Genomic DNA, 57,671 nt, shown 5'->3' with positions numbered 1-57,671 from the left:
AGTTCATCGCCGCCTGCACGCCGCGGCGATTCCGCCGCCGCGACATCGTCTGCCACGAGGGTGATCCCGGGGACTGCCTGCACCTGATCACCGCGGGACGCCTGATCGTGCGGGTCACCACACCCCTGGGGCACACCGCGACCCTCACCATCCTCGGCCCCGGGGAGATGTTCGGCGAGCAGGCGCTGCTGAGCCCCGACGCCCGGCGCACCGCCACCATCGTCGCCGTCACCGACGCGGCCACGCTCACCCTGAACCGCGCCCAGCTGGAGCGCCTGCGCGCGGAACACCCTCAGGTGGAACGGTTTCTGACCACCTCACTGGCCGCGCAGGTGCGCCGTTTGTCGGCTTCGGTGCTGGAGGCGCTGTACCTGCCGGTGGAGACGCGGGTGCTGCGCAGGCTCACCCACCTGGCCCGCGTGTACGGCGACGAGAACGGGCGACCCGCCGAAATCCGGCTCACCCAGGAGGATTTGGCGTCCATGGCCGGGACCACCCGGGCCACCGCCAACAAGGTGCTGCGCGAACTGGAGGAGCTGGGCGTGGTGCGGTTGAGCCGCGGCGCGGTGACGGTGCTCGATCGCGGACTGCTGGCACGCAAAGCGCGGTGAGGGTCGCAGCATTCTTCCGGTTATGGGGCCGATCCCCGCATTCGGCACACGAAAATAGCCAAACCGTATAGGATTTCGGATGGCCGAAGTTCGTGGCCCAGCCTGTTCCATCCGGTTTTCAGCTACCAGAGGGGGCTCGATGCCCGGTATCAGAAACGGCAGCGATGGCGAGCGGGAACTCCAGCAGCGGTACAGCACCGAGGAACGAGCAAACCGGTTCTACGACGATCAGGTCCGGGATCGCTTGAACGAGCACATGATCGATTTCATCCGCCGCATGGATATGGCCTTCATCGCGACCTCCGACAAACACGGCGAATGCGATTCCAGTTTCCGTGCGGGCACCCCCGGCTTCCTGCACGTGGTCGACGACCGCACCGTCGCCTACCCCGAATACCGCGGCAACGGGGTCATGGCGAGCCTCGGCAATATGCTCGAGAACCCGCACATCGGCATCCTCATGATCGACTTCGTGCGCGATCTCATCGGCCTGCACATCAACGGCACCGCCCGCATCGTCGACGACGCCCTCATGCGCCGCTGCGTGGCCGACCTCCCCGCGCAGAACGAGCGCGGCCGCCACCCCGAACGCTGGGTCGTCGTCGACATCGAAGAGGCGTACATCCACTGCCGCAAGCACATCCCCCACCTGGTCCCCGCCGCCCGCGAGTCCCGCCAGTGGGGCACCGACAACGTCCGCGCCAAGGGCGGCGACTACTTCCACGCCAAGGCGGAGGCGCGCGCCCTCGTCGAGCACTAGTGAATCTTGAAGATCACCGCTCGCTGGACGATGAAGTTGATCACGGTCGCTGTGCCCTGCGCCACAACGAAAGCCAGCACCAGGCGCACGGATTCGGCCCAGTCGTCCGGGATGGCGTAGTAGCAGATCTGGTTGATGCCCACCTGCAGCGCGAAGGTGACCGCGTACAGGGCGATCACGGCGATGAAGCGCTTGCGGCTCGGCTCGGCCTGGAAGGTCCAGCGGCGGTTGATCAGGTAGGCGGTCGTCGTGCCCGCGATGAAGCTGATCGACTTCGCCACCGGCAGCGGGACGCCGAACACCTTGAACAGCAGGGTGTAGAGCCCCAGGTCGACGATGGCGGAGAAACCACCGGTGAGGATGAAGCGGATCATCTGCGTCTTGAGGTCGACATCCGTTCCGCCCGGCTCGTCCACCAGGGGCAGTTCGGGCGGGAGGGGCAGATGGGGTTCCGCGGCGGTCACAACGCACGAGAGTAATGCCACATCGACTTGGGGCGATGCCAGGGACTGAGGACACAAGCCGCGAACCGGTTATGCCTGTAGCCTCTATCCCGATGTCCACGAAAGCTCAGACCACCACCACGGCCGCCGCCGCGAAGATTCCGGCGGGCGAGGGCGCGGACACAGCTTCGAGCGGCTCCTTCGAGCTGCCGACGCAGACCCGCAAGCTCACCGGGTGGGGTCGTACCGCAGCCACCACTTCCGAAGTTCTCTCCACCAGTGACCCCGAGCTGATCGCCAAGGCGGTCGCCATGGTCGCCGAGGACAACGACTCGAAGCCCGCGCACCTGCGTCGCGGCGTGATCGCGCGCGGCCTCGGCCGCTCCTACGGCGATCACGCGCAGAACGCCGGCGGCCTGGTCGTCGATATGACGGCGCTGAACCGCATCCACCGCATCGACCGCGATTCCCGCCTGGTCGACGTGGACGCGGGCGTGAGCCTCGACCAGCTGATGAAGGCGGCGCTACCGTTCGGGCTGTGGGTTCCGGTGCTGCCGGGCACCCGGCAGGTCACCGTCGGCGGGGCGATCGGCTCCGATATCCATGGCAAGAACCATCACAGCGCGGGCTCGTTCGGCAATCATGTGCGGTCCATCGACCTGCTCACCGCCGACGGCCAGGTGCAGCACATCACGCCGAAGAAGAACGCCAAGCTGTTCTGGGCGACCGTCGGCGGCAACGGCCTGACCGGCATCATCCTGCGCGCCACCATCGAGATGACGCCCACCGAGACGGCGTACTTCATCTCCGACGGCATCAAGACGCACACCCTCGACGAGACCATCGCCGTGCACAAGGACGGCTCGGAGGAGAACTACACGTACTCCTCGACCTGGTTCGACGTCATCTCCGGTCCGCCGAAGCTGGGGCGCGCCAACGTATCTCGCGGCCGGCTGGCGAAGCTGGACGAGCTGCCGAAGAAGCTGCGCCGCAACCCGCTCAAGTTCGACGCCCCGAATCTGCTGACGGTGCCGCCGATCTTCCCGAGCATCTCGGCGAACAAGTACACCCTCGGCATGGTCGGGGAGGCGTACTACGCGCTGGGCGGCAACTACACCGGCAAGATCATGAACTTGACGCAGTTCTACCACATGCTCGACGTGGTCTCGGAGTGGAATCGGGCGTACGGACCTGCGGGTTTCGTGCAGTACCAGTTCGTGCTGCCGCCCGAGGCGCTGGACGAATTCACAAAGATCATCATCGATATCCAGAAGTCCGGGCAGTACTCGGCGCTCAATGTGCTGAAGTTCTTCGGCCCCGGCAACCAGGCCCCGCTGAGCTTCCCCATGGAGGGCTGGAACATCTGCGTCGACTTCCCGGTCCGCCCCGGCCTGAACGAATTGGTTCGGGACCTCGATCGGCGGGTACTGGAATTCGGTGGACGGCTGTACACCGCGAAGGACTCGCGCACCGACGCGGCGACCTTCCACAAGATGTACCCCCGGATCGACGAGTGGATCAAGATCCGCCGAAATGTCGATCCCACAGGCGTTTTCATGTCCGATATGGCGAGAAGGCTGGAGCTTCAGTGATCAATGCGGTAGGAAACCCGCAATCCATTCTGCTGCTGGGCGGCACCTCGGAGATCGGCTTGGCGATCGTCGCCGAGTACCTGAAGAAGGGGCCCGCCCGCGTCGTGCTGGCCGCCCTGCCGGGTGACCCGCTGCGCGACGAGGCCGTGGCCACCGCCAAGGCCGCGGGCGCGACCGAGGTCGAGGTCGTGGACTTCGACGCGCTCGACACCGACAGCCACCCCAAGGTCGTCGACCAGGCGTGGTCGCGCGGCGACGTCGACATCGCCATCGTCGCCTTCGGCATCGACGGGGACGGCGAGATCTTCTGGCAGGACCAGCGCAAGGCCGTCATGATGGCCCAGATCAACTACACCGCAGCGGTTTCCGTCGGCGTGCTGCTGGGCGAGAAGATGAAGTCCCAGGGCTACGGCCGCATCCTGGCCATGTCCTCGGTGGCCGGTGAGCGCGTCCGCCGCTTCAACTTCGTCTACGGCTCCACCAAGGCCGGCCTGGACGGCTTCTACCTCGGCCTCGGCGAGGCGCTCGCCCCCTACGGCGCGCGCGTCACCGTGATCCGCCCCGGCATGGTCCGCACCAAGCTGTCGGCCCACGCCAAGGAGAACGGCCTCACCATCAACAAGGAGGACGTCGCCACCCTCGCCGTCTCGGCCTCCGAGAAGGGCAAGGAAATCGTCTGGGCCCCCGGCCAGATCCGCGTAGTGATGGCGATCCTGCGCCACATCCCCCGCGTGATCTTCCGCCGCCTCCCGGTCTAGCCCCCGGCCACACGCACCGATAACTGCCGCTCCCTCCCGTCGAGGGTGCGGCAGTTTTGCGTACCCAACCACACACCGAATGTACAATTATTGGCGTCAGAACCGCCCATTCATGTACAGGAGGCTGGTGATGTCACTGACCCACATCGAGATCGACGACGACGCGCTGGAAACAGCACGCAAGCTAGGCGGGCACCGAACCAAAACGGCGGCAGTCGCCGCCGCGCTGCGCGACTACAACAAGCGATTGTCGCGCGCTGCTGCGTACGAGCATTACTACAAGCTGGCTCAGGATTGGGATATCGAAGGAGCCGAGGCTGCTCACAAGGCAGAGAAGGAGCCACCAGCGCGGTGATCGGATACCTGCTCGATTCCTCTGCGCTCTGGCGCATCCTCAGAGACCGTGCGGTTATGGAGCTGTGGCAAGCTCCAGCAAGTGACGGCGAGCTGCGTTCTTGCTATCCACAGCGAGCCGAGTTCTTGCGATCTGCACGCAATGTGAAGGAGTACTCCACCTTCTGCGGAATGTTCGATGCGCTCTATAGCGATGCCCCGGTCCCCAAATCGGCGGGTCTGTGGATCTCAGGATTTCAGCACCGCGCCGCCGAGCACGGCTCCCACCGCTGCCTGTCCGCTGTCGATCTGCAGATCTGCGCGACAGCCGCATATCACGGTCTCATTGTCGTGCACGACGATTCGGACTTCGTCACGGCAGCGCGGCTCGCAACCGAGCTGCGGCAGCGCAACGTCCACGATGGACCGTTGGAATCGCCGACTCCGTTTCCATAGGCATCAGAGGTCGTCGAGCAACGCCAGAGCCACAGCTTCCAACCATTCGGAGTCGATATCCGGTTCATCGGCAACCGCGCACTGGATCAGATACTCTTGGCGCGCCTTGTCCGCGTCTTCCTGCCGCTCCATGTGTACATTCTGCGCGTGATGGGGTCGTCTCACGGCTGGTACGGCTGTTCTCCAGAAGGCTCGTTAGGCTTCGCAGCGGTGCACGGTCCATGGACAGGAAGCCGGAGGCGGAGTGCGAATGAGCGAACAGGCTAGCGGCCGGATGACGCTGTTGCGGCGGCAGGTCGGTGGGGCTGCCGGGGAGGCGGTCGCCGGTGCGGTTGTCGCGGCGGTGGTGGCGGGCGTTGGGCTGGTGGCGTTCTCGACGGTGGAGTGGCCTGCGTTCAATTCGTCGAATGTGCTGCGGGCGCTGACCACCGTCGGGCAGGTGGTGGCGCTGGGAATGCTGGTCGGCGCGACCGTGCTGATCCGGGTGCGGAAGTGGCCGTGGGCCGTGAAACTGCTGTCCTGGGGCGGGCTTTCGGCGTTCGTGACGGTGACGTTGGGGATGCCGCTGGCCGCTACGAAGCTGTATCTGTTCGGGCTTTCGGTGGATCAGGAGTTCCGGACGCAGTATCTGACGCGGCTCACCGACAGTGCCGCGCTGCACGATATGAACTACGTCGATCTGCCGCCGTTCTATCCGGCGGGATGGTTCTGGTTCGGGGGGCGGTTCGCGAGTCTGACCGGGATGGCGGGGTGGGAGGCGTTCAAGCCGTACGCGATCATCGCGCTCGCTGTCGCCGCCGTTGTCGCTTATGTGTTGTGGTCCAAGCTTATTCGCGCGGATTGGGCGGTGCCGGTGGCAGCCGCCACCACGGCGGTGACGCTGGCCTACGGTGCACCCGAGGCGTACGGGGCGGTGCTGGTGCTGCTGTTCGCGCCCGTCATGGTGCTGGCGTGGGGGGCGCTGTACCGGCCCGCCGGGCTGGCGGCGCGGACGCTGCTCGCGGGAAGTGAAGGGACGCAGCCGGATACGACGGCGCGCACGGCCGGTGGCTGGGGCGCGGCCGTCGGCGTCGGCCTCTACCTCGGACTGGCCGCAGCGTTCTACACGCTGTATTTCGTGGTGGCCGTGTTCTCGGTCTGCCTGATGGCGGTGATCGCGGGAGCGCTGATGCTGCGGGAACGCCGTCTGGCGCTGCGCACCCAGCGGCATCGAGACGCGGCGGCGCGGAGTACGGCGGGCGGGCAGGTCGGGGACGCGAGTACGCCCGGTGAACCGGTGCCCGGCGGGTGGGCGGTGCTGTGGCCGATTCTGGCGCGGCTCCTCACGATCGGCGCGCTCGCCGGGCTGCTGGCCCTCACGGTGTGGACGCCGTTCCTGCTCGACTTCCTCAGTGGCAAAGCCTCGTTCAGCGGCGGGTCCGCGTTCCACTATCTGCCCGAGCCGGGGTCCGAGCTGCCGCTGCCCATGTTCGAGGTCAGCCTGATCGGCGGATTCTGCCTGGTCGGCACGGTGTGGCTGGTGCTGCGGGTGGGGAGCTCGCGGCGGGCGCAGGCGCTGACCGTCGGCGTGCTGGCCGTGTACCTGTGGTGCCTGCTGTCCATGGCCGCGACCGCCGCGGGCACCACGCTGCTGTCGTTCCGGCTGGAGCCGCTGCTGTACGCGCTGCTGGCCGCCGCGGGCGCGTTCGGATTCGTGGAGGGTGCGCGCGCGGTCTACCAGGTGTTGCACGAGCCCGCGCGGATGCGGCCGGTGGTGGCGGCGATCGCGGTGCTGGGCGCGGTGGCGTTCAGCCAGGAGATCCCGCACGTGCTGGACGCGGAGATCACCACCGCCTACACCGACACCGACGGCGACGGAGTGCGCGCGGACAAGCGTCCGCCCTCGGCGGTCTCGCACTACGCGAAGATCGACGCGACGCTGCGGGAGCAGACCGGGCGGGCGCGCGACGAGAGCGTTGTGCTGACCGCGGATACGAGCTTCCTGGCCATCTACCCGTACTACGGTTTCCAGGCGCTGACTTCCCACTACGCGAATCCGCTGGCGGACTTCCCGGGCCGCACGGCCGAGATCAAACGCTGGGCGGAGCTGAAGACGCCGCAGGAGTTGATCGCGGCGCTGGAGCGTTGCCCGTGGCGTGCTCCCGACGCGTTCGTATTCCGGGACGCGGGCGATCGATACACGCTGCGGCTGTCCGAGGACGTGTACCCGAACGATCCGAACGTGAAGCGGTTCACGGTGGCGTTCCCCAAGGCGCTGTTCGAGGATCCGCGCTTCCAGATCACCGACATCGGGCCGTTCACGGTCGTGGTGCGCCGCTGACATCGTGTGGCTCAGGTCACGAATGTCTATAGCGGACAACGAGACAAGCCTCGGTTATGCACAGAATCGGGCCTTCATCCACAGATTTCGGGCCCGTTTCTGTGGATAACCCTTCCTGCTCGGGATAACTCATCCACTTGCCAGCAGGCTCTCAGCCGCGCGCACTAGCGTGGCCGGGCGATGGCAGAGGTACTCGATCGGCCGACCACGCACACCGGCCGCACACGGCGACAACGGCTCACGACGCGACTGCGATCCGCGCGCACCGATACGGTCGTCGCCCTCGGCTATCTCGCGCTTGCCGTGACAGTGCTGTCCGGGCAGTGGCGGCACCCCGGCAGCGGGTATCTGATCAAGAGCGGCCAGGACCAGACCATGTGGGAGTGGTTCTTCGCGGTCACCGCGCACAGCGTGGCACACCTGGAGAATCCGCTCGGAACGAACCTGCAGAACTTCCCCGACGGCGTGAACATGATGGCCAATACCGCCATGTTCGGGGTGGGCGTTCCGCTCACGCCGGTCACGCTGCTGTTCGGGCCGACCGTCACCTTCGTGCTCGTGCTCACGCTGGGCCTGTCCGGCACCGCCTTCGCCTGGTACCGGCTGTTCTCCCGGGAACTGGTCGAGTCGAAACCGGCTGCGGCCGTGGGCGGTCTGTTCTGCGGGTTCGCGCCGGCCATGATCTCGCACGCCAACGCGCACCCGAATTTCGTTGCGCTGGCGCTGCTTCCGGTGATCGCGCAGCTGATCATCCGGGTCGCCCGGCGGGAGCGCGCACGACTGCGCGACGTGTTCGGGCTCGGACTTCTGGTCGCAGCGCAGATCGCACTCGGCGAGGAACCACTGCTGATCTTCGCGCTCGCGTTCGGACTTTTCGCGCTGGTCTACCACCTGCCGTCCCCACGCGCCGGGCTGCACGCCGTGCGGACGGCGCTGCGGACGCTGGTGCCCGCGGCGCTGATCACCATGGCGCTCACCGTGATTCCGCTGTGGTGGCAGTTCTTCGGCCCGCAGTCGTATCGGTCCATCGATCACGGGCCGATGGGCAACGATCTGAAGGCGCTGTTCCAGTTCCCGTCCGAATCCCTCGGCGGCCTGCTGCTGCACGGGCAGAACGTGGCCATCAATCCGACCGAGGAGAACGCGTACTTCGGCTGGCCGCTGCTGCTGCTCGTCGCCGTGACCGTCGCATTCCTGTGGCGCGACCGCGTCGTGCGAGCCGCCGCCGCGGTGATCGCGGTGTTCACCCTGCTGTCGCTCGGCTCGACCCTGGTCATCGGCAAGGACGACACCGGCATCGAATTACCCTGGCACCGGCTGGAATCCGTGCCGCTGCTGAACACGGTGCTGGAATCCCGGCTCACCATGGCCGCGATACCGGCCATCGCGGCGATACTCGCGGTGGCCACCCAGCGGGCCGCGAACCGGTGGCGGGACGCGCCGGTGGATTGGCGGCCGCTCGGCTGGTTCGCGGCACTGACCCTGGCCCTGCTGCCGCTCACGCCGACCATCCTCCCGGTGGTGCAGCGACCGGCGACCCCCGCCTTCTTCACCGATGGCACTGTGCGGCAGTACGTTTCGGGCGGCTCCGTGGTGATCGCGCCCCCGCCCACTCCCCCGGACGCGCGCGCCCTGCGCTGGCAGGCCGACTCCGGATTCGAATTCCCACTCGCCGGAGGATATTTCGTCGGCCCGACCGGAACCGACAGGAAGGGGCACTACGGCCCCGACAACCGGCCCACCGCGACCCTGCTGATCAAGGCCCAGCAGACCGGCACGGTGCCGGTGATCACCACGGCGGACCAGCAGCAGGCGCTCGACGATCTGCGGTACTGGCGGGCCGATGTGGTCGTGCTGCCGCCCACCGACAAGGCGGATGTCCTGCGCGCCACCGTGGACCAACTGCTCGGCATATCCGCGCGCCAGGTCGACGGCGTCTGGCTGTGGGATGTGCGCGGACTCGCATAAACCCCTGCTGAACTGGCAGAACAGATTTCTTCCGCATCGAACGATGAGTTCGGCTCCGCCGTCCCGTCCTAGTCGGTGACCGACCATGTGATTCGGAGGCTCGACATGCGAGATCTGATCGTCACCGAGAACATCACCATCGACGGGGTGATCGACGCGACCGGCGGCTGGTTCGCCGTGGCCGAAGGGCCCGACGAGAGCGACCAGGTGGAAGCCGTACGGGAACAGTTCGAAGCGGCGGACGCCGTCCTGTTCGGGCGCATCACCTTCGAGGAGATGCGCGGCTACTGGCCCATCCAGACCGACGACACCACCGGGGTGGCCGACTACCTGAACAAGGTGGAGAAATATGTGGCGTCGCGGACGCTGGGCGATCCCGGATGGGAGAACACGACCGTACTGCGCGGCCCGCTCGCCGATGAGATCCGGCTGCTGAAATCCATGCCGGGCGAGGACATCGTGTGCACGGGCAGCATCACGCTGGTGCATTCGCTGGCGGCGGCCGGGCTCGTGGACGAGTACCGGCTGTTCCAGCATCCGGTGGTGCTCGGACGGGGTGCGCGACTGTTCCCGAGCGGAATCATGCTGCCCCGGCTGCGGCTCGTGGAGGCGCGGGTGTTCCGCTCCGGGGTGGTGCTCATGCGCTACCGCGCCTGAACCCGGGACACCGCGAATCCGGCTCGGCGCGCGGCTATCTCAACGGTGCGGCGGCCAGCCAGGTGTCGAGTAATTCGTTCACGGTGTGGTCCGGCCAGCGCACGACGAGCACGAACCGGGACCGCGGATCACCGTCGGGGAAGGTGACCGCGGTCAGGATGCGCCGGGAATCGCTGTCGCGCTGCGCGGCCGGATCGATGCCGCGCTCGGTGAGGATCGTCAGTTCACCGGCGACATCGCGGTGCGCGAACGGCTTCGTGCCCGCCTGCCCCTCGAAGAAGATATCGGCGGCGGAACGCGCTGGGCGGGAACCGAAATCGAAGATGTCGAAGCGCACCTGACCGGTGTCGTCGGTGGGATTGCAGAGGATGCGGTGCGCGCCCTGCGCGGTCGCCGCATCGGTGGCGCTCGGATCCCGGGCCAGACAGGACGCGCCCTGCCAGCCCGTCGAGCGACCGTTCGCACCCAGCTTGCCCACCAGGCTCGGGAACGCCTGCGCGATGGCGGCGTGCTCGGCGTTCCAGGACTGCGCCAGCGCATCCGCGCGGGTGTAGGTGATCAGGCCGCTCACATCGGTTTTGCGGCTGATGCGGCCGTCGTCCAGCAGATTGAGCGTGGTGGGGGCATTGGCGCGGCAGGCGTTCGCGGGCGTGCCCGCCACAACCTCGGACTGGCCGACGAGCAGGCGGTCACCGCCGGCGGGCACCTCGTCGAAGGGGGCGGAGAACTCGCAGTGGAAGGCGGAGCCGTTGCCGAGCACCCCGTCCACGCGACTCGACAGCACCGCGTCGCCCGGCCTGCCCTGCTGGATCACCAACCGGTAGTTGGTCTTTCCCTCGGTGGCCAGCCAGGTGCCGAGGAACTTGTCGGGGACGCTGGTCGGTGCGGGCGGTGTGGTGTCACGCAGCAGGAACGCGGTCCCCGCACCGGCGGCGGCCAGTACGACCACCGCGGCGGGAATCAGTACCCGGTTTCGGAACAGGCGCAGCCGCAGCGCTTTTCGCGGCGGCTCGGCTGTCGCGCCGGTGGCCATGGCACCCAGCGGCGCGGTGACCTGCGTGGTCTCGTCCTGTGCCGCCGGAATCCCCGCGGGCGGGGTGACCGTGGTGTCGGAGTCGCCGTAGTAGGCGCGGGACGCGGCCTCGGCGAACTCCATACAGGTCGGGAAGCGATCGTGCGGTTCCTTCGACAGGGCGCGTTGCAGCACCGCGTCCAGTGCGGACGGCAGGTCGGGGCGGACCTCGGTCACCCGCAGCGGAGGCTTCATGGTGTGGGCGTGCACCCAGCCGAGCGGGCTGGTGGCGGCGAACGGGCGCTGGTCGGTGAGCAGCACGAAAAGCGTGCAGGCCAACGAGTATTGGTCGGACTGCGCGCCGACGGGCTGATCCGACACCTGCTCCGGGGAGGCGAAAGCGAAAGTGGCGGAGATGTTTCCGGTGCGAGTGAGAGCCGTGGTCTCGTCGTGCAGGCGGGCGATGCCGAAGTCGGTGAGCAACGCGCGCTCCGGACGCCCGTTGTCCGGGGCCGCGAGCAGGATGTTGGAGGGCTTCACATCGCGGTGCAGGACGCCCTTGCCGTGCGCGTAGTCGAGCGCGGCCCCGATCTCGGTGATGATCCGCAACGCCCGCTGCGGTGAAATACCCTGCAGCGCGGACGCATCCGTGCCCTCGATGTACTGCATGGAGATCCACAACCGGTCATCGCCGAGCCCGCGATCGTAGATCTGCACGATATTCGGGTGATCGAAATGCGCCGCGATCTCCGCCTCGCGCTCGAACCGCCGCCAGGCGTCGTCGTCCACCGTGTACTCGTCGCGCTTCAACACCTTGAAAGCAGTCAGCCTCGGCAACCGGGGATGGCGGGCCGCATAGACCACACCCGATCCCCCGGCGCCGATCCGACGCGCGATCACATACCCGGCGATCACCTCGCCCGGCCGCAATTCGCTCATTGGATCCTCGTGTTCTTCCGTCCCGGCCCCTCGCCCAGTTGGAATAGACACCATCCTGACGCAGATCCTCCGATCCGGCCAACCCCTCAGCTCCATGGCATCCCGCTCACCTCCGGGACCGATCTATACGATCGGGGATCGTGCGCGAAGACACCCGAAGGTTCCACCGCATCCGCCTCATCGCCGTGATCTCCGGATTACTCGGAATTCTGCTGGCGGTGATCACGCCGATCCTGCCTGTGCAGCAGGACCGGCCGACACTGGTTTGGCCGCAGGGGGATACGGCGAGCGTGGAAGCGCCGCTGGTTTCCTATGTGCCGCTGAGTATGTCGGTGCAACTGCCTAACAGCATGTGGTTCGGGGCTGATCTACCGAGTGGGACCACAATGTTCTCGACCGTTCCGGCCGCCTCCGGGAAGGCCGTCGACAAGGGCCTGGTGGTGCGGCTCGAGGACGGTCCCGAGGGCGGTCAGGTCGTCAATGTGCTGGTGCGCAACATTCCGCTGCTGTCTGTGCCGACGATCAAACTGCAGGATGGTGCCTGGCTGTCCATCACCTCCGACTCGAAGGCGACCCGCGTCGAGGTGTTCGGCGCCTATGGCGAGGCCGACACGATCAAGGGCGGTGTCGACGGGGACAACCGGCCGCAGGTGGTCGGCCTGTTCACCGACCTGTCGACGGACCGGATCAAGACCGCGCACGCGGAAGTGAACATCGACGCGCGCTTCAGCACCAGCCCCACCTGGATCAAAAGACTCGCCATCATCGGCGCGGTCGTGTTCACGCTCATCGCGCTCGTCGCCCTGCACCTGCTCGACACCTCCGACGGCCGCAAACCCCGCCGCTTCCTGCCCGCGCACTGGTGGCGGATCCGGCTCTCCGACATCGCGGTACTGGGCACGCTGCTCGTCTGGCACATCATCGGCGCGAACACCTCCGATGACGGCTACATCCTGAATATGGCTCGGGCCTCGAAGGAATCGGGGTACATGGCCAACTACTACCGGTGGTTCGGGGTCGCCGAAGCGCCGTTCGGGTGGCCGTACGAGGTGCTTGCCTGGATGACCCGGATCAGCGATGCCAGCCCGTGGATGCGGTTGCCGTCCCTGCTCGCCGGAATCGTCTGCTGGCTGGTGATCAGCCGCGAGGTGCTGCCGCGGCTCGGGGCCCGGGTGCGCCGCGACAATGTGGCCATCTGGACCGCCGGGCTGGTGTTCCTGGCCGCGTGGATGCCCTACGACAACGGGCTGCGACCGGAACCGCTCATCGCGGCGGGCGCGCTGCTGACCTGGTGCTCCATCGAAAGGGCCATCGCCACCGGGCGTTTGCTGCCCGCCGCCCTCGGCGTGCTGATCGCGGCGTTCTCGCTGGCGGCCGGGCCGACCGGGCTCATCTGTATCGCGGCGCTGGTCGCGGGGTCGCGGCCGGTACTGCAGGTGATCATCAAACGCGCCAAGGGGGACAAGGCTTCCGACGCGGGACAGAGCCGCTGGCAGAAGATTCGCGGCGGGCTGCTGCCCTACTCGGCGCTGTTCGCACCGGGTATCGCGGCCGGAACCCTGGTGCTGGTGGTGGTTTTCGCGGATCAGACCATCGCCTCGGTCATGGAGGCCACCCGGGTGCGCACGCTCATCGGGCCGAATGTGGCCTGGTTCGACGAGCGCACCCGCTGGGATTCGCTGCTCATGCTCTCGCCCGACGGGTCGCTGGCGCGGCGGTTCGGGATTCTGGCCATGCTGCTGTGCCTGATCGTGTGCGTCATGGTGATGCTGCGCAAGAACGGCCGGATTCCCGGCACCTCGCGCGGGCCGTCGACGCGGATCCTGGGCATCATCTTCATGTCGCTGTTCCTGATGATGTTCACGCCCACCAAGTGGACGCACCATTTCGGCGTGTACGCGGGACTCGCCGGATCGGTGGCCGCACTGGCGGCGGTCGCGGTGGGGGTCAACGGGATTCGGTCACCGCGCAACCGGACGCTGTTCGCGGCTGCGGTGTTCTTCCTGCTGGCCATCACCTTCACCGGACCCAACGGGTGGTGGTACGTGTCCAGCTACGGCGTGCCGTGGTTCGACAAGGCTCCGCTCATCGCGGGCAAGGGATTCTCCACCGGATTCCTGGGATTGGCGGTGCTGTGCCTGCTCATCGCGGCCTACCAGCACTACCGGGAGCCGTACACGCAGCCGAAACCGGTGCGCGGGTTCGACAAGTTCGCGAGCATGCCGCTGACCATCGCGGCGGCCGTACTCGTGCTGTTCGAGGTCGCCTCGATGGCCAAGGCGGCCGTCTCGCAGTACCCGGCGTATTCGGTGGCCAAGGCGAATATCGAAGCGCTGGGCGGGAATCGGTGCGCGCTCGCCGACGACGTGCTGGTGGAGACGAATACCGCCGACTCACTGCTGCTGCCGTGGACCGGGTCCGCCGCTGACGGATTGGCCGCGGAGAACACCGGATTCACGCCCGACGGCGTCGCCTCCGACCTCACCGCCGACGCAGAGGAGACCGTCATGGGCGGGGCCAACTCGGTGGACAAGGACTCCGACAACAAGACCACCAACACCACCGGGGCCGGGACCGGCGGCGGCACCACCGCCGAAACCGGCATCAACGGCAGCAGCGTCGCGCTGCCCTTCGGCCTGGATCCCGCCCGGACACCGGTGCTGGGCAGCTACGCCGAGGGTGAGCAGCAGGTCAACGACCTCACCACCCAGTGGTACAACCTGGATCTCGCGGGCAAACGCGATAACCCGGACTATCAGGTGCTGATCGTGACCGCCGCCGGCCGCATCAAATCCGTCGACAAGGACGGGGTCGAAACCTACGGGCAGGACCTGTGGGTGCAGTTCGGCAGCCGCGACGACGCTGGGAACTTCACCGAACTCGCCAAGATCCGGCCCATCGACATCGGGCCCAACCCGTCCTGGCGCAACCTGCGCGTACCCATCGACCAGATTCCGGTGCAGGCCAACGCCGTTCGCGTGATCGTGCACGACGGCGACATCACGCCGCGGCAGTGGGTGGCCATCACGCCGCCGCGACTGCCGAAACTCGCCACGCTCAATACCGTTGTGGGCGAGACGGCTCCGGTGCTGGAGGACTGGCATGTCGGCCTGGCCTTCCCGTGCCAGCGGCCGTTCGACCACCACGACGGCGTGGCCGAGGTGCCGGAATGGCGCATCCTGCCCGACCGGGTCGGGGCCGACGCCTCCAACGCCTGGCAGGACGATATCGGCGGCGGACCGCTCGGCTGGACCGGGCTGCTGCTGAAATCCCAGACCATCCCGTCCTATCTGGACAACGACTGGCATCGGGACTGGGGTTCGCTGGAGAAGTTCACGCCCTACGTGCCCGACGCAGACCCGACGCCGCAGCTGAAGGTCACCGTCGAAACACGCAGTGGCCTGGCCAAGGACGCGCCGATCAAGGCGCGATAACCCGTCGGGAGACGCGGCGCGACACGCCCGTAGAACAATGCGTGTCGCGCCGCCGGAGTGAAGCGGGCCACTCACAGTTCCAACCACTACCATCAGCAACCGTGCCCGACGCCTCAGCTGTCCTCACCAAGCCGGAAACCCCGGCCGCGCCCCCGGTTTCCCAGCGCGATTTCCGAGTCGCGAAGACGATCGCCATCGTCGCGGGCTTACTGGGTGCACTGTTCGCGCTAGCCACCCCGTTCCTGCCGGTGAAGCAGACCACGGCCGTGCTGGACTGGCCGCAGAACGGGACGCTGGGCAGCGTGCAGGCACCGCTCATGTCGCAGGTGCCGCTCGATCTGCATGCCACCATCCCCTGCTCCGCCGTGAACCAGCTGGATCCGCGCGGCGGCATCCTGCTCGCCACCGCGCCACCGCAGGGCAAGGGCGCGGACCTCGAGGCCATGTTCGTGCGCGTGTCGGGCGAGAGCGTGGACGTCCTCGATCGCAATGCCGTCGTGGCCACCGCGCCGCGCGCGGAGATGGCGGACTGCTCGCAGATCGTCATCACCTCGGACAACACGCGCACGCACGCGGTGTTCGAAGGGCTGACCAGGACGGTCGAGAAGCAGACGCCGGACGGCGGACGCGAACTCGTGACGGTGCCGGTGGAGGGACAGCTCACCGGTGACCTGCGGCCGCAGGTGGTCGGCGTCTTCACCGATATGAAGGGCGATGTCCCGCAGGGGCTTTCCTTCCACATGACGGTGGACTCGCGGTTCTCCTCCACGCCGACGGTGCTCAAACTGATCGCCATCATCGCGGCCGTGCTGCTGACGCTGATCTCCATGGGCGCGCTCGGCGTACTCGACACCAGTGACGGGCGCGGGCATCGGCGCATCCTCCCGGCGCACTGGCTGAAGCCGACCTGGACCGACGGCGGCGTCATCGGCACGCTGCTGCTGTGGCATTTCATCGGCGCGAACACCTCCGACGACGGCTACATCCTCACCATGGTGCGGGTCGCGCCGGACGCCGGATACATGGCCAACTACTTCCGCTGGTTCGGCGTGCCGGAAGCGCCGTTCGGCTGGTACTACTACGTCATCCAGGCGTTCGCGGAGATCTCCACCGCGAGTCCGTGGGTGCGAATTCCCGCGCTGCTCTGCGGCATTCTGTGCTGGCTGGTGATCAGCCGGGAAGTCGTGCCGCGGCTCGGGCGCGCGGTCGCGAGTTCCAAGGTGGCGCTGTGGACCGGTGGCCTGGTGTTCCTGGCCTTCTGGATGCCCTTCGACAACGGGCTGCGGTCCGAGCCGATCGTGGCGCTGGGCGCGCTGCTGACCTGGGTGTCCATCGAACGGGCCATCGCCACCGCGCGACTGCTGCCCGCCGCCGTGGCGGTATTGGTCGCGGCGTTCACGCTGGCTGCCGCACCGACCGGTCTGATGTGTGTGGCGGCGCTGCTCGCCGGCATCCGGCCGCTGGTACGGATCGTGGTGAAACGGCACCGGCAGTTCGGCACGACGGCACTGCTCGCACCCATCTCCGCGGCCGGATTCCTGGTCCTGGTGGTCGTTTTCGGTGACCAGACCTTCTCCGGAATCATGGAGGCCAACCGGGTGCGGCAGGCCACCGGGCCGAATCTCGAGTGGTACAAGGACTATCTGCGCTACTACTACCTGTTCGTGGAAACCGTGGACGGGTCGCTGTCGCGGCGGTTCGCCTTCCTCGTCATGATCCTGTGCCTGGTCACCACCATGCTGATTCTGCTGCGGCGGCAGGTGGCCGGTATCGCGTCCGCGCCGACCTGGCGGCTCATGGGCGTGGTCTTCGGAACCGTCTTCTTCATGATGTTCAACCCGACGAAGTGGACGCACCACTTCGGCGCGTACGCGGGCATCGCGGGCTCGCTCGCCGCCGTGACGGCGGTCGCGGTGTCGACCTCGGCGCTGCGGTCACCGAAGAACCGGTCGGTGTTCCTCGCCGGGCTGCTTTTCACACTGGCGCTGGCGTTCTCGGGCATCAACGGGTACTGGTACGTGTCCAGCTACGGCGTGCCCTGGTACGACAAGCGGATCTCTTTCCAAGGGCACCAGTCGAATACGATCATGCTCATCCTGTTCGGGCTGGCGCTGGCGCTGGTCGCCTGGCACGCCCTGCGCGAAGGGTATGTGAAGGACGGGCCGACGCCCGCGTGGATGGTGCGCGGCCGGCTGATCCTCGGCTGGGTGGTCATCGCGCTGCCGGTGCTCGCGGCTTCCGCGCTCGCCCTGAAGGTCGTGCTCGGTGACGGATCCTCGAAGAAGGCGGTCCTGCTCGCGGCACTCGGGGTGATCGGCTCCGCGGTCATGTGGGTCCTGTTGCGCAACAACGGCCGTGGCCTCACCCTGCTCGCCGCCATGCCGCTCACCGTGGTCGCCGCGTTCATGGTGGTGCTGGAGGTGGCCTCCATGGCCAAGGGCGCGGTCGAGCAGTACCCGGCGTACTCGCTGGCCCGCTCCAACTTCGACGCCGTCGGCGGCAAGACCTGCGGCCTCGCCAGCGACGTGCTGGTGGAATCGAATGTGAACGGCTTCAACCTGCAGCCGATCATCGATCCCGCCAACCCGCCCAGTGACCCGCTCGCCGGCGCGAACCCGATCGGCTTCTCCCCCAACGGAGTTCCCGAGAAACTCGACGCCGACGCCGTAGAGGTGAAGCCCGGCACCGGCAACACCGCCACCCAGACCGTCGGCCCGGCCTTCGAAGAGGGCCAGAACGCGGGCACCGGCGGCGGCTTCGGCGCGGAGGGCGTCAACGGTTCCACCGTGAAACTCCCCTTCGGCCTCGACCCCGCCACCACACCGGTGATGGGCAGCTGGCAGGACGGCGTGCAGCAGCCCGCCGAACTCACCTCCAGCTGGTACGAACTCCCCGCCCGCTCCGCCGACAAGCCCCTGATCGTCTTCTCCATCGCGGGCCGCGTCATGTCCTTCGACCAGGTCGGCAATATGACCTACGGCCAGGACCTGTTCCTCCAGTACGGCAAGCGCACCCCCGACGGCACCGTCGACTTCCTCGGCCAGTACCGCCCCCTCGACGTCGGCCCCTTCCCGTCCTGGCGCAACGCCCGCGTCCCCGTCGACCAGATCCCCGCCGACGCCGACGCCGTCCGCATCTACGCCCGCGACCCGATCCTCATCGGCGACCAGTGGCTCGCGGTCACCCCGCCCCGCATGCCCGTCCTGCAATCCCTCGACAGCTACATCGGCCACACCCAGCCCGTCCTCCTCGACTGGGCCGTCGGCCTCCAATTCCCCTGCCAGCAGCCGTTCCTCCACAACGACGGCGTAGCCCAGGCCCCCAACTACCGCATCCTCCCCGACCGCCCCCTCGCCACCAGCTCCACCAACACCTGGCAGGCCCAGGAAAACGGCGGCCCCCTGGGTCTTTCGGAGATGCTCGCCTCCTCCCAAACCATCCCCACCTACCTGAAGAACGACTGGGCCCGGGACTGGGGCTCCCTGGAGAAGTACACCCAGTACTACTCCGACGCGAAACCCGCCCAACTCCAAACCAGCACCCAAACCCGCTCCGGCTGGTGGACCCCCGGCAAGATGCGCGTCTTCTGATCGGGCACTGACCTCGCGCACATCGCGCCCCTTCCGACTCTTCGGAAGGGGCGCGGCGCTTTTCGGGAGCTCACCGCATCACCACGCCCGATGTGAGGGTGACCTGGGGCACGCGCCACACTGGTGACCATGGTGAATGTTCAGCTCGGGGATGTGGCGACTTGGTACAACGTCCACGGTGACGGTGAACCGCTCGTGTTGCTGCACGGTGGGTTCGTGGATTCGCGGATGTTCCAGCCTGCGCTGCCGATGCTGGTGGATCGGTTTCACGCGTATGTGGTGGATCGGCGGGGGCATGGACATACACCCGATGTCGACGGGCCGTTCACGTACGAGGTGATGGCTGACGACATGATCGCGTTCCTGGAGAAGGTGGTCGGGGAGCCTGCGCATCTGGTGGGGCACAGCGATGGGGCGAATGTGGCGCTGATGGTGGCGCTGAAGCGGCCCGACCTGGTGCGGAAACTGGTGATGATCAGTGGGAACTTCCATTTCAGCGGGGTGTTGCCCGGTGTGATGGATGGGTTCGGGAGTCAGGAGACGATCGAATTCCTGGGGGGCCGCTACGGGGAGGTGTCACCCGAGGGCGAGGACCACTTTCCGGTGGTGGCACAGAAAGTCGTCGAGATGGGGCGGACGCAGCCTGCGCTCGGGGCGGATGAGCTCGCGGGCGTGCGGGCGCGGACGCTGGTGGTCTCCGGGGATGATGACGCGATCGCGCTGGAGCACACGGTCGCGCTGTATCGCGCCATTCCCGATTCGGAGCTGGCTGTGGTTCCGGGGACCTCGCATCTGCTGGTCATGGAGAAGCCGGAGCGGGTGTACCCGCTCGTGGCCGACTTCCTGCTCAATGACCCGGTCCCTACGCGGCAGCCGATTCGACGAGCCTGATCACTCCTGGGCTAGGCGTCGATGTGGGCTACCCACTCGTAGACGGGGAGACTGCCCTCGGGGGTGTCCTCCCAGCGGGGGGTCACTTTGAAACGTTCGTAGCCGCCGCCGTGCGCCACCCGCAATTCGATACCGGGTGGCGTGATGGGCACGATCCGGGTTTTCAGGCCGTCCGGACCGCCTTCGAGCAAAGCCTTCGGTGAGCTACTCATAGCTGAAGGCTCTCATATCGGAGGCGGGCGACCGACTGATTCCGAGCAATCGGCGAGCCGCAACCTCCGCGCTACAGGGGTAGGAGGTGGTGTTTGCGGGGGTTGCGGGCGAGTTTCTTGTCGCGCAGCAGGTGCAGGGCGCGGCGGATTTCGAGGCGGGTGGTGGCGGGGTCGATGACCGCGTCGATGTAGCCGCGTTCGGCCGCTACCCAGGGGGTGGCGATGGTGGCGTTGTAGAAGTCGATCATCTGCTGGCGCATGGCCGCGCGCTGATCCTCGGGGGCCGCTTCCAAAGATTTTGCGCCGATGAGGGATACGGCTGATTCCGCGCCCATGACGGCGATGCGGGCCGTCGGCCAGGCCAGGTTCACGTCCGCGCCGAGCTGCTTGGAGCCCATGACGGCGTAGCCGCCGCCGTAGGACTTGCGGATCACCACGGTGACCTTGGGGACCGTCGCTTCCACGAAGGAGAAGATGAAGCGGCCGCCGCGTTTGATGACGCCGATCTTCTCCTGCTCGACGCCGGGGAGGAAGCCGGGGGTGTCGACCACGAAGACCAGGGGGATTTCGAAGGCGTCGCAGAGGCGGACGAAATGGGCGGCCTTGTCGGAGGCGCGGGCGTCCAGGGCTCCGGCGTAGACCATGGGCTGGTTGGCGACCACGCCGACGCTGCGGCCGTCGACGCGGGCGAACCCGCAGATGACGTTCTTGCCCGCGGATTCCCCGAACTCGTGGAAGTCGCCGTCGTCGAAGATGCGGATGAGGATCTCGTGCATGTCGTAGCCGGCGTTGTCGGCGTCGGGGACGATGCCGTTGAGTTCGCGGTCGGAATCGGTGAGTTCCGGTTCCAGGCCGGGGTTCACGATGGGGGCGAGTTCCTGGCAGCTGGAGGGGAGGAAGCCGAGGTAGTCGCGCACCCACTGGAACGCTGCCGCTTCATCCTTCGCGACGTGGTGGATATTGCCGTACTGGGCTTGGGAATTCGCGCCGCCGAGTTCCTCGAGGCTGACATCCTCGCCGGTGACCTCACGAATCACCTTGGGGCCCGTCACGAACATGTACGCCTGCTCGGTCGCCACCACGACATCGGTGTTGATGGGGGCGTAGACCGCGCCGCCCGCGCAACTGCCGAGGATCATCGAAATCTGCGGCACCAGACCGGACAGCGGCTCCTGACGGCGGCCCAGTTCGGCGTACCAGGCCAGGGAGGTCACCGCCTCCTGCACGCGCGCGCCACCGGAATCGTTGATGCCGACCACCGGACAGCCCACCTTGGCGGCGAACTCCATGATCCCGGCGACCTTGCGGCCGAACATCTCGCCGACCGAACCGCCGTAGACGGTCTGGTCATGCGAGAAGACGGCGACGGGGCGGCCGTCGACCAGGCCGTGCCCGGTCACCACGCCGTCGCCGTACAGGGCGTTCTTGTCGCCCGGATTGCGCACCAGCGCACCGATTTCCACGAAGGTGCCCGGATCGAGCAGCATGTTGATCCGGTCGCGGGCGGAAGGGATACCCTTGCGCGCCCGCTTGGCGACACCCGCTTCGCCCGCCGGTTCTCTCGCGACCTCCAACTTCTGTCGCAGGTCGGCGAGTTTCTCGGCGGTAGTGCTCACGGGGCTCCTTTCGGCGTAAAACCTACTTTCGCAGAACCTGTTTCGCGGTGGAGCTATTTCGCTTCGGTAGTGATCTCGTTCAACTTCTTGGTGAGATCGGCCCCGATGGTAGCGATACGCGGCTCGTCGATGATCTGGAGGTGATCACCCGGGATGTGGATGATCTCCAGATCCGGGATGTGCTCCTCCCAGCCACCATTGGGCAGACGGTCACCGAAACGCGGTTCCAGCTCGATGATTCCGTCGTGGTAGCGATCCGCGAGGTAAAGAACCACGTGACCTTCGTAACGCATCGGCGACAACCGGTAGAGCTCACCACCGTCGATGAACGACGTGCGCTGATGCTCGAGCACCCCGCCCGGGATATCGACGCCCGCGAATTTCACCAGCTGCAGGACGATTTCGATCTGCTCCTCGTCCGAGGCGGCGGCCAGTTCCTCCAGCTGTTCCTGATCCAGCTCGCCGGAGAACCCGTAGGTCTTCTGCGCGAACTTCTGGAACCGCTCGATCCGGGCCACCCGCTCCTCGGGCGAATCGACATGCGGCTGCGACGGCAGCGCCACGTCGATCAGACCGACGACAGCCACATCGTGACCGTCGGCGCGCATCAGCTCGGCCACCTTCAGCGCGAACACGCCACCCAGCGACCAGCCGTACAGCACGTACGGACCCTCCGGCTGCCGCTTCAGGATCTCCGGAATGTACTGGCGCGCACGCTCTTCGATGGAACCGTCGACCCGTTCGAAGCCGTACACCGGGGTGGTGGCCGGAAGCCGCTTCACCAGCGCGTCGTAGGCGAGGGTATTGCCGCCCGACGCGTGGAACACGAACACCGGCACCGCGGTCGAATCCGCTTCCCGCGCACGGAGGGTGCGCACGAAACCTTCGACATCGTTGCCGTGCTCCTGATAGGAGGCGACCAGTTCGGCGAGCCGCTCGATGGTCTTGCAGGCGCGGACCTCGACGGCCGGGATCTCGGCCTGCACCCGCTCGGACAGGCGGGCCACCAGCTTGTCGAAGGTGGACTCGTCCAGTTCGGGCAGCGCGTTGAAGATGCCGCCCGCCGACTTACCGGTCACCAGCGCCCAGGTGGCGAAGGCGAGCCGCTCAGGCGCGTTGCGCGGCGGCACGTTGTCGGCGTCGGTCTCGGCGATCGGCGCGGACGCCTCGTAGTCGGCGGTTGTCGTAACCGGTTCCGCCGCAGCGGCTTCGACGATCTCCTCGGCCTCGGCGACCGGGTCGGTGGTCTCCGTCTTCGGCAGCACGTCCTTGGGGAGGGCGGCCAGCGGATCCGTGCCCGACGCCATGGCGGCGCGGGCGGCGGCGATGATGTCGCCGTCGACCGAGATGTCCTCACCGGCGGCCTGCCGGTCGGCGATCTCCTGCAGCTGATCGCGGTGCTCGATGGCGTAGCGCAGCACCTTGCCGACCTCCAGCAGGCTGGCGTCGCGCACGGCCTGGATCTGGAGCTGCGGGATGTCGAATTCGTATTCGACGCGGTTCTTGATGCGCATGGCCATCAGCGAGTCGAGGCCCAGCTCCATGAGCGGGATCTCCATGGGGAGGTCCTCGACGGCGTAACCCATGGACTCGGCGACGATGATCGCCAGCCTGTCCTCGATGGTCTGCGTGCCGTTGGGGTTCCAGCGCTCACCGGGAGCCTCGACCACCGCGATCTCGGCGGCCGCAGCGGCGACGGCCTGCGGAACCTGCTGCACCGCAACGGGTTCCGGCAGCGGAGCACCGGAGGTGACCACGCCGTCGAACAGCAGGGTGAAGGAGTTGCCCGCCTTGGCGTGCACCTGCGCGGCCGCGCCGCCCGGGTACGGGGTCAGCGTGGTGGTGAGGGTGCCGTCGGCCGGGATCGGGCCGTAGGCGTAGGAGGCACCGGCGGTGACATCCGAAAGCACCTGCGCCGCAGCCGAAGTCACCAGGGCGGTGAGATCGGTGACGACGCCCGCCTGCACCTCCCACACGTGGCGGCCGTCCGGCAGCGCCACATGTGCGCCCGGGACGAAGCCGTTGCCGGAGGAACCGCCGACCAGACCGATCTTGGGCCAGTACTCCTTGCGCAGGAACGCCGTGCGCGGCACGTCGGCATAGTCACCGGCGGGCAGCAGCGAGGACAGGTCCACGCCGTGGCCCTGCACGTACAGCTGCGCGAGCGCCGAAATGATCGCCGCGCCTTCGTCTTCCTTGCGCTTGAGCGTGGGGATCAGCGCGGCATTGTGCACACCCATGGCGAAGGTGGTGCCCAGCACCTGCATGAGCGCCACCGAATGCGGGGCGAGCTCCATGTAGGTGGTGATGCCCGCGTTCACGGCCTGCTTGATGGCATTCGTGAAGTACACCGAGCCACGCATGTTCATGACCCAGTAGTCGACATCGTGCACTGGCGCGTGACCGGCGGGGTACACGGCCTCGGGGTGCACGGTCGAGTACAGCGCGCGCTTCAGCTTGGCGGGCTCCAGACCGGCCAGCTCCGCGGCCAGTTCACCCAGCAGCATGTCCATCTGCGAGGTGTGGCCCGCACCGCGCGTCGGCAGGATGCGCGCGAACTTGCCCGCCGCCTCGACCCGCGCCACGATGGCCTCCACCGACGCCGGCGGACCGCCGATCACGGTATTGGTGGGCGCGGCGTACACCGAAACCTCGATATCGGGGAACTCCTTCTGGAGTTCGGCGACCTCTTCGGCGCTGTGCTCGACGATGGCCATGAAGCGCACCTGATCGTCGGTGAGCATGGCCTCGCCCTCGCCCATGAGGCGCGAACGAGCGCAGATCACGCGGACCGCGTCCTCCAAGGCCAGACCGCCCGAAATGTAGGCTCCCGCAATCTCACCCATGGAATGGCCGACCACGCCGCCCGGCTCCGCGCCGTGCGCGCGCAGGACCGCGGCCAGACCGACCTGGATGGCGAAGGTGCCGACCTGACCGGTGCCGATATCCCAGTCCTGGGCGTCGTCGAGGATCATCTCGGTGACCGAGTAACCGGCCTCGTCGAGCACCAGCTCGTCGACCTCGTCGACGGCCCTACGGAAGATGGTGTTCTCGTTGTAGAGCTGCTTGCCCATCTTGCGATGCGCGGCGCCGAAACCGCCCATGACCCACAGCGGGGCCTCGGCGGCGGGGGAATCGGCGGTGAAGACGCCGGTGCCGGGCTTGCCCTCGGCGATGGCGCGCAGGCCCGCGACGGCTTCCTCATGCGTCTTGGCGAGCACCACGCCGCGCGAACGGCCGTGGTTGCGCTTGGCCAGCGCGCGGGCGACGTCCTCGAGCGGAGTGTTGCGTCCGGCTTCGGATTCCAGCCAGTCGGCCAGATCCTTGGCGGCGCGACGGCGACGCGAGGGCAGGTACGCCGATACCGGCAGGATCAGCGGCAGCGGCTCGGCGCGGTTGACCCATTCCACCGGAGCGGAGCTTGCGGAGCGACCAGAAGGCACAGTGGGCGCAGCGGCTTCCAGAATCTTCTCGGCCTCGGCGAGCACACCGGTCGACTCGACGTCCAGACCGACGGCCTCGGCGATCGGATCGACCTCGGCGGGCATGGCCGGGGTCTGCGGGGCCACATACTCCTGGAGGACCAGGTGCGCGTTGGCGCCACCGAAACCGAAACCGGAGATGCCGACGGTGGCCTTGCCGCTGTAGCGCGGGAACTCGGTGGGCTGATCGACGACCTTCAGATTCGCCTGATCCCACGGAATGAACGGGTTCGGGCCCGCGTAGTGGAGGTTCGGCGGAATCACATTGTGCTGGAACGCCATGATCACCTTGGCCAGCGCGGCGGCACCCGCCGCCGACTCCAGGTGACCGAAGTTGGTCTTGACCGAGCCCAGCAGGGCGGGCTTGTCGGCCGCACGGCCACGACCGACGACACGGCCCAGCGCGTCGGCTTCGATCGGATCGCCGATGAGGGTGCCGGTGCCGTGCGCCTCGATGTAATCGACGCTGGTCGGGACGATTCCCGCATCACGATAGGCATTGCGCAGCACCTCGGCCTGCGCATCCGGATTCGGCGCGAAGAGACCGTTGGAGCGGCCGTCGTTGTTGATCGCGGAACCCTTGATCACGGCGTAGATCTTGTCGCCGTCGCGTTCGGCGTCGGCGAGGCGCTTGAGCACCACCAGGCCGCCGCCCTCGGAGCGGATCATGCCGTCGGCGTCGGCGGAGAAGGCCTTGATGCGGCCGTCCTTGGCGAACGCGCCGTTGGCCTCCATGCCGAGGCTGCCCAGCGGAGCGAGCAGCATGTTCACGCCACCGGCGATGGCCAGGTGCGTCTCACCGTCGCGCAGGGCGCGCACGGCCTCGTGCACCGCCACCTGCGTGGTGGAGCAGGCGGTGTCGACGTGCACCGACGGGCCGCGGAAGTCGAAGAAGTAGGAGACGCGGTTCGGGATGATGGCCGAAACGCTGCCCATGATCGCGTAGGCCTCGGCCGAGAGCGGGATGCTGTCGTCGCGCTCCTTGTTGAGGGCCATCGCGGCGAAGAACTGGTAGTCGTTGCCCGACGAACCGATGTACACACCGACCGGCTGACCCTTGAGGCTGCTGGCCGGAATCCTGGCGTGCTCCAAGGCTTCCCAGGTCAGCTCCATGGCAAGGCGCTGCTGCGGGTCGACCCGCTCGACCTCGACGGGCGACATGGCGAAGAACTCGGCGTCGAAGCCCTTGACCACGTCCTGGTCGAGGTAGCCGCCCTTGGTGTTGGCCTTCTCGATGGCCTCGGCCGCGCGCGGGTCGCTCTTGAACTCGTCCCAGCGGCCTTCGGGTAGGTCGCGGATGGCATCGCCGCGATTGATGATGAAATCCCAGGTGGAGTCGGGCGTATCGCCCGCACCCGGCAGACGGGTGGAGAGGCCGACAATGGCGACATCGTGCGCTTCGCCGGGCGTGAAGGCCTGCGTGTAGAACGACTCGTCTTCGGTCTCGACCGGAATCTCCGGTTCTCCGTTGACGATTCGCTCCGACAGCGACGCGATCGTCGGATGCTGGAACACGATCGTGGCATTGAGCACCACGCCCGTCAGCTCCTCGATGTCGCCACCGAGCGCGAGCGCATCCCGCGACGCCAGACCGAATTCCTCGAGCGGCCGGTCCACGGTGACCTGCTCGAGCGGTTGCCCGGTCGCGTCGGCGACCCACTTGCGCAACCACTCCCGCATTTCCGAGACAGTCATCTCGGCACCGGCCGGGGCCGGTTTCGAGGCGTCGCCGGACACCGTCGGAGCGTTGTCGGTCGTCTGGTCAGGGGTCATGCCCTCGTTCTCAGCCATCAGTTCCTCAAGCTACCTGTCTGCGATCGGTGCGCGGCAGTGAATCATGCATGAATGGCGCGAGCCTGTAGGACCCGCGCCATTCCACGTTAGAGGCTCCGCCTCACTCCTCGTCGGGAGCATCGGGGAAAGCCTGCTGCGTGTAACCACCACGCAGTGTGCCTTCCAGATACGCCGCCTTGCAGGCACGACGCGCGATCTTGCCGGACGAGGTGCGCGGAATCGAACCCGCTGGTACGAGCAGGATATCGCGTGCGGTCACACCGTGACGCGAGGAGACCGCCGCCCGCACCGCGTCGGCGATCGGCCCCGGATCGGCCTTGCCCGCGCCCGGACCGCGCTCGGCCACGATCACCAGCTGCTCGGAGGCGTCGTCGGCGTCGAACTTCAGACCCGAATGGCTGTCCTGCGCAAAGACTTCGGCGGGCAGCTGGTTGGCCGGGACCGCGAACGCGGCGACGAAGCCCGGCCGCAGCGCCTTGGAGGCCTCCTGCGCGGAGTACTCGAGATCCTGCGGGTAGTGGTTGCGGCCGTCCACGATGACGAGGTCCTTCACGCGGCCGGTGATGTAGAGCTCGCCGTCGATGTAGACGCCGTAGTCACCGGTGCGCAGCCAGTTGCCGTCCACCGGAACGCCGTCGGCGTGGCTGCCGACCTCCTGGCGGTGCACCAGACGATTACGGAAGGTCTTCTGGGTTTCGTCGGTGCGACCCCAGTAGCCGATGCCGATGTTGTTGCCGTGCAGCCAGATCTCGCCGACCCGGCCCTCCGGCAGCTCGACCGCGCCGTCGGGGCTGTCGATGGAATCGCCGTCCACGATGGTCGCCCACTGCGACAGCGCCACATAGCCACAGCTGACCTGGGCGATGGCGTTCGGCGTGCCCTGCTCGACCTTCACCACGCGGCCCGCGTTCAGTTCGACGCGGTCCACGTAGACCACCTTGGCCTCGTCCTCGTGCCGGGTGGCCGACACGAACAGGGTGGCCTCGGCCATGCCGTAGCAGGGCTTGATGGCGGTCTTGGGCAGGCCGTAGGGGGCGAACGCCTCGTTGAACTTCTTCATCGAGGAGGTCGTCACCGGCTCGGAGCCGTTGATCAGGCCGATCACATTCGACAGGTCGAGGGTCTCGCCCTGCTTGGGCAGCGCGCGGGCGGCCGCGTGCTCGAACGCGAAGTTCGGTGCGGCGGCGAAGGTTCCGGCGCCGTCGGACACGGCCGCCAGCTCCTGGATCCAGCGCGAGGGACGGCGCACGAACGCCGACGGCGACATGATGGTGATGTACTTGCCGCCCACGGCGGGCAGGATCACCGTCAGCAGGCCCATGTCGTGGTAGAGCGGTAGCCAGGTGACGCCACGCGAATTCTCGGTGAGCTCCAGCGCGTTCACCATCTGCAGCACGTTGGTGCCGACACCCCGGTGGGTGATCTCGACGCCCGCGGGGACGCGTGTCGAACCCGAGGTGTACTGCAGGTAGGCGATATCGTCTACCGCGATGTCGGGGCGCACCCAGGACTCACCGACCGAATCCGGGATGGCGTCGACGGCGATGATGCGCGGACGCTGCGCGGCGGGCAGGGCGCGGAAGAACTGGCGCACCCCGGCGGCGGAGGAGCTCGCCGTCAGAATGGCCGCGGGAGTGCAGTCGCCGAGCACGGCGTGCAGGCGATCGGTGTGACCCGGCTCGTCCGGATCGAACAGCGGCACCGAGATGGTGCCCGCGTAAATAGCGGCGAAGAAGGAGATGACGTAATCCAGGCCCTGCGGAGCGAGGATCGCGACCCGATCGCCCCGCTTGGTCACCTGCTGCAGTCGGGCGGCCACCGCGCGCAGCCGGGTGCCGAACTGACTCCAGGTGAGATCCTGATACTCACCGTCGCGCTCGCGTGAGTAATCGATGTAGCGGTACGCCAGGTCATCTGCGTCGTTACCGTGAGTGTGCTTCTCGACGTAGTCGACGAGGGTGCGACCCTCGGGAATCGTGATGTTCCCCGTTTCGTCGAGGTAATCGTCGAAAGTCTCGTCCATTCCTTCTTCTCCTCCGAGGCAGCACACAGCAGGAACGGCGACAATGCCGCTGTTACCTGGTGAGGCCCCGACTCTCTTCGCCCGCGGGGAGCTCTTGGGAGAGCCAACCTGCAGATTTGTGATGCGGTCTGCGCGGTGACCGTCTATTGGCTAGATGTACTCAAACCAGAGACATGTTACAGAGGAGCCGTCCGGCCATGCTCCGGAGCGGTCGAACATATCCCAGCTCACTCGAGTCGCTTTCACGGGATCACCGGTGCGAATGCCTCCATTTGGGTGGGTGGTGCCCACTACTCAGGACATGGATGTGAGTTGCCGCACGCAGCTTTCGCCGGGTGCGGCAACCCGGAGCACTTTACCGGGTGACCCCGAAAGTAGGGGGGTGTGTCGGATGGATCATGAATGTGCGGGATGCGGGGCCCCGTCGATCAATCCGTTCGCCCAGTTCACGGTCCATTGCGTGGCGGTGCTGCCATTGTCGTCGACCACGAAGCCGTTGTAGAGGCTGTGCACCGGATTGCCGACCGCCTTCACCAGGGTGCCGATGCTGCCGACCATGTTCACCGGGGCGAGCGCGTTCTTCGGTGCGTCACAGATCAGATCGCCCGGCGCGCAGATGGTGTAGGTCCGGCCGACGAGCTCGCCGAAGCCCGCGCGCGGACCCGTCATGGTGATGCCGAGCATGTTGAAGCCCTTCAGGGCGACCTCGGCGCCCACACCGCCGGGCGACTGCCCGATCTCGATGGCCTGATTCGGCTGACCGACATCGCGGCGGCCGTCGGCGATGAGCATGACGCCCAGCACCTTGTTCGCCGGGACCGGGCCCTTGCCCGCGCCGATGGATTCCGCGATGTCACCGGCGATCACCGCGCCCTGCGAGAAGCCCACCAGCACATGGGTGGTGAGCGGACAGTGGGCGTACACCTCGGCCATCCGGGCGGTCGCGCGCCCGGTGCCCTCGGTGCGGCTCACGTTGTAGGACGCCTGACCGTCCGGCGGCAGCGCGATCGGATTCGAGAACTGCGCCACGTACGGCACCGTGTAGACCTCGAGGCGCTCGTTCGAGAACCGCTCCCGGATCGGATTGCTGATGTTGAGCATGAGCGACACCGGATTCGCGGACGGGTTGTAGGGGTCGTCGTTGCTGTTCGACTCCCACGTGCCCGGCACCGACAGCATGAACACGTCCGGGCAGTCGGCGGGCTGCGAGGACGGTTCCTCCTTACCGGGCGGGGTGACCTTGGGCGGGTGCAGAAGCCCCGCCGCCAGCGACCAGATCAACAGCACGGCGATGACGATCGCCCCGATGATGAGCAGGGTCAGCAGGCACCCCACCGGTTTGGTGATGCGCTTTCCGGATCGGCGTCGCGGCGTCACTGGCAGTAACTACTCGTCGCGACGTCGTAGTAGATCTTGCCGGCCTGCTCGACGGTCATCTTCGACTCGTCGAAGGACGGATCCGAGCCCGCGATGGCGGTCACGTAGGTGATGATCTGATCCTCCGGCGCGCCCTGGGACTTGCCCTGGCACACCAGATTTCCCGCGGTGATCGCGATATCGGAGGTGGCCGGGGTGATGCCCTTCGCCTTGAGCGCCTCGATGAACGCCTTGTCCTTGTCGGTCAGGGCGGGCGAATCGCTCGGGGTGGTGACGAACTGCGAAGGCACCGGCTGCGGACGCTCCACGGCGTCGGTGGTCGTGGGAGCGGCCGCCTGCGGCTGCTCCGAGGGGGAGCTGCCCGGCGGCTGCGTGGTGGCGCCGGCCGCGGCCTTGCTCGTGGTCGGGGCCAGCGTCGGCGTGCTCGTCGCGGTCGAGTCGTTGTTGCCGCAGGCGGCGAGCAGGCCGGTAGCGGCGAGAACGGCCACTACACCGGCGACCTTGCCACGGGTCCGTTGCATCGAATGTGTTCCTTGATCTGTGCTGCGGGCAGAGGACGCCACCAGGCTAGCGGGAAGCTAGCCCGATACAACCCCCGCTCTGCTGGTCCTCATGCAGTTCTCAGACGGGCTTTACTCCGGAGTGGAGTTGGGCGCCTGCACTGCGGGCAGGCTGGGGAGCGTGATCGGCGGCAGCGCCGGAACCGGCTCCGGAGTCGCGGCCGCCGCCGGGTCCGGGGTCGCGGGGACCGCCGGATTCGGCTGGGACTGTTCCGGATTCGGCTGTGCCGCCTGCGCCGGATTCGGCTGTGTGGCCTGGACCGGGTTCTGCGGGTTCAGCAGGGCGGGGTTGGGCAGGGTGGGGAGGTCGGCGGGTTTGGCGGCGGTGGCGGTGGTGACGGGTGGGCCGAGGGGTTTGCCGTCGTGGCCGAAAGCCTGGGCCTTACCGTCTTTGACCTGGACCGAGCCGCCCTGGAAGGTCTGCTGGGTGGTGCCGCCCGCGCCCGCGCCCTCGTCGGCGATGGGGAAGCCGAGGGGACCGTTCTCGAAACCCGACGCACCCCAGGCGTCCATGACGAGGCCCTTGCGGACGCCCGCCGCTCCGGAGAGCGGGCTCCAGTAGATATTGCCGCCTTCGAAACTCGTGTAGCGTCCGAAGTCCTTGAGTCCGGCCTCGGCGGCGGTCGGGAAGCCGTAGGGGCTGTTCTCGAAACCGAGCTGGGCGTACTTGCCGAGGATCAGGCCCTGCACCAGGTGGGCTCCGGTCTTGGGGCTGAAGTACATGGGGCCGTTCTCGAAACCCTGCACCACACCGTCTTTGGTGGGGGTGCGCAGTTCCTGGCCGTTCGGGTAGCCGGCGGGGCCGCGTTCGTAGCCCGCCCGGCCCCACTCGTCGAGGATCGCGCCGCGCACCATCTGCGCGCCGGTCTGCGGCGTCCAGTACATGTTGCCGGACTGGAACGGCTGGAAACGTCCACGCCCGTCCGGCAATCCGGATTCGACGCCGGTCGGGAAGCCCAGGCCGCTGCCCGGACCGCCGAGGCCCGCGTAGCTGCCGGAGATCGCGCCGCCCACCGGGTACGCGCCGACCGCCTGCGCGTAGAACACCTGGCCGTTGCGGAAGTCCTGCGCCACACCGTTGTTCGAGGGGTATTCGCCGGTCAGGCAGTCGCCGAGCCAGTTGTTGGCCTGCGCCACCGCGGCGATCGCGCCGCCGAGCGCGCAGCTGGTCGCGTTGTTGTCGACGCCCAGCGCGGCCGCGGTCTGCGGCCAGGACTGGCGCATCTCGAAATCCCAGTACGGCCAGGTGTGCGTGCCCGAGGGCCGGTAGTTCACCTGCACCGGGATGCCGAGTTCCTCCAGCCGGGCGACGAAGTTCTGAGAGCTCAAGCGGGACAGCACTTCCAGGCCCATGCCCGCGTAGTTCGTGGTGATGCCGGGAATGTCGGAGGGCTCGTCGGTCGCGCCGGCGGTGCCGGAGCCGCTGGAGATGTAGAGGCTCTTGCCCTTGAGCTTGTCGGCCAGCTCGTACGGGTCGTGCGCCTTCCACTCCGGGCTGTCCGGCGGGCCGAACATGGCGGTGGAGTTGAAGCCGCCCGCGTCGCGCATCGCGAAGTTGACCATCTGCGGCATGCCGAGCGTGGTGAGGGTCAGGAAGCCGGAGTAGGAGGCGGCGTGCCGCACCCATTCCGGGTTGCGGGCGGCCAGCATCATGGCGGCGGTGCCGCCCATGGACAGGCCCGCCACGCCGCGCACGTTCGTGGCCCGCCACTGGCTTTCCAGCAGCGGCGGAAGTTCCTTGGTGAGGAAGGTTTCCCACTTGTAGGTGTGCCCGTTGTCGGGTTGCAGCCAGTCGGTGTAGAAGCTGGACTGGCCGCCGACGGGCAGCACGGTGAGCACGCCCTTGTCGGCGAAGAATCCGGCCGCGCCGGCGTCCTTGGTCCAGCCGTTCTCCAGCTCGGTGGCGCGCAGGCCGTCGAGCATGAACAGCACCGGGAATTTGGCGTCGGGTTTGACGCGCCAGTCGCGCGGCAGCAGCAGCTGCACCTGGATGGGGGTGGCCATGGAGGGCGAGTTCACCCACAGCGCCACCCGGCGATCGCCCAGCCACACCGTTTTCTGAACGGTTGCCGGAATCCCTTGCGTCTCGGGTGCGGCCTGTACCGGGGCGGTACTCGCGAAAGTGCCCGCCGCCAAGGGTAGTAGCGCCGCTACGGCGGCGGCTGCCCAGCGTCTACGCGCCCGTCTGGTCCCACGAACAACTCCAGCCACACAAAATTTGTACCCCTGATCGGCCGCTTATCCGGGTAGGACGCGCGGAAACAGGGGTACTACAGCAAACTTTCAGTTTTCAATGGGGGTTGACGGACGGGCCGGTTCACAAACCCAGGGCGGCGAGGATGTCGGGGCGCGCGCCGGCCAGCTGGTCGTTCCAGTAGCCCCAGGAGTGCGTGCCGCGCGTGGGCAGGCTGTAGCGCGCGCCGATGCCCAGGTCGTTCAACCGGGTCATGAACGACAGCGTGTTCACCATCGACAGCGCCTCCAGCGCAACGGCATTCAGCGTGTTGAAGTAGCCGACCGCGCCTTCCGGATTGTCGTGCGGGCCCGGAATGCCCCAGGCCGAGGAGACGTACATGGGCAGGCCGCGCAACTGTGGCGCGAAGACGAAGGGATCCATGCGCAGCCACTGCGGACTCCACGGCCACGCCATGGAATCCACATTGAACCGGCCCGCGTCGAGCATGGCGATGCGGATGGCCTCCCGCATGCCCGGCGCGGAGATATTGAGATAGCCGGAGAACGACGAGGCGTGCTGGAACTGGTCGCGGTGGTAGGCGGCCAGCGCGAGCGCGGCGGAACCGCCCATGGACAGCCCGGCCACCGCGTTGCGGGTGCGCGAGACGCCGTACTGCTCCAGGAAGGCGGGCAGTTCCTCGGAGAGGAAGGTCTCCCAGCGGTAGGTGAACTTCTGGCCGTTGGTGCTCGACGGCATCCGCCAGTCGGCGTAGAAGCTGGACTGCCCGCCGACCGGCATCACCAGGGTGACGTCGTCCTCGGCGAACATCTGCAGCGCACCGGTCTCGAAGCTCCAGGCGTTGAAGTCGTCGCGGGCGCGCAGGCCGTCGAGCAGGTACAGGGCGGCGTCGCCGCCGTGGCGCGCCCACTGCACCTGCACCTTCACCGGCCCCATGCTGGACGGGACCATGAGTTCCTCGAAGCCGCCCTGCGGCGTCCGGTGGATGGGTGCGTGCGCGGGCATCGCGAGGGCGGGCCCGGCCAGGCCGGGCAGCGTGATCACCGCCGCGGCCGCCACCAGGGCGCGACGCCACCGGCGCGACCCGCGCCTGGTGGACCGGACTTTCTTCGGGCACGACGTAAAGCCCTGTGCAGCCATGAACATGAGCTCCTGAACGCAGGGGGAAACGACACCGAACGGGGTGACACGCAGTTCGCCCGGAGGATGCGCAGGTTCGTGACTCGAAGCGCCCGGGCGGTGGCAGTTTATACGGGGGTCACCGGCGATCGGGCGGAATCCAGTTCAGCTGGCGTGTATCTCGGTCTTCCCGTCACGGAAGGTGATGTAGCCGCGCTGGAAGTCCTGTCGCGCACCACCGCCCGATATAGCCGTTTCGTCGGTTGTCGGAAAGCCGAGTGTCCCAGCGGGTCCCGACGCGCCCTGATACGCGCCGCCGATCATGCCGCCCACCGCGTGCGCACCCGTGGTCGCCGACCACAGCACCCGGCCGCCACGGAAATCCTGCACCGCACCACCGGGCACCGGGAACTCTCCGGTGAGACAGTCGCCCAGCCATGATTTGCCAAGGGCCGCAACGAGAATCTCGCCACCGGCGGCACAGTCGGGTTTGGCGGCCTCCACGCCCAGCGCGGCCGCGGCCTGCGGCCAGGACTGGCGCATCTCGAAATCCCAGTACGGCCACGAGTGCGTGCCGGACGGCCGGTAGTTGATCTGCACCGGAATGCTCAGCTTGTTGAGCTTGGCCACGAACTGCAGCGAAGACAGCCGCGACAGGACTTCCAGCGCCATGCCCGCCCAGTTGGCGCTGACCCCCGGGATGCCGTCGGGAATGTCGTACACGCCGGGCAGGCCACTGCCGCTGGATACGTAAATACTTGCGCCCTTCAGCTTTTCGGCGAGCGCGTAGGGATCGTGCGCGGCCCACTCCGCATCGGTGGGCGGACCCCACATGGCGTCGGCGTCGTAACCGCCCGCATCGCGCATGGCGTAGCCGATGGCCTGCGGCATACCGAGGGTCGTGGTGGTGAGCAGCCCGGAGAACGAGGCCACGTAGCGGGCGAAGCCGGGATTGCGGCCCGCGAGGGTCATGGCGGCGGTGCCGCCCATGGAGAGTCCGAGGATGCCGCGCACATTGCTGGTGCGCCATTCCTTGTCCAGCAGCGGCGGTAATTCCTTGGTGAGGAAGGTTTCCCACCGATAGGTCTTACCGTTGTCGGGTCTTCGCCAGTCGGTGTAGAAGCTGGACATGCCGCCGACGGGCAATACGACAGTGATGTTCTTGTCGGCGTAGAAGGATTCGGCCCCAGCCTCTTTCGTCCAGCCGCTCTGATCGTCGGTGGCCCGCAACCCGTCCAGCATGAGCAGGGTCGGGAAGCGCGCCTCCGGTGTTCGGTTCCAGTCTCTCGCCAGCAGCAGCTGCACCTGGATCCTGGCGCCCATCGACGGTGAATCGATCCACAGCGCTACGCGACGGTCGGTCAGCCACACCACATTTCGGATCGCGGGACTGTTCACCGCCGCGGCCGGTTCGGCTACCGCGGGTCCGCCTGTCACCGCCATCGTGGCTACTACGGCGAGCGCGGCCAACCCCCCGCGCCCGGATCTGCGTCTGCTAACTCTCGCCACCCCTGTCACAGTAGTTTTCTACCGCCACTTCAGCAGAAGACAAAAATACCGGCCGCCTCTGGTGAGAGGCGACCGGTATCAGCGATCTCGTTGTGCGAGAGCAACTCTCGAAGCCCTCAGGAGCTACGCCCCCAACCCTCGACCTTTACCTCGAGGTCAGCCGAGCGCGGCCAGGATGTGCGGGCGAGCCTTCCACAGCTCGTCCTCCCAGTACTTCCAGGTGTGGGTGCCGTTGGCCGGGAAGTCGTACACCGCCGAGGTGATGCCCAGCGAGTTCAGGCGCTGCTGGAACAGGCGGGTGGTGACCATCGAGAGCGCCTCGATGCCCATGGCCGTGGACGTGTTGAACACGGCCGCAGCGGAATTCGGGTTGTCGTGCTGACCCGGCAGACCGGAGGCGGCCGAGATGTACATCGGCAGACCCTTCAGCTGCGGGGCGAACACGGCCGGATCCATGCGCAGCCACGCCGGGCTCCACGGGGCGGCCAGGGAGTCGACGTTGAAGCGGCCGGCGTCGAGCATCATGACGCGGATGGCCTCACGCATACCCGGCGCGTTCCAGTTCAGCGGACCGGAGAACGAGGAGGCGTGCTTGAACATGCCGCGGTTGTAGGCCGCCAGGCGCAGCGCGGCCGGACCCGACATGGACAGGCCCGCGACAGCGTTCTTGGTACGCGAAACACCGTATCCGGCAAGGAAATCGGGGAGTTCCTTGGTGAGGAAGGTCTCCCACTTGTAGGTGTACTTCTGGCCGTTGGTGTTCGAGGCCGAGGTCCAGTCCGCGTACCAGCTGGACTGGCCGCCGACCGGCATCACCACGGTGATGTTGTCGTTCGCGAACTGCTGCATGGCGTTGGTCTCGAACGACCAGGCATTCCTGTCATCTCGGGCCCGGAGGCCGTCGAGCAGGTAGAGGGCCCGATCACCGCCATTGCTCGCCCACTGCACCTGGACCTTCACCGGGCCCATGCTGGACGGCACCATCAGCTCTTCGTAACCACCGGCGGGGGTGCGGTGCACCGGACCGAACACGGGGGCTGCCTGAGCAACGGTGGGAATCGCGACAGCCGCGGCGGTCGGAATTGCCAGAATGGCGGCGGCGGCGGATAGTCGAGCGCTCCAACCACGGCGAGCACTACGTCCTGACTGGGCTGCCCCCGACACGGCGGACCTGCCGAAACGCATGGATACTGCTCCTTCTTCTACTGCTGTAGTTTTCAGTTGTGCCGCCTATGGACACGGCAATAGCCATGCGGCATAAGCGATCAGCATGCTCACAGCGAATCCCGACACTTCGGATGTGAGCGTAATGGTGCCGTGACTTTATCGCGAATCCTCCGTGATGTCGCTACCTACGGAAAAATATTGGCGTCAACCGATGTTCGCGCTCATGTCGGGCAGCATCTTGAAGACTTGGTCCTGCCAGTAGTGCCAGGAGTGGACGCCGTCCGGGGTGTAGTCGAAGACGGCATTGCAGGGGCCGTAGGACTCCATACGCGCTTGGAAAGCGCGGGTATTGGCCAATGCCACGGTCTCCAGACCGGCGGCATTGGTGAGGTTATAGGCGTCCAGAGGTGAGCGCACCGCGTCGCGCTCCCCCGGCCTGCCGTTACCACTGGAGATCCAGAGCCGAGTTCCATTGGCGCGCAGTCGTTCCGCGAATACGAAAGGATCGTTGCGCAGCCACGCCGCACTCCACGGCGGGCCCCACATGGCGTCGATGTTGTAGCCGCCGGCGTCCAGCAATGCGGCCCGCAGCGCCTCGCGCATACCGGGCGCGGAGATATTCAAATAGCCGGAATATGATGCGGCATAACGGAACTGATCCGGGTGATAGGCGGCGAGCACCAGCGCCGCGCTACCGCCCATGGACAGCCCGAGCACCCCGTTGCCGTTCGGGTTGAAGCCCAGGCGCGCAGCCATCGCATTGCGCAGATCCCTGGTCAGGAAGGTTTCCCACGCATAGGTGAAGGTCTGGCCGTTGGTATTGCTCGGCGCCACCCAATCGGAATAGAAGCTGGACTGCCCGCCGACCGGCATCACCACATTGATGTTCCAGGCCGGGAGCACCCGCGCGATTTCGGTGTCGATCTCCCACCCGGACAAGTCGTTTCGCGCCCGCAACCCGTCGAGCGCGTACACCACGCGCTGCGTATTGCCGTCGTGCGCACGGAATATGCGCGTTTTGATCGGGCCCATGCTGGAATCCACCCAGAAGTCGTGACCCGACGGATCGAAGGATGCCGAGGCGACCGGGGCGACACCTCCCAGGCCCAGCGTCAGCGGCAGCGCCATCGCGCACACCACGGCCATGAGCACACGCTTACAAGCAGACCGCATCAGTCTCTTCGCCCTTCGCTGTCCCGCCTCTCCGCGCCTTTGCGCCCGGCTGAGAGCCGTTGGCCGTTTCGCACGCGTGCCGGCGGTGCTATTCGAAACCGATTTCGGGGGTGCCCCCGGAGTTACCCGGACCTCACGAAATCAGTAGGTACCTTCCGTACAAAGAAATCGAGCTCAGCCGATATTCGCCGACAGATCCGGGATCATCCGGTACGCCTCGTCCTGCCAGTTGGTCCAGGCGTGCAGGCCCGCGGGCGGGAACGAATACACCGCGTTCGTCGCACCCAGCGAGAGCATGCGGACCTGGAAGGCCCGCGTGTTCGCCAGCGCCAGCGCCTCCAGCGGGCCACCGCGCACCAGGCGATCGGCGGCCGCGCCGAACGGGATCTCCAGGTCCTGCTGCATGGGCAGACCGCTGCCCGCGGCGATCCAGAGCCGAGTGTTGTTGGCTATCAAGGTCGGCGCGAAGACGAACGGGTCCATGCGCAGCCACTGCGGGCCCCACGGCGGAGCCATGCAGTCCACGTTGTAGCCGCCCGCGTCGATCATCGCCGTGCGGATGGCCTCCCGCATACCGGGCGCGGAGATGTTCAGGTAGCCGGAGAACGAACCGGCGAAGGAGAACTGGTCCGGATGGTAGGCGGCCAGCGTCAGCGCGGCGGAGCCGCCCATCGACAGGCCGAACGCGCCGTTGCGATTCGGGTTGAACCCCAGGCGGTCTCGCAGCGCCCAGCGCAGATCGTTGGTGAGGAACGATTCCCACGCGTACCGGTAGCTCTTGCCCGGCCCCGCGCCCAGCGCCTCGGTGACGCCCGAACCGGAGTTGGGGGCCGACGATCCGGCCCCCGGCGGGACGCCGAACCAGGAGCTGGCGGAATCCCAGTCCGCGTAGAAGCTGGACTGCCCGCCGACCGGCATCACCACGTTGATGTTCCAACTGGCAAGTACCGCAGGCACATTGGTGTCGTTCTCCCAGCCGTTGAGCAGCTCGGTGGCACGCTGCCCGTCCAGCGCGTACACGACCCGATTGGTGTTGCCGTCGGCCGCCCGCAGTACGCGGGTCTTGATCGGTCCCATGACCGGGGAGTCCACCCAGAAGTCGAAGGCCGCCGGGTCGAAGAAAGCGTTGGCGGGCGCCGTCATCGGGGCCGCGAGCCCGATCGGTAGCAGCAGCGCCGCAGCAATCCCCAGAAGCGAGCGTTTCAACCTGGAACCGCGCATCGACCTCAGTCCTCCGTGGGAGTAGTGACCGCGAGCAGAGCAGGTGTTCAGCGTACGACTCGGCCCCGCCGTCGCTGCGTAACAGCGACGGCGGGGCCGGGAAAAACCTTCGGCGAGGGGCGTGACTACTAGCCGATGTTGTTGCTCAGGTCCGGGATCATGCGGTGGACCTCGGCCTCCCAGTTCCGCCAGTTGTGCACACCGGTGGCCGGGAAGTCGAAGGTGACGTTGCCGGCGCCCAGGGTGGCCATGCGCACCTGGAAGGCGCGGGTGTTCACCAGCGCGAGCGCCTCCAGCGGCATGCCCTGGATGACCGACATGACACCGGTGACGTCACCGCCACTGGGGATGGCGCTGGCCGCGGACACCCACAGGCGGGTGTTGTTGGCGATCAGGCGCGGCGCGAAGACGAACGGATCCATGCGCAGCCACTGCGAACCCCACGGCGGGGCCATGGAGTCGACGTTGTAGCCGCCCGCGTCGACCATGGCCAGGCGGATGGCCTCGCGCATGCCGGGCGCGGAGATGTTCAGGTAGCCGGAGAACGAACCGGCGAAGGAGAACTGGTCCGGGTGGTAGGCGGCCAGGGTCAGCGCGGCCGAGCCGCCCATGGACAGGCCGAAGACGCCGTTGCGGACGGACTGGAAGCCGAGGCGGTCACGCAGCGCGTTGCGCAGGTCCTGGGTCAGGAAGGTCTCCCAGGTGTAGCGGTAGCTCTTGCCGGGGCCGCCGGAGAACATCTGGAAGGCGCCCGAACCCGAGGACGAGCCCGAGGAGGAACCGCCGGAGCCGGAGGAGGAACCGCTGATGCCGAGGATCGAGGACGGCTCGGCCCAGTCGGCGTAGAACGAGGACTCGCCGCCGACCGGCATGACCACGTTGATGTTGGCCGCGGTGAGCGCGCCGACGACGTTGGTGTCGTTCTCCCAGCCGTTGAGGACCTGGGTGGCGCGCATGCCGTCGAGGGCGTAGACGACACGGCTGGTGTTGCCGTCGGCCGCACGGAAGACGCGGGTCTTGATCGGGCCCATTTCGGCGGAGTCGACCCAGAAGTCGAAGCCCGCGGGGTCGAAGGCCGCGTGTGCGGCGGGAGTTGCGGCAACGGAGATCCCGAGCGGTGCCAGCATGGCCAGGGAAACCCCCAGCACCGTCTTCTTGAGCCAACCGCCGTGGGATCTCTGGCGTCTCTCGCCTCGCATATTCTGTCCGGCCTTTCCAGTCGTTCCAGTCCACCGTTGTACGACGACCCCGGCGGAGGTCTCGGGGAGCCTATCGTGTGCCGACTAATAGAGCGTTATCAGTTCGTGACGAAAGTGACGCGCGCCACTGTTTAAACAAAAAGTGGTGCTCAACCGCCTCTCCGCGCCTTTTGCGCCCAGCTGAGAGCCGTTCACAGCCGTGCACGCGTGCCGCCGGTTGAGCGCGAACCGATTTCGGGCGTGCCCCACGAGTTACCCGGAACTCCCGAAATCAGTTGTCGCGTTTTGATCATCCGATGTTCGCCGACAGGTCGGGGAGCATCTTGTAGAGCTGCGCCTCCCAGTTCTTCCAGTTGTGGATTCCCACCGCCGGATAGTCGTAGGTGACGTTGGTGCCGCCGAGGCTGCTGAACCGGGACTGGAACGAGCGGGTGCCGACCAGCGACACCGCCTCGATGCCCATGCCCTGGATGGTGGTGACGCTCATGCCGTCGGTGCTGCTGGGCAGCGCGCTGCCCGAGGAGATCCACAGCCGGGTGTTGTTGGCCTTCAACTTCGGCGCGAACATGTACGGGTCCAGGTGCTGCCACTTGGTGCTCTTGGCCGAGGCCAGCGCGTCGATGTTGTAGCCGCCGGCGTCGATCATGGAGGCGCGCACGGCGTCCTTCATGAAGGGTAGTGAGAGATTCAGTGCGCCGGAGAAGGATCCGGCGTAACAGAACTGGCCGGGATAGAAGGCCGCGAGCATGAGCGCCGAGCCGCCCGACATGGACAGGCCGAAGACGCCGTTGCGAGTGACGGTGAAGCCCAGGCGATCCCGGAGGGCGTCGCGCAGGTTCGTGGTCAGATACGTTTCCCACTTGTAGGCGTAGCTCTTGCCGGGACCACCCGAAAGCACCTGGGAGCCACCGGAACCCGAGCTGCCCGCCGCCGAACCGGCCGGGATGCCGAGGAAGGTGGAGGGGGAATCCCAGTCGGCGTACCAGCTGGACTGGCCGCCGACGGGCATGACCACGTTGATGTTGGCCTTCATCAGCTCGGCGGCGACGTTGGTGTCGATCTCCCAGCCGTTGAGGTCGTCGCGGGCGCGCTGACCGTCGAGCGCGTAGACCACCCGGTTCGTATTACCGTCCGCCGCACGGAATATGCGGTTCTTGATCGGCCCCATGGTGGAGTCGACCCAGAAGTCGAACCCCGCCGGATTGAAGGCCGCGCTCGTGCGCCCGGCCACCGACACCCCCACGGCCGCGGCGGCCACTCCCACCGCGGCGCTCTTCAACAGCTGCCGTCGTCCCAGCGCCCGCTCCGGCTGCGCCCCACCCACGGTCTCGACTCGCATAGCCCCGCCTGTCCCTCATCATCCGTATTGCGACAACCATTGCGGCACATACGAAGATGGACCGCGAGAGGCGTACTCGGGGAGCCTATCGCGGAACACACGGCGTGGCGTTATCAAACCGAGATAGTTGACACGTAATACGTTGCAAAACAGTCATATTGACTGTCTCGGTGTGTTATTTGGGCGAGTTCGGGTCCGTGGGGTCGACCAGACCGCAGCGCTGGATCTCGTACTTGGGCACCCGGTCGATCCGATACTTGGCGAACTCCAGCGACTGCTGGATGTTGTGCCGGAACCGATCGAAGGTCAGCGGCGCCCGCGTGGAGGCCAGCATGTCCTGGGTTTCCGGGCAGCTCAGGGCGACTCGGGCCTGGGTGACCCAGCGCTCGTCCATGAACCACGGCATCCACGGCTTCTTGTCGACCATGCCGGCGTCGACCACCACCCAGTCCGGGTAGAGGTTCTTGTCGTGGCCGATCCGACCGTCTGTCAACCGATCGGTATGTGCCGCAAGCGGATACGCCAGACCCATCTGATCGATCACCCGCACGTCCAGCGGAACGTTCATGCTGGTCATACCGAGGTTCAGGAAGAACACGGTGTGCCCGGCGCCCTCGGCGGGGATGGGCTCCGGCGGCGGCGCGATGTACCAGTTCATGAACGACGGCGAATTGATGAGCAGGCCGCCGTTGGGATTGTCGGCGATATCGCGGACCATGGCGCGCATGCGCGGGTAGTCCAGGTAGTCCTCGGCGCGGATCGGATGATCGTGACCGGTGTTGAGCACGTAGTAGATCCGCTCGTCCACGATGCCCGAGGAGCTGATCTTGGTGCCCAGCTTGATGGCCGTGGTGTTGGACGCGAACAGCGCCCAGCCCGCGGTACCGGCGAAGGCCGCCAGCACGATCAGGAAGACCCAGTCGGTGCGGCGCGGACCGGGCGTACCGCCCAGCAGCGCGTCCGGCAGCTTCAGCGGAATGACCATGACCGGCAGCAGCAGGCAGAACAGCTGCGGCAGCAGCATCCGGCCGTGCATGAAGTCGCCGCCGACGCGGACCTGGTAGAGGGTCAGCAGCACACCGGCGACGAGCACCAGCGTGACCACCGCGGCGGGCGTGCGCAGCCACACGCTGAAGTCGTGCAGGCGTTCGCGCGCGGACGGTTTCGCGGCATCGGCGGACCGCACCACGGAGTGACGACCGGTCTGTTCGCCCAGCCGCCGCGACCGCACCACCAGCAGCGCGGTGAGCGCCAGCACGAGCAGCGGCAGCCACAGCCAGTACGGCCCGACCAGATTCCACAGGTAGACCCAGCCCTGACCCCACTTGGCCCCGCCCGCGTCCTTCGCGACCGCCGTATTCGGGTAGGGCAGACCGTAGTAGCCCATCCGCCAGATCTGATAGCAGACCGGCACCAGACCGGCCACCGCCACGATCAACACCCGGAACACCCACGGGCGCATACGGGTTTCGGGCAGCGGCGCACAGAAGATCATGAGCAGCGTCAGCGCGCCGACCAGCGTCATCTCGGGACGGATCAGCGGCGCCAGGCCCGCGAAGAAGACCAGTCCGAAAAAGCTTGCCCTGCTCACCTTCTCGGCCTGCGACCAGCGGATCAACTGCCACCACAGCACGGCCAGCCAAAAGATGACCAGGCTCGACTCCAGCCCCGAGGTGGCGTAGTCACGGGCCGGGGGCACCGCGATGTAGACGAGAGCGCCCGCAGGCAGCAGCAACTGGGCCGCCGTCCCACCCCACAGCCGGGCGGTGCCGAGCATGGCGAACACGATGGCCCCCACCGACAGGGTCAGCGCGATACCGAGCACGACGTACTCCAGCCGGGCCTGGGTGAGCCAGCTGAAGAACCACACGATGTAGGTCCAGGCGGTACTGGTGTTGGCCTCGACGCGCTCGCCCGCATTGAAGACGGGACCGTTGCCCGCCAGCAGGTTGCGCACCGTGCGCAGCACGATCAGGCCGTCGTCGGCGATCCAGCGCCGCTCCCAGCCGCCGATGGCGAACAGCGCCGCGGTGAGGGCTACCCCACCGACGAAGGTAATGCGAGATAGTCGCGAGAACCGGCGAGCGGAACTCTCCACGCGCCGACGGGCGCGACCGACCGGCAACTGTGCCGTCGGCGCGCCCTCTCGCTCTTCTCCCTCTACCACGTCAGGTGAGATAGACAGCGACACCTACCGCTCCGATCCAGGCGATTGCGAGGAACTGGAGGATCCGGTCCCCCAGGGCGATCTCTTCGGGCTCACCGGCTTCACCGCCGTCGACGTCCACGGCGTAGCGCAGGATCGCGATGGTGAACGGAATCATCGAGATGGCGAACCAGACATTGTTGGCGTGATCGGGCTCGAACGCCCACAGGCCGTAGCAGACCACCACGGTGGTGGCCGCCAGCGTCCACACGAACCGCAGGTAGGTCGGGGTGTAGTACTCCAGCGACTTGCGGATCTTGGCGCCGGTGTCGAGCGCGATCTTCAACTCGGCGTAGCGCTTTCCGGCCGCCATGAACAGCGAGCCGAACGCCATGATCAGCAGGAACCACTTGGACAGCCGGATGTCGGCGGCGGTACCACCGGCCACCGCGCGCAGCAGGAAGCCCGACGACACGATGGCGATGTCGAGCACGGCCTGATGCTTCAGGCCCAGGCAGTAGGCGAGCTGGATGGCGATGTACACGGCCATCACCACGGCCAGATGCCAGTTGGCCAGGAAAGAACCGGCGATCGAGGCGACCAGCAACAGCACGGCGAGCCCGTAGGCCAGGTTCACCGGAACCACGCCGGCCGCGATCGGCCGGAAGCGCTTGGTCGGATGCGCGCGATCCGCCTCGACGTCGAGGGCGTCGTTGATCAGGTAGATGCCGGAGGCCGCCAGGCAGAACACCGCGAAGGCGATCGCGACATTCGCGATCACCGAGCCGTCGGTGATGATGATGTCGCCGGCCGCGGTCTTGCCCGCCACCAGCGGAGCCGCCAGCACCAGGACGTTCTTGACCCACTGACGCGGGCGCATCGCCTTGATCAGGCCACCGCCCAGTGTCTTCGGCGGGCCCTTGATCACCGCCTCGGCTAGGTCGGTGCCGGTCGGCTCTTCGCTCATATCCTCAACGGCTCTTTCCTTGGCGGTGGTCACTTGGCGAGTCTCTTTTCAGCGGCAAGCACAGCGGCGGCGGATGCTGCGCCCAGCGCGGAACCGGCGAGAACGTCGGACGGGTAGTGCACTCCGAGAACGAGCCGGGAGAGCAGCATCGGCGGGACGAGCACCGCAGGCAAGGGTAGCCCGGTGAGCCTGCCGAGCAACACAGCCGCCGCCGTAGTGGATGTCGCATGCGAGGACGGGAAGCTCAATTTGCTCGGCGTCGACACGTTGACCTGCACGGACGGGTCGTTCGGGCGGGGGCGGCGGACGATCCGCTTGATCACCACGGACGCCGCGTGCGACCCGAACGCGCCGACCGCGACCCCGGCCCACTGGCGGCGGCGCTTCTTGTCGACGAGCGCGCCGGCCGCGCCGATGGCCATCCAGCCCAGGGCGTGCTCACCGAAATGCGACATGCCGCGCGCGGCCTTGATGACGGCCGGGTACTGCCCGATCGTGCCCTGCACGATGTTCAGCGCCCGCACCTCGACGGGCGGGACCTCGCCCTCGGCGCCGCAGCAGCCACCGCCGCAGCAGCCCTCGGCTTCCTCGGAAACCTCGGTGACGAGCGGCAGTTCGCGGTCGGCGCCGAAGGCATCGGGAGCGGATGCGGTCACTTGGGTTCTCCTGAATCGATGCCGAAGACGTTCTCCCACGCCGCCTTGCTGGTGAGGTGGGCGTGCGCCGCACGATACTGCTCGCGCACTTCGGGGAAGCGCTCGGCCAGCTCCTTGCGCAGGCGCATGGCCTCCTTGAACAGTTCGGCGGCCTTGCGCGGATCGCGCTTGCGGTAGACGACGCCGCGGCCGTCGGCGGTGGTGACGGTGACGCCGTCCACCTGCGACAGCAGGAACCAGCGGGCGTCCAGGGTGGGGACGTTCAGCTGCGGGGTCTCGTGGTGCCTGGTGTTCGCCTTGCGGAAGTTGTGCAGCACGCCCCTGCCGAGCCGGGCCACCTTGGCGAGCGGGTTGCCGGGTTCGCCGACCGCGCCGACCTCGGCGTGCGACGCCAGCGGCAGTTCGGTGGAGGACGGCAGCACGACGGCGTCCGGGTACTCCTTGCGCATGGCGTGCACCTTGCCCAGCGCGGTGGGCAGCAGGCCGAACAGCTTGTCGGGGCCCGCGAGGTAGTCGCGGATGGCCTCGTTCTGGATGGCGACCGTCGAATACTCCAGGCACAGCAGGTGTTTCAGCGTGGCCTTGACGGTGTTGACCACCATGGGACGGCCGTCGTTGGGCAGGTGCAGGGAGGCGACCACCAGGCGGTTGCGCAGGTGGAAGTACGCCTGCCAGTCGATGGCGTCGTCCTTGTCGCTCCACGCCATGTGCCAGACGGCGGCACCGGGGAGGGTGACCGTCGGATATCCGGCCTGCCGTGCGCGCAGACCGTATTCGACGTCGTCCCACTTGAGGAACAGCGGGAGCGGCTGGCCGATCTCCTCGGCCACCTGACGCGGGATGACGCAGGTCCACCAGCCGTTGAAGTCGACGTCGATGCGGCGGTGCAGCAGTTTGGAGTTGTCGCGGTCGCGCAGCGGGTTCTTCGAGAAGTCGTGGTCGTACTCGACATTGGCGGGCGCGGTCCACATGAAGATGGAGCGGTCGACGACCTCACCCATGACGTGCAGGTGCGAACGCTCCTGCAGGTTGAGCATCTGGCCGCCGGTCAGGATGGGCGACTTGGCGAAGCGCGAGAAGGCGAGCGCGCGCAGGATGCAGTCCGGCTCGATCTCGATGTCATCGTCCATATAGACGATGTATTCGGCGTCGGTGGTCTTGAGCGCCTCGTACATGACGCGGCTGTAACCGCCGGATCCACCCAGGTTGGGCTGGTTGTGGAAGGCGAGCCGATCACCCAGGGGCGCGGCGGCCTCGGCGAAGCCGGGCTCGTCGACCACCTTGCGGGTGCCCTGGTCGGGGATGATGACGGCCTTGATCTTCTCCAGCACCAGCGGGTCGGAGCCCAGGGCCGCAATGGTTTTCACCGCGTCGGTGGGGCGGTTGAAGGTGGGCATGCCGACGGCGATGCTGCCCTCACCCGGAGCCTCGACGGGCGCGTACCAGCCGCCGCTGCGCATGACGACCTGGCTGTCGGTGGTGATGTCGAACCAGATCCAGCCGCCGTCCTCGAACGGGCCCAGATCCACTTCGAACTCGACGAAGGCCGCGGCCGCCGCGCCGTCGCCGGGGGTGCTGAACTCGTTGCCCTGCACGTGGATTCGGGAGCCGTCCGCCTTGGAGCGGTACACGTCCACGCGGCCGTGGCCGGACAGTTCCAGCCGCAGCACCACGGACTTCAGCACGCTCCAGCGCCGCCAGTAGGAGGCGGGTACCGCGTTGAAGTAGGTGCAGAACGACACCTCGGATTCCGCGCCGATGGCCAGCGCGGTGCGCGTGACGGCGTGGGCGCGACGGGCATTGGTGTCGGATTCCTCGAGGTACAGCTTGCGCACGTCGAGGGGTTCGCCCGGCCGCGGCAGGATGACGCGCTGCAGCAGGGACTTGGCGCGGGAGTCGGTGGTCATCTCTTCCAGCTCGAGTTGGGCGGTCATTCGGCGGTGTCCACCAGTTCCGCGCCGGACTCCAGGTGCGGGCGCAGCACGTTGTCGAACATGCTGAGCGCGGCGCCGATGGCCATATGCATGTCGAGGTACTGGTAGGTGCCCAGGCGGCCACCGAAAAGCACCTTCGCGGAAGCGGTTTCGGCCTTGGCGCGCTCGCGGTAGGCGAGCACCCGGGCGCGGTCCTCGGGGGTGTTGATCGGGTAGTACGGCTCGTCGCCGGTCTGCGCGAAGCGGGAGAATTCGCGCTGGATGACCGTCTTGTCCTTGGGGTAATCCCGTTCCGGGTGGAAATGGCGGGATTCGATGATGCGGGTGTAGGGCACGTCCGCGTCGTTGTAGTTCATGACCGAGGTGCCCTGGAAGTCACCGGTGTTCACGACTTCGGTCTCGAAATCGATGGTGCGCCAGCCGAGTTCGCCTTCGGAATAGTCGAAGTAACGGTCCAGCGGGCCGGTGTAGATCACGGGGGCGTCCGGGTTCTGGGCGCGGATCTCGTCCCGCACCTCGAACCAGTCGGTATTCACGCGAACTTCGATGTTCTCGTGTTCGGCCATCTTGGACAGCCACGCGGTGTAGCCGTTCTTGGGCAGGCCCTCGTAGGTGTCGTTGAAGTAGCGGTTGTCGAAGTTGTAGCGCACGGGCAGGCGCGCGATGATCCCGCTGGGGAGTTCCTTGGGATCGGTCTGCCACTGCTTGGCGGTGTAATCGCGCACGAATGCCTCGTAGAGCGGGCGGCCGATGAGCGAGACGGCCTTCTCCTCGAGATTCGACACGTCCTTGCTGTCGATCTCGGCGGACTGCTCGGCAATGAGCTTCCTGGCCTCGTCGGGGGTGAAGTAGCGTCCGAAGAACTGCGAGATCAGGCCCAGTCCCATGGGGAATTGGTAGGCCTGGCCCTTGTGCATGGCGAACACGCGATGCTGGTATCCGGTGAATTCGGTGAACTGATTCACGTAGTCCCACACCCGCTTGTTGGAGGTGTGGAAGAGGTGCGCACCGTATTTGTGTACTTCGATGCCAGTTTCGGGTTCCGCCTCCGAATACGCATTTCCGCCGAGGTGGTAGCGGCGTTCGACCACCAGGACCCGCTTTCCCAGCAGGTTGGCGGTGCGTTCGGCAATGGTCAGCCCGAAGAAGCCGGAGCCGACGACGATGAGATCGAAGGGGGATGCAACCGTCACGGCTGCCCAGACTACCGGGAGAACTTATGCGCGTGCGCTGCCATCTGTGAGCAAGGTTGACGGGCTCGCCGAGGGTACGCGCCGGACCTGTGGCGGTCATCCCGATGAGTGGGATGAGATCTCGAAGGTTTTGCTCAAAGTTCACCAAAGTGCAGACAGGCGGGTCATGAGACCTGTATTACATAGGCACCCGAACTGAACATCCGTCCAGTTTGGTTGCCGTATGCACCGTGCGGCCGTGCCCTTCGCCCGACCCGGAAGACCTTCACCCCCATGCGGTTCCCCCGTCTCGCCCCGCTCACGGGCGCACTCACGCTCACCGCCGTGCTCAGCACGGCCGCCCTGCTCCCCGCCGCCGCACCCGCCCACGCCGCGGGCGAAACCCTCGCCGACATCCAGGTCGCCGAGGCGACCGAAGTTTGCGGAAAGGGTTCTGCCACTTTCGACCACGTCGTCACCACCGCGGCCACCGCCCTGCGCACCACCGTGCCCGGCCATCAGCTGACCGGCTTCGACCAGCAGGTCGACGACTTCCGGCGGTCCATCGCCGCTATCCGCGTGCACCGCGACATGCTGCCCGTCGGATCGGTCAACGAGCGCACCGAATTCCTCGACGACCCGATCGTCAGCAACCTGGTCAACAGCCTCGACGCCATCCGCACCGGCCGCATCCACCAGACCGTCTCGGTGTCGTCGCTGAGCATCAACGACATGATCGAGGTGTTCATCCTCGCCGCCCGCATCGTGAAGATCCCGGCGCAGCTGGGCGCGAGCCTGGTCCCGACCGTCGGCTTCGTGCTCAAGCCCATCGTCGGCGCGATCTTCAACGGCGTGAAGTCCCTGGCGCGCGCGATCCAGAACCAGCTGGAACTGGGCTGCAACACCACCGGCGCATACCAGAAACTGCAACTCGAACTGCCCGACGAGCAGGTCTCGGTACCGCAGCCACTGGTCGACCTCGCCAATCAGCTGGTGCTCGCGGACGGCAGCTGCACGCCGATGGCGGAACTGAAGACCTCCGAGCTGGTCGAACGCACCCGGCACTTCCTCACCACCACCGGCGCGCTCGGCATCGACGCCGCCGTCGTGGAGGGCAATGCCGCTGCGCTGCAAGCCTTCCTGCGTGACAACCGGGTCGCCGACATCGTGACCCTGCGCCGCACCGAAGACCTCGGCCCGATCGTCAACGCCATGGACTACGGCCCGATGACCTTCCTGGCCAACCTCGGCTTCGACATCTACGAGGGCAAGGCACTCAACACCGTCGCACTGGCCGATGTTTCCGTCGAGAACGCCTTCGACCTGGTGACGCTGGCGCTCGACACCACCAGCCTGCTGCTCACCCTCGGCAATATGATCGCCGGCTGGACGGGCGTCGCCTCGACCGTCCTCACCCCGCTGTCGATCGCGCAGACCCTGGCGTTCGCGCCCACCACCTACGGTGCGCCGATTCTGAAGGGGGTCATGCAATCCATGTGCGCGGCATGACCCACTCTCGGTAGGGGCTCTCAGGGGCTCCGCCCCCGAACCCCCCGCCATGCACGCGGGCTCGACCCGCTCTCGGCTCTGAACCCGCGGGGACGCGAATCACGAACGGCCCGAGCGATTCTCATCGCTCGGGCCGTTCGCTTTCCGCGCGGTGATCAGAGGCGCTGTTCGGCGTACGCCTTCATGGCGTCGCGGACGTAGGCCGCGGTGCCTTCGGCGTGCTGGTCGTAGTTGACGGCGAATCGCGGGTCCTGGACGTACATTTCGCCGAGGCCGATGAAGGCCTCCTTGACGGGGCGGCGGCCCTGCCAGCCTTCTGCCACCCAGTCGTAGTGGCGCTGCACGATGGCCTGCACCTCGTCGCTGTCGACGGGGGTGCCGGCCTGGAACGCGCGGGCGTAGTCGACGGCCATGTCCAGTTGCATCTGGAGGTGGGCCTTCTTCTCGGCGTCGGACTTGGCCCGCCACCAGCGGTCACCGCGCTCGTAGGCGTCCTTGCCCCAGCGTTCGATGACCTCGTCCTTGTACTGCGTGTGGTCGAATCCGTCGAAGACTTCGTCGGCCATGAGTTGTTCACCTGCTTCCGTTTTGCGCAATGTGGTGTGCACCGAGGCGATTTGGCGCGCGATCCGAGCCTGCTCCTGTTTCAGCAATTCCAGATGCGTGCGCAATGCGGCGGCGGTGTCCCTTTCTCCCGCGAGGACTTCGGCGATGGCCGGGAGGCCGAGGCCGAGTTCGCGCAGCAGCAGGATCCGCTGCAATCGCACGAGGGATTCCTGGTCGTAATAGCGGTAGCCGTTGTGTCCGATCCGGCTGGGCGTCAGCAGGCCGAGGTCACCGTAGTGCCGCAGGGTGCGGCTGGTGGTCCCGGCGTACTTGGCCAGTTCATGGATGGACCATTCGGTCGCCACTGTCCGTTTCCTTTCCTCTCGTTCGCTCGACGGATTCCAGAGTGCAAGTTGACGCAGCGTCAAGGTCAAGTCCTATTATTCAACGCGTTCTATTCACATCTGGGGGAACAGGAAAATCATGTTCACAACGGGCCGCGCCCGAGTTCTGCGCTGGGCGGCCGCGATCGGTATCGCCCTGAGTTCCACCCTGCTCACCGCCGGTGTCGCCGACGCCGCGCCCATGGTGACCCTGGGCGGCGGCTCCGGCGTCTACGTCGAACAGCTCGACGGGACCAACAGCGCCGCCGAATGCACCCTCACCGCTGTCGGTTACGACCGCGAGAACCGCCTGGTCGCTCTGACCGCCGGGCACTGCGGCGAGGTCGGCGCGCGCATCGCCGCCGAATACACCCGCAGCGGCGGGATCGGCGTCATCGCCAACAAGGACGACTACTTCGACTGGGCGGTCATCGCCCTGGATCCGGACCGGGTGCTCCCCACCCGCCAGGTCGGACCGTCGGTCATCAACGGCATCGGCGCCGGGCCCCGGGTCGGTGACATCGCCTGCAAGAACGGGCGGACCACCGGCTACACCTGTGGACCGGTGTGGGAGACGAACGAGACCTTCTTCCGCAGCCAGGTGTGCGCCAACCACGGTGACTCCGGCGGCCCGGTGCTGCTGGGCGACCGGCTCATCGGAATGGTCGTCGCCGGACAGGAATTCGAGCTCGGCCCGGTGACCATCGACATGCAGCCGTGCAAGGGCGCGGGCGATCTGCTGCACACGCCGGAGATCGCCACCACCATCTCCTCGGTGCTGGCCGATATCGACGCCAGCGGCGGCGTGGGCGCGGGGTTCCGGCCCTTCTGATATCCGGACAACTCGAAAGCCCGCCCGGCCGATTCGGCCTGGCGGGCTTTTCGTTGTCCCCGAAGGGGTTTCAGTATCCGGCGGTGAAACGGGTGCGGTGATGCTTCGGCAGTTCCGCCTCGTCGAGCAGGGCCACCGCGAGATCCTCCATCGAAATCGCGGAGTTCCCTTCGGCATCGGCGACCAGCTCGTCCGCGCCGAGGCGGTAGGTTCCGGTCCGCTCGCCCGGCTCGAGCAGTGCGGACGGGCTCACGTAGGCCCAATCCACGTCTCCCCCAGCGGCTTCGTGCGCCTGGAACACGTCGAGCTGGGCACCGCACGCGGCGGCGATGGGCAGCAGTTCGGCGGGGAAGTCCGGCTGTTCGACGAGGGTCAGGCCGGTGCCCGGCACCACCAGGCTGCCCGCTCCGCCCACCACGAGCAGGCGGATTCCGGTGCCCGACAAGCCCTTCAGCAGCGATTCCGCGACTTCGGCGAGCTCGTGCTCCTGGCCGATGACAGGCCGGGTGGCGCTGATGACCAGATCGCTGCCCACACTCGCGGCGGTCACGAATTCCGGGTCGGCGGCACTGCCCGCCATGACTTCGACTTCCGCCCAGAGTCCGGCGAGCCGATCGTGGGATCGGGATACGGCGCGCACCTGATGTCCGCGGCTCAGGGCCTCGGTGACGACCCGGCCGCCGACGCCGCCTGCCGCTCCGAACACGGTGATCTTCATGGTCTTCCGCTCCTCAGGGTTCACGGGATGTCCGGCCGCCGGGGCGGCGGCCGATGTGTTTCTCCGGCAAGGGAGCCGAGTGTTTCTCCGGCCCTGGATCAGGCGGCGGTGCGCGCGGGATCGCGTGGCGCCGAGGGGTTTTCGTCCTCATCCACGGTCACCGCGCGGGGTGCGGTGGCGAGCTGGCCGAGCAGGGTCGCGCCGAGGGCGATGAGCATGCCGAGCAGCTGCAGCGGGGCCAGCGACTGGCCGAGGGCGATCCAGCCGATGACGGCGGCCGACACCGGGCTGAGCAGGCCGAGGAAGGCGATGGAGGTGGCATTGGTGCGGGCGATGCCGCGGAACCAGAGGGCGTAGGCGACGGCGGTGCCGATCAGGCCGAGGTAGAGGTAGCCGCCGACGGCCGCGAGGTCCAGGGCCGGGGGCGCGCCCTCGACGAGCAGGGCCAGGGGCAGCAGGAACAGTCCGCCCGCGGTGAGCTGCCAGCCGGTCATGGCGAGCGGGCCGACGCCGTCGGGGCGGCCCCAGCGCTTGGTCATGACGGTGCCGCCGGCCATGGAGGCGGCGCCGGCCAGGCCCGCGATCACGCCGACCGTGTCGAGGACGGCGGTGGCGCGCAGTACCACCAGCGCGACGCCGAACAGGCCGATGAGGCCCGCGAGAAGCTTTCGCAGCGTGAGCTTTTCGTTCAGGGCGAGGGCGGCGAAGCCGAGGGCGATGAGCGGTGCGGCCGCGCCGAGGACGGCGGCGACGCCGCCGGGCAGCCGGTAGGCGGCGAGGAACAGCAGCGGGAAGAACGCGCCGATGTTCAGCATGCCGAGGACGGCGGCGCGGCCGACCCAGCGACCGTGCGGGAGGGTGCGGGTGATGGCCAGCAGCAGCAGTCCGGCGGGGAGGGCACGCATGAGGGCGGTGAACAGCGGGCGGTCCGGGGGCAGGAATTCGGTGGTGACGGCGTAGGTGGAACCCCAGACCAGGGGTGCCAGCCCGGCGAGGGCGAGCGTGCCGGCGTAGGAGGCGGCGCCGGTGCGTGCGGTGGTCATCGATAGCTCCTTGTTGATAATCTCAATGTTGAAATATCAGCATCGAGGATGCTTCGATGTCAAGTATCTTGATGTTGAGATTATTTCCCTCGAGAGAAAAGGAGCGGCCGTGACCGACGCCGTCGACCTGATCACCGCGGCCTGGAACGCCCAGCGGCCCGATGTGGACGTCTCCCCAATGGCCGTCTGCGCCCGCATCACCCGGCTCTCGAACGTCCTCGACCGCGAGTTCAAGGACTTCTTCGGCGCCTACGGGCTGGAGTTCTGGGAGTTCGACGTACTCGCGACGCTGCTGCGGTGCGGCTCCCCGGACGGGCTCACCGCGGGCGCGCTCAACAAGGCCGCCATGCGGACCTCGGGCGCGATCACCAATCGCATCGACAAGCTGACGGCCAAGGGGCTGGTCGAACGGGTTCCGGACGCGACCGATCGCCGGTCGATCCGGGTGCGCCTCACCGCGACCGGGCGCGAACTCGTCGACACACTGCTGCCGCTGCACGTGGCCAACGAGGAACGCATCCTCGCCGGTCTGGTCACCGGCGATCGCGACGAACTCGCCGGTCTGCTGCGCAAACTCGCCGAATCGCTCGGCGATACCTCACTCGCCTGACGCGTTGCCCACCGCGGGCTGCGGCAGCGTCGTCGTCGCTCGCGGCGAGCGGTACACCGGGGGCGGCGTCGGCGTGATCGCCGTGCTCGGGGCGAGCGTCTCGGGCGGGACGCCGGGCTTGACCGACGCCTCTGGTGTGGCCGCGTCCGCGATCGGATCGGTCGGCGTCAGCAGGTCCGGCGGAATCAGGTCCGCCAGTGTGACATCCGGTGGTATTTCGACGGAAGGGATGGGGGCCGAAGGGAATTCGCTCAGCGCCGGTCCCACCTCGAGGTTCTGGATGTCCATCGGGCTGCCGCCGTCGGGCGCGGCCGAATACTCCGAGCGCAGAATGTGGTTGTCGCGCAACAGCACTCGGCCGGTGGTGGCGTGCACGGCCGCGCTGGTGCGCGGATCCTCCTTCGCCGTGCCCGGATACACCTGGCAGTCGGTGGTGTCGCAGGTTTCGGCGTACGGATAGCGGCTCTCGGCCAGCGCGTAGGAGCGCGCGGCGACGGCCTGCGCCTTCAGCGCTTCCGCACCGCCCTGATCGGCCCAGTTGGGGACCATTTCGGCGGGGACCACACCGAGCAGGTAGTCCTCGATGTCGACCTCGTTGACGGTGCGGAAGGCGTCGCCCTCCAGGACCGCGCCGAGGACGCCGCGATAGGCGTTGCCGCCGCAGAGTTCGAGGTGTTCCTCGGCGGGGCGGCCGGAGCCGTCGGTCATGGGGTAGACCCACGGGTCGTCGGTCGTTCCCTCCCACAGGATTTCGCCGTCGCAGCCGGTGGTGACGGTGACATCGGCCCCGGTGGGAGTGGGGGTGAGGTGGGCGGCCTGGCCGGGGATGACGCGGCGGCCGGCGACGAAGAGCCCGGATTCGGAGGTGACGTCGAGCGTGCTGTCGTCCTGCTGGGTGAGCCGCACGCGCACCGGGACGGGAGTGATCTCACCGATATCGGCGCCGGGGTAGTAGTGGGCGAGGATCTGGTCGACGGTGCTGCCGCCGACGGCTCGGTCGAATGCGCCGGTCTGGCTCAGTCCACGGCCGTGACCAGGGCCGACCAGGGGTTTGTAGGCACCCTTCGGCCAGGCCCAGAGCAGGCCCGCGCAGACGCCCGCGAGGGTGGCGGTAGCGAGTGACAGGGCGATCAGCCGGCGCCGTCTCCGGCGCCTGTGTAGGTACCCGTTCGGCATGTCATACCCGTTCTTTCGATACGCGAAGCTACATTCGAGTTATCCAAAGCTAAGCCTCAACCATACGTTCAGGTTCTGTGACAGTTGGGACTAGTGTGATCGTTGATGCGCCAGGAAGCAACCCATCGTTTCGGGCGATTTTCGACGGAAATACCTGGAATGGGAGAAGCTTGTGCCGTACCGCAAAGCAAAAACCTCGTATGCCCTACCAATAGCCACGATCCTGGCCATCACGGCACCGCTCGGCGTTCTCGCCCTGAGCGACAGCCCCGAGGTCCGGAACACCGATGAAAGCAATCTTGCAGCAATACCTGCGAAGATGACCGAGGTCGTGCTGGCCTCGTCCCCCGATATCGTGCTACCGCTCCGCGAGCTCACCGGGCTGAACCTGCCCGACCTACGACTATCCGACCTACGGATGATCCCGCTGCCCAAGTCCGTGCACGTCCCGCAGGGCCTACTACCGGGAGTGGACCTACCGAGCGAGATTCCACTCCCCGATCTCAGCGGCACCGGCGCGGGCACCGCGCCCGCCTCCTTCGCTCCCACCGAACCGCTCACCGCCGCACCGGGATTCATCGCCCGGCGGCAGCAGCCCGGTGACGATCAGACTCTCCCGGCTCCGGCCGATCCCGCTCTCCCGGCCCCGGCCGATCCCGGCACTGTCCCGGTCGATCCGAACGCCGCCGCCGCACCGGAATCCGGAACCGCCGCCATCCCCGGCCTCACCGGCGATCCGAGCACTCCCGCCCTGTCCCCCGGCGCGGTCCCGCGCGAACTGGTGAACCAGGTCGGCGCGCAGGTCAAGGAACTCAGCCGGGAAACTCCGTTCAGCATGGTCGCACTCACCGCGCAGGATCTGGCCGGGCGTTCGGCCATGATCCGGGCGCAGCGCCCCGACGGTTCCTGGGGGCCGTGGTATCCGGCCGAGGAGGTGGACGGACGCGCGAAGGCCAACGGCCGCACCGGAACCGAACCCATCTACGTCGGCAACACCAAATCGGTGCAGGTGCTGGTGACCCGCAAGCAGGCCACCGCGCCCGTCCAGGGACAACCGACGGAACCCGGTCCGCTGTCGCATGATTCGAGCGATCCGGCGCAGATCGACCTGGAGAAACTGGCCGCCGTGCTGATCGATCCGGGCCGCGGCACCATCGACGAGAACCTCTCCCAGGTGGCGAACGCGCTGCCCGGCGGCGGACCGAAGGTGATCACCCGCGCGCAATGGGGCGCGGACGAATCCGTGCGCTGCCAGGAGCCCACCTACGACGACGGCGTCTCGGCCATCACCGTGCACCACACGGCGGGCCGCAACGACTACAGCAAGGCGGAGTCGGCGGGCATCGTGCGCGCCATCTACGCGTATCACGCGAAAACGCTGGGCTGGTGCGATATCGGCTACAACGCGCTGGTCGACAAGTACGGGCAGATCTTCGAGGGTCGCTACGGCGGACTGGACCGGCCCGTCGAGGGCGCGCACGCGGGCGGATTCAACATCAACACCGCCGGTGTGGCCTTCATGGGCAACCACGAGGAGGAAGCGCCGACCGATGTGGCGGTGCGGTCGATGGGCGAGTTCATCGGCTGGCGGGCGCGGGTGGCGGGCATCGACCCCGAGGGTTCCACCACCATGTACTCCGAGGGCAGCGACTACACCAAGTACGCCATGGGGCAGGCGGTGAAACTGCCGAATGTGTTCGCGCACCGCGATGTCGGCAACACCTCGTGCCCGGGTGACGCGGCCTACAACCTGATGGACCGGATCCGGGCCGTCGCCGAGGGCGTGGCGGGTCCGAGCCCGGCCACCACCTCGCCGCGCACCCGGCCGGATGTGCAGGTGAACCACCAGAATCCGGGGGCGACGACCCCGGACACCAGCACCGACACCACCACCGACACCGAGCTGGCGACGCTGGCCGAATTGACCACGCGGCTGCTGGGATTGATCGATCGCAGCGCGGTGGCGAAGTACTACAGCGAGCAGGGCGGCCCGAACGGTCCACTGGGACAGGTGAAGTCGGTGCCGCAGCCCACCGGCGACGGCGGGCAGACGGCGGACTTCGTCAACGGGTTCGTGTACGCCGCGCCGAGCGGGCAGATCTACTCCGTGGTCGGGAAGATCCTGGAGCGGTTCATCCAATTGGGTGCGGGCACAGGCGTTCTCGGGCTGCCGCAGAGCAACGAGTACCGCATCCAGGACGGGATCCGCTCCGACTTCCAGCACGGGTCG

The 57,671-nt window shown here is 67.3% G+C and carries 41 protein-coding genes and 1 pseudogene (2 of these 42 only partly in view); 16 read left to right on the top strand and 26 right to left on the bottom strand.

Going from position 1 to position 57,671, the window contains the following annotated elements; translation table 11 throughout:
* Positions 1 to 611 carry the 3' portion of a Crp/Fnr family transcriptional regulator gene (locus JK358_RS03115; protein ID WP_201943273.1) on the top strand. The gene continues 49 nt to the left of window position 1, outside the view, so 611 of the gene's 660 nt are visible here — the last part of the coding sequence; its start codon lies off the left edge, out of view; the stop codon is at positions 609 to 611.
* Positions 612 to 750: 139 nt separating this feature from the next.
* Positions 751 to 1,371 carry a pyridoxamine 5'-phosphate oxidase family protein gene (locus tag JK358_RS03110; protein ID WP_201943272.1) on the top strand — a complete coding sequence of 207 codons (621 nt, stop codon included), beginning with the start codon at positions 751 to 753 and terminating at the stop codon, positions 1,369 to 1,371.
* On the opposite strand, the gene JK358_RS03105 is transcribed toward JK358_RS03110, so the two are convergent.
* Positions 1,368 to 1,835: a GtrA family protein gene (locus tag JK358_RS03105; protein WP_307817258.1), complete on the bottom strand. Its 468-nt coding sequence runs from the start codon at positions 1,833 to 1,835 to the stop codon at positions 1,368 to 1,370. The two genes, JK358_RS03110 and JK358_RS03105, sit on opposite strands and share 4 nt — an antisense overlap.
* 92 nt (positions 1,836 to 1,927) lie before the next feature.
* Between JK358_RS03105 and dprE1 the strand changes: the two genes are divergently transcribed.
* The 4 genes from dprE1 to JK358_RS03085 all read left to right on the top strand — a co-directional run bounded on the left by dprE1 (position 1,928) and on the right by JK358_RS03085 (position 4,953).
* Positions 1,928 to 3,406 carry a decaprenylphosphoryl-beta-D-ribose oxidase gene (gene dprE1 / locus JK358_RS03100; protein WP_201943271.1) on the top strand — a complete coding sequence of 493 codons (1,479 nt, stop codon included), beginning with the start codon at positions 1,928 to 1,930 and terminating at the stop codon, positions 3,404 to 3,406.
* Positions 3,403 to 4,164: a decaprenylphospho-beta-D-erythro-pentofuranosid-2-ulose 2-reductase gene (gene dprE2, locus JK358_RS03095; RefSeq protein ID WP_201943270.1), complete on the top strand. Its 762-nt coding sequence runs from the start codon at positions 3,403 to 3,405 to the stop codon at positions 4,162 to 4,164. The genes dprE1 and dprE2 overlap by 4 nt, the downstream gene beginning before the upstream one ends.
* Positions 4,165 to 4,294: 130 nt before the next feature.
* Positions 4,295 to 4,519, top strand: a complete 225-nt coding sequence (locus JK358_RS03090) for a type II toxin-antitoxin system VapB family antitoxin (RefSeq protein ID WP_201943269.1) — start codon at positions 4,295 to 4,297, stop codon at positions 4,517 to 4,519.
* Positions 4,516 to 4,953 carry a PIN domain-containing protein gene (locus JK358_RS03085; RefSeq protein ID WP_201943267.1) on the top strand — a complete coding sequence of 146 codons (438 nt, stop codon included), beginning with the start codon at positions 4,516 to 4,518 and terminating at the stop codon, positions 4,951 to 4,953. Before JK358_RS03090 ends, JK358_RS03085 begins: the two co-directional genes overlap by 4 nt.
* Before the next feature lie 3 nt (positions 4,954 to 4,956).
* Here JK358_RS03085 and JK358_RS39825 read toward each other — a convergent pair whose 3' ends face one another.
* Positions 4,957 to 5,085: a hypothetical protein gene (locus JK358_RS39825; protein WP_269811710.1), complete on the bottom strand. Its 129-nt coding sequence runs from the start codon at positions 5,083 to 5,085 to the stop codon at positions 4,957 to 4,959.
* 118 nt (positions 5,086 to 5,203) lie between these two features.
* Here JK358_RS39825 and JK358_RS03080 point away from each other — a divergent pair, with 118 nt between their 5' ends.
* The 3 genes from JK358_RS03080 (at position 5,204) to JK358_RS03070 (ending at position 9,898) form a co-directional block, all read left to right on the top strand.
* Complete coding sequence (locus tag JK358_RS03080) at positions 5,204 to 7,273, top strand: arabinofuranosyltransferase (protein WP_201943265.1); 2,070 nt, start codon at positions 5,204 to 5,206, stop codon at positions 7,271 to 7,273.
* Between the two features lie 180 nt (positions 7,274 to 7,453).
* On the top strand, positions 7,454 to 9,241 hold the full coding sequence (locus JK358_RS03075; protein ID WP_201943263.1) for a DUF6541 family protein: 1,788 nt from the start codon (positions 7,454 to 7,456) through the stop codon (positions 9,239 to 9,241).
* A gap of 105 nt (positions 9,242 to 9,346) precedes the next feature.
* Entirely contained in the window at positions 9,347 to 9,898 is a 552-nt protein-coding gene (locus tag JK358_RS03070; protein WP_201943261.1) for a dihydrofolate reductase family protein, read from the top strand.
* Between the two features lie 34 nt (positions 9,899 to 9,932).
* Here the strand turns inward: JK358_RS03070 and JK358_RS03065 are convergent, their stop codons facing one another.
* Positions 9,933 to 11,849, bottom strand: a complete 1,917-nt coding sequence (locus tag JK358_RS03065) for a serine/threonine-protein kinase (RefSeq protein WP_201943259.1) — start codon at positions 11,847 to 11,849, stop codon at positions 9,933 to 9,935.
* Between the two features lie 140 nt (positions 11,850 to 11,989).
* On the opposite strand from JK358_RS03065, the gene JK358_RS03060 reads away from it, so the two are divergent.
* The 3 genes from JK358_RS03060 (at position 11,990) to JK358_RS03045 (ending at position 19,764) form a co-directional block, all read left to right on the top strand.
* A complete protein-coding gene (locus tag JK358_RS03060; RefSeq protein ID WP_201943257.1) occupies positions 11,990 to 15,283 on the top strand; it encodes an arabinosyltransferase domain-containing protein in 3,294 nt (1,097 codons plus the stop codon).
* A 101-nt stretch (positions 15,284 to 15,384) separates the two neighbouring features.
* Positions 15,385 to 18,873: an arabinosyltransferase domain-containing protein gene (locus JK358_RS38910; RefSeq protein WP_307817255.1), complete on the top strand. Its 3,489-nt coding sequence runs from the start codon at positions 15,385 to 15,387 to the stop codon at positions 18,871 to 18,873.
* 129 nt (positions 18,874 to 19,002) lie between these two features.
* The gene (locus tag JK358_RS03045) at positions 19,003 to 19,764 is read left to right on the top strand and encodes an alpha/beta fold hydrolase (RefSeq protein ID WP_201943254.1); all 762 of its coding nucleotides are present in this window, start codon (positions 19,003 to 19,005) and stop codon (positions 19,762 to 19,764) included.
* A gap of 11 nt (positions 19,765 to 19,775) precedes the next feature.
* Here the strand turns inward: JK358_RS03045 and JK358_RS03040 are convergent, their stop codons facing one another.
* From JK358_RS03040 to glf, 19 genes and pseudogenes are all read right to left on the bottom strand, one after another.
* Positions 19,776 to 19,976, bottom strand: a complete 201-nt coding sequence (locus tag JK358_RS03040) for a DUF5988 family protein (protein WP_201943253.1) — start codon at positions 19,974 to 19,976, stop codon at positions 19,776 to 19,778.
* A gap of 71 nt (positions 19,977 to 20,047) precedes the next feature.
* A complete protein-coding gene (locus JK358_RS03035) occupies positions 20,048 to 21,592 on the bottom strand; it encodes an acyl-CoA carboxylase subunit beta (RefSeq protein WP_201943251.1) in 1,545 nt (514 codons plus the stop codon).
* Positions 21,593 to 21,645: 53 nt separating this feature from the next.
* Positions 21,646 to 26,865: a polyketide synthase Pks13 gene (gene pks13 / locus JK358_RS03030; protein WP_201943249.1), complete on the bottom strand. Its 5,220-nt coding sequence runs from the start codon at positions 26,863 to 26,865 to the stop codon at positions 21,646 to 21,648.
* Positions 26,866 to 26,968: 103 nt separating this feature from the next.
* Entirely contained in the window at positions 26,969 to 28,891 is a 1,923-nt protein-coding gene (gene fadD32, locus JK358_RS03025) for a long-chain-fatty-acid--AMP ligase FadD32 (protein ID WP_201943247.1), read from the bottom strand.
* 396 nt (positions 28,892 to 29,287) lie between these two features.
* A complete protein-coding gene (locus JK358_RS03020) occupies positions 29,288 to 30,274 on the bottom strand; it encodes a cutinase family protein (RefSeq protein ID WP_232850733.1) in 987 nt (328 codons plus the stop codon).
* Positions 30,265 to 30,789 carry a DUF732 domain-containing protein gene (locus tag JK358_RS03015; protein ID WP_201943243.1) on the bottom strand — a complete coding sequence of 175 codons (525 nt, stop codon included), beginning with the start codon at positions 30,787 to 30,789 and terminating at the stop codon, positions 30,265 to 30,267. Before JK358_RS03015 ends, JK358_RS03020 begins: the two co-directional genes overlap by 10 nt.
* Before the next feature lie 111 nt (positions 30,790 to 30,900).
* Entirely contained in the window at positions 30,901 to 33,039 is a 2,139-nt protein-coding gene (locus tag JK358_RS03010) for an alpha/beta hydrolase-fold protein (protein WP_201943241.1), read from the bottom strand.
* A 106-nt stretch (positions 33,040 to 33,145) separates the two neighbouring features.
* The gene (locus tag JK358_RS03005) at positions 33,146 to 34,162 is read right to left on the bottom strand and encodes an alpha/beta hydrolase (RefSeq protein WP_201943240.1); all 1,017 of its coding nucleotides are present in this window, start codon (positions 34,160 to 34,162) and stop codon (positions 33,146 to 33,148) included.
* 183 nt (positions 34,163 to 34,345) lie between these two features.
* Positions 34,346 to 35,584, bottom strand: a pseudogene (locus tag JK358_RS03000) (alpha/beta hydrolase-fold protein); the annotation flags it as partial.
* 222 nt (positions 35,585 to 35,806) lie between these two features.
* Entirely contained in the window at positions 35,807 to 36,835 is a 1,029-nt protein-coding gene (locus JK358_RS02995) for an alpha/beta hydrolase (protein ID WP_201943236.1), read from the bottom strand.
* A 186-nt stretch (positions 36,836 to 37,021) separates the two neighbouring features.
* Positions 37,022 to 37,990 (bottom strand): alpha/beta hydrolase, encoded by a 969-nt coding sequence (locus tag JK358_RS02990; RefSeq protein WP_232850588.1) that lies wholly within the window; start codon positions 37,988 to 37,990, stop codon positions 37,022 to 37,024.
* A gap of 174 nt (positions 37,991 to 38,164) precedes the next feature.
* Positions 38,165 to 39,211, bottom strand: coding sequence for an alpha/beta hydrolase (locus tag JK358_RS02985; protein WP_201943233.1), 1,047 nt, complete (start codon positions 39,209 to 39,211; stop codon positions 38,165 to 38,167).
* Between the two features lie 128 nt (positions 39,212 to 39,339).
* Positions 39,340 to 40,410, bottom strand: coding sequence for an alpha/beta hydrolase (locus JK358_RS02980; RefSeq protein ID WP_201943232.1), 1,071 nt, complete (start codon positions 40,408 to 40,410; stop codon positions 39,340 to 39,342).
* A gap of 289 nt (positions 40,411 to 40,699) precedes the next feature.
* Entirely contained in the window at positions 40,700 to 41,749 is a 1,050-nt protein-coding gene (locus JK358_RS02975; protein ID WP_201943230.1) for an alpha/beta hydrolase, read from the bottom strand.
* Positions 41,750 to 41,924: 175 nt separating this feature from the next.
* Positions 41,925 to 43,847 carry an arabinofuranosyltransferase AftB family protein gene (locus JK358_RS02970; protein WP_307817253.1) on the bottom strand — a complete coding sequence of 641 codons (1,923 nt, stop codon included), beginning with the start codon at positions 43,845 to 43,847 and terminating at the stop codon, positions 41,925 to 41,927.
* Between the two features lie 70 nt (positions 43,848 to 43,917).
* Positions 43,918 to 44,862 carry a decaprenyl-phosphate phosphoribosyltransferase gene (locus JK358_RS02965; RefSeq protein WP_201943226.1) on the bottom strand — a complete coding sequence of 315 codons (945 nt, stop codon included), beginning with the start codon at positions 44,860 to 44,862 and terminating at the stop codon, positions 43,918 to 43,920.
* A 29-nt stretch (positions 44,863 to 44,891) separates the two neighbouring features.
* Positions 44,892 to 45,386, bottom strand: a complete 495-nt coding sequence (locus tag JK358_RS02960; protein ID WP_307817284.1) for a phosphatase PAP2 family protein — start codon at positions 45,384 to 45,386, stop codon at positions 44,892 to 44,894.
* 128 nt (positions 45,387 to 45,514) lie between these two features.
* A complete protein-coding gene (locus JK358_RS02955) occupies positions 45,515 to 47,452 on the bottom strand; it encodes a glycosyltransferase (RefSeq protein ID WP_201943223.1) in 1,938 nt (645 codons plus the stop codon).
* A complete protein-coding gene (gene glf / locus JK358_RS02950) occupies positions 47,449 to 48,645 on the bottom strand; it encodes a UDP-galactopyranose mutase (RefSeq protein ID WP_201943221.1) in 1,197 nt (398 codons plus the stop codon). The genes JK358_RS02955 and glf overlap by 4 nt, the downstream gene beginning before the upstream one ends.
* Before the next feature lie 273 nt (positions 48,646 to 48,918).
* On the opposite strand from glf, the gene JK358_RS02945 reads away from it, so the two are divergent.
* On the top strand, positions 48,919 to 50,133 hold the full coding sequence (locus JK358_RS02945) for a hypothetical protein (RefSeq protein ID WP_201943219.1): 1,215 nt from the start codon (positions 48,919 to 48,921) through the stop codon (positions 50,131 to 50,133).
* A gap of 155 nt (positions 50,134 to 50,288) precedes the next feature.
* Here the strand turns inward: JK358_RS02945 and JK358_RS02940 are convergent, their stop codons facing one another.
* On the bottom strand, positions 50,289 to 51,044 hold the full coding sequence (locus JK358_RS02940) for a MerR family transcriptional regulator (RefSeq protein WP_201943217.1): 756 nt from the start codon (positions 51,042 to 51,044) through the stop codon (positions 50,289 to 50,291).
* Between the two features lie 118 nt (positions 51,045 to 51,162).
* Here JK358_RS02940 and JK358_RS02935 point away from each other — a divergent pair, with 118 nt between their 5' ends.
* A complete protein-coding gene (locus tag JK358_RS02935; RefSeq protein WP_201943215.1) occupies positions 51,163 to 51,894 on the top strand; it encodes a S1 family peptidase in 732 nt (243 codons plus the stop codon).
* 70 nt (positions 51,895 to 51,964) lie between these two features.
* Here the strand turns inward: JK358_RS02935 and JK358_RS02930 are convergent, their stop codons facing one another.
* Positions 51,965 to 52,612 carry an NAD(P)-dependent oxidoreductase gene (locus JK358_RS02930; RefSeq protein ID WP_201943213.1) on the bottom strand — a complete coding sequence of 216 codons (648 nt, stop codon included), beginning with the start codon at positions 52,610 to 52,612 and terminating at the stop codon, positions 51,965 to 51,967.
* 98 nt (positions 52,613 to 52,710) lie between these two features.
* Positions 52,711 to 53,655, bottom strand: coding sequence for an EamA family transporter (locus JK358_RS02925; RefSeq protein ID WP_201943211.1), 945 nt, complete (start codon positions 53,653 to 53,655; stop codon positions 52,711 to 52,713).
* Positions 53,656 to 53,764: 109 nt separating this feature from the next.
* On the opposite strand from JK358_RS02925, the gene JK358_RS02920 reads away from it, so the two are divergent.
* Complete coding sequence (locus tag JK358_RS02920) at positions 53,765 to 54,265, top strand: MarR family winged helix-turn-helix transcriptional regulator (RefSeq protein WP_307817251.1); 501 nt, start codon at positions 53,765 to 53,767, stop codon at positions 54,263 to 54,265.
* Here JK358_RS02920 and JK358_RS02915 read toward each other — a convergent pair.
* Positions 54,254 to 55,441 (bottom strand): SpoIID/LytB domain-containing protein, encoded by a 1,188-nt coding sequence (locus tag JK358_RS02915; protein ID WP_201943207.1) that lies wholly within the window; start codon positions 55,439 to 55,441, stop codon positions 54,254 to 54,256. The two genes, JK358_RS02920 and JK358_RS02915, sit on opposite strands and share 12 nt — an antisense overlap.
* Before the next feature lie 319 nt (positions 55,442 to 55,760).
* On the opposite strand from JK358_RS02915, the gene JK358_RS02910 reads away from it, so the two are divergent.
* Positions 55,761 to 57,671, top strand: the 5' portion of a protein-coding gene (locus JK358_RS02910; protein WP_232850587.1) for an N-acetylmuramoyl-L-alanine amidase. 162 nt of this gene lie beyond the right edge of the window; only the first 1,911 of its 2,073 coding nucleotides appear in the window; the start codon lies at positions 55,761 to 55,763; its stop codon lies beyond the right edge, outside the window.

Origin of the sequence: Nocardia acididurans (assembly GCF_016741815.1) — a bacterium.
GTDB classification, from domain to species: domain Bacteria; phylum Actinomycetota; class Actinomycetes; order Mycobacteriales; family Mycobacteriaceae; genus Nocardia; species Nocardia acididurans.
This window is presented reverse-complemented; position numbering and strand designations above follow the sequence as displayed.

Coding starts and splice junctions, on each gene's coding strand:
- JK358_RS03110 (WP_201943272.1), top strand. CDS start 751: ATGCCCGGTATCAGAAACGGCAGCGATGGCGAGCGGGAACTCCAGCAG.
- dprE1 (WP_201943271.1), top strand. CDS start 1,928: ATGTCCACGAAAGCTCAGACCACCACCACGGCCGCCGCCGCGAAGATT.
- JK358_RS03090 (WP_201943269.1), top strand. CDS start 4,295: ATGTCACTGACCCACATCGAGATCGACGACGACGCGCTGGAAACAGCA.
- JK358_RS39825 (WP_269811710.1), bottom strand. CDS start 5,085: ATGGAGCGGCAGGAAGACGCGGACAAGGCGCGCCAAGAGTATCTGATC.
- JK358_RS03080 (WP_201943265.1), top strand. CDS start 5,204: ATGAGCGAACAGGCTAGCGGCCGGATGACGCTGTTGCGGCGGCAGGTC.
- JK358_RS03075 (WP_201943263.1), top strand. CDS start 7,454: ATGGCAGAGGTACTCGATCGGCCGACCACGCACACCGGCCGCACACGG.
- JK358_RS03070 (WP_201943261.1), top strand. CDS start 9,347: ATGCGAGATCTGATCGTCACCGAGAACATCACCATCGACGGGGTGATC.
- JK358_RS03065 (WP_201943259.1), bottom strand. CDS start 11,849: ATGAGCGAATTGCGGCCGGGCGAGGTGATCGCCGGGTATGTGATCGCG.
- JK358_RS03045 (WP_201943254.1), top strand. CDS start 19,003: ATGGTGAATGTTCAGCTCGGGGATGTGGCGACTTGGTACAACGTCCAC.
- JK358_RS03040 (WP_201943253.1), bottom strand. CDS start 19,976: ATGAGTAGCTCACCGAAGGCTTTGCTCGAAGGCGGTCCGGACGGCCTG.
- pks13 (WP_201943249.1), bottom strand. CDS start 26,865: ATGGCTGAGAACGAGGGCATGACCCCTGACCAGACGACCGACAACGCT.
- fadD32 (WP_201943247.1), bottom strand. CDS start 28,891: ATGGACGAGACTTTCGACGATTACCTCGACGAAACGGGGAACATCACG.
- JK358_RS03015 (WP_201943243.1), bottom strand. CDS start 30,789: ATGCAACGGACCCGTGGCAAGGTCGCCGGTGTAGTGGCCGTTCTCGCC.
- JK358_RS03005 (WP_201943240.1), bottom strand. CDS start 34,162: ATGGCTGCACAGGGCTTTACGTCGTGCCCGAAGAAAGTCCGGTCCACC.
- JK358_RS02995 (WP_201943236.1), bottom strand. CDS start 36,835: ATGCGTTTCGGCAGGTCCGCCGTGTCGGGGGCAGCCCAGTCAGGACGT.
- JK358_RS02990 (WP_232850588.1), bottom strand. CDS start 37,990: ATGCGGTCTGCTTGTAAGCGTGTGCTCATGGCCGTGGTGTGCGCGATG.
- JK358_RS02985 (WP_201943233.1), bottom strand. CDS start 39,211: ATGCGCGGTTCCAGGTTGAAACGCTCGCTTCTGGGGATTGCTGCGGCG.
- JK358_RS02980 (WP_201943232.1), bottom strand. CDS start 40,410: ATGCGAGGCGAGAGACGCCAGAGATCCCACGGCGGTTGGCTCAAGAAG.
- JK358_RS02975 (WP_201943230.1), bottom strand. CDS start 41,749: ATGCGAGTCGAGACCGTGGGTGGGGCGCAGCCGGAGCGGGCGCTGGGA.
- JK358_RS02965 (WP_201943226.1), bottom strand. CDS start 44,862: ATGAGCGAAGAGCCGACCGGCACCGACCTAGCCGAGGCGGTGATCAAG.
- JK358_RS02955 (WP_201943223.1), bottom strand. CDS start 47,452: ATGACCGCCCAACTCGAGCTGGAAGAGATGACCACCGACTCCCGCGCC.
- JK358_RS02945 (WP_201943219.1), top strand. CDS start 48,919: ATGCGGTTCCCCCGTCTCGCCCCGCTCACGGGCGCACTCACGCTCACC.
- JK358_RS02935 (WP_201943215.1), top strand. CDS start 51,163: ATGTTCACAACGGGCCGCGCCCGAGTTCTGCGCTGGGCGGCCGCGATC.
- JK358_RS02930 (WP_201943213.1), bottom strand. CDS start 52,612: ATGAAGATCACCGTGTTCGGAGCGGCAGGCGGCGTCGGCGGCCGGGTC.
- JK358_RS02925 (WP_201943211.1), bottom strand. CDS start 53,655: ATGACCACCGCACGCACCGGCGCCGCCTCCTACGCCGGCACGCTCGCC.
- JK358_RS02915 (WP_201943207.1), bottom strand. CDS start 55,441: ATGCCGAACGGGTACCTACACAGGCGCCGGAGACGGCGCCGGCTGATC.